Origin of the sequence: Isoptericola sp. BMS4, assembly GCF_011634835.1 — a bacterium.
In the GTDB taxonomy this organism is placed as follows: domain Bacteria; phylum Actinomycetota; class Actinomycetes; order Actinomycetales; family Cellulomonadaceae; genus Isoptericola.
This window is the reverse complement of sequence record NZ_SIRP01000001.1, coordinates 964,768-1,021,795: the sequence shown is the minus strand read 5'-3', so window position 1 is coordinate 1,021,795 and position 57,028 is coordinate 964,768. Positions and strand designations below refer to the sequence as shown.

Genomic DNA, 57,028 nt, shown 5'->3' with positions numbered 1-57,028 from the left:
GACGCCACCGCGCTCCCGGCGCCGCACCCCGCATGGCTCCCCGACGCCGTGTTCGCCGCCGTCGGCCGGCGCCGCGTCGCCCTCGCGGACCTGTCCGACCCGGGCCGCGTGCCGCCCCCGGGGCCCGACGGACCGGCCGAGGTGCTCGAGGCGCTGCACGGCGAGATCACCGCCGCGACGATCGCGCACGGCGGCGCCGTCGTCACCGCCGACGAGTCACCGGACCTCGTGCTCCTGCTCACCGACCCCGAGGTCCCCGAGGCGGAGCCCGACGGCGCGGTCGAGGGGTTCCGGCTGCGGCGCACCGACGGCAAGGTCACGGTGACCGCGGTGACGGCGACGTCGCTGCTGCACGGGTTCTTCCACGTCGTCCGGCTCGAGGAGTCCGCCTTCGCGGCCCCGGACGCCGACGAGACGCACGCCCCGGCGGCGGCGCTGCGGATGCTCGACCACTGGGACAACGTCGACGTGCACCCGGTGATGGGCCAGGTGGAGCGGGGCTACGCGGGCGGATCGATCTTCTACGACGACGGCGGGGTGCGCACCGACCTCTCCCGCGCCACGGCGTACGCACGGCTCCTCGCCTCCGTCGGCGTCGACCGGGCCTGCATCAACAACGTCAACGTGCACGCCCGCGAGGCGCGCCTCCTCACCGACGACCTGCCCGAGGTCGCGAGGGTCGCGGCCGCGCTGCGCCCGTACGGCGTGCGCACCCACCTGGCGGTGAGCTTCGCGGCGCCGATGACGCTCGGGGGCCTGCCCACCGCCGACCCGTTCGACGACGACGTGCGCACCTGGTGGCGGGACGCCGCGGCCGCCGTCTGGACGCTGATCCCCGACTTCGGCGGGTTCGTCGTCAAGGCGGACTCGGAGGGCCAGCCCGGCCCGTTCGCGTACGGCCGCGACCACGCCGACGGGGCCAACCTCCTGGCGGAGGCCGTCGCCCCGCACGGCGGGCTCGTGCACTGGCGGGCGTTCGTCTACGACCACCGCCAGGACTGGCGCGACCGGTCCACGGACCGGGCGCGCGCCGCGTACGACCACTTCGCCCCGCTCGACGGCCGGTTCGCCGAGAACGTCGTGCTGCAGGTCAAGCACGGCCCGATGGACTTCCAGGTGCGCGAGCCCGTCTCGCCGGTGCTGGCGGCGATGCCGCGCACGCGGGTCGCGCTGGAGCTGCAGGTCACCCAGGAGTACACCGGCCAGCAGCGGCACGCCGTCTACCTGGGGCCGGCGTGGGCCGAGGTCCTGGGGTTCCGGTTCCGCGGCGAGGACACGCCCGCCCTCGCCGAGGAGGTCGCCGCCTCGGGCGGGTTCGCCGCCGTCTCGAACGTCGGCGGCGACCGCTTCTGGACCGGGCACCCGCTCGCCCAGGCCAACCTCTACGCGTACGGACGCCTGACCTGGGATCCGACCCTCGACGCGCTCGACGTGCTCGACGAGTGGATCACGCAGACCTTCCCCGACGCGTCGACGCTCCTGCGCTCCACGCTGCACACGATCCTCGACGACTCGTGGGCCACCTACGAGCTGTACACGGCGCCGCTCGGCGTGGGCTTCATGGTGCGCCCCGGCCACCACTACGGGCCGGACGTCGACGGGTACGAGTACACCCCCTGGGGCACGTACCACTTCGCCGACCGCGACGGGGTCGGGGTGGACCGCACCCGCGCGACTGGCACGGGGTACACCGGCCAGTACCCGGCGCCGTGGCGCGACGTCTACGAGTCGGTGGAGACCTGCCCCGACGAGCTGCTGCTGTTCTTCCACCACGTGCCGTACACGCACGTGCTGCACAGCGGGTCCACGGTGATCCAGCACGTCTACGACACGCACTTCGCCGGCGTCGAACGTGTCGAGGCGATGGTCCGGCGCTGGGAGGACGTCGCGGGCGAGGTGCCGGACGACGTCGCCGCCCGTGTGCGCGAGCGGCTCGCGGAGCAGCTGCGCTCGGCGGTCGAGTGGCGGGACCAGCTCACCACGTACTTCTTCCGCAAGTCCGGGATCCTCGATGCCCGCGGGCGGACGATCTACTGACCGCGCCCGGTCGCTGTGGGTACGACGATGGCGAGGAATCGGGCCCGATTCCTCGCCATCGTCGTACCCACAGCTGTGGGTACGACGATGGCGAGGAATCGGGCCCGATTCCTCGCCATCGTCGTACCCACAGCGGGCAGGGTGAGGCTAGAGGGCGCCGCCGGCGGCCTTCGGGGCGTCCGCGGACTCGCCGCCGTCGCCGATCGCCTCCCGGGCGACGTAGTTCTCCAGGTCGAACAGGTTGTCCCCGGCGCGCCGGGCGACCGTGAGCAGCGTGTTCGCCGCGGCGACCTCCTCGACCTGCTCCTCGAGGAACCAGAGCAGGAACTGCTCGCCCAGCACGTCGCCCTCGTCGCGCGCCGCGCGGAAGATCGCCTGGATCTGGTCGGTGACCTGCTGCTCCTGGTCGAGCGCGAGCTGCAGGGGCTCCACGACGTCCGCGAAGTCGTTGCGCACCTCCGGGGTGCCCGGGATCGCCACGGGCAGCGACCGGTCCAGGTGGTACTGGACGATCATCATCGCGTGGTTGCGCTCCTCGAGCGCCTGCCGGTAGAAGTGCGCCGCCATCCGGGGCAGGTCGTGGCCGTCGAACCACACGGCGATCGCCATGTACTGCTGGTGCGCCGCCAGCTCGTGGCCCACCTGCTCGGAGAGCAGCCGCCAGAACGTCGAGTCCTTCGTCGTCGCCGCCATGACGCCACGCTAGTGGACGGCGTGCGGCGACGCCCCGTCACGTTTCCCGCCCGCGCGTCGTCGGCACGGTGAGCGGACGGGACCGGCACCCGCCGGCCCGGCGAAAGAGGATCCATGACCGCACGGATGAAGAGCCCCGCGACCTACCTGCCCGAGGTCCTGAGCCCGATGCAGGCCCTCGGCCAGGCGCCCCGCGGGCACGGCGTCCCCGACGAGACGCTGGAGCTGGTGCACCAGCGCGTGAGCCAGATCAACGGCTGCGCCTGGTGCCTGGACTTCGGGGCCCGCGCCGCCCGCAAGGCCGGCATGGACGTGGACAAGCTCGCGGTGCTGGCCGGCTGGCCGGAGTCGCCACGCTTCGACGACGCCGAACGCGCCGCCCTCGCCCTCGCCGAGTCCGTCACCCGGATCGCCGACCGGAGCGACCGCGTGCCGGACGACGTCTGGGACGAGGCCGTCCGCCACTACGACGAGGAGGCGCTGGCGGCGCTCGTCCTGCACATCTCGATGGTGAACGTCTACAACCGGCTCAACGTCACGGTCCGGCAGGTGCCGGGCACGTTCTCCTGAGGGTCCCGGACCGCGCCCCGCACGCCGACGGTGTGCGGGGCGCCCCTACGAGGACGCGCGGGGGGTCACGAGGCCCGACTCGTAGGCGAGCACCACGAGCTGGGCCCTGTCCCGGGCGCCGAGCTTGGTCATGGCGCGGCTCACGTGCGTCTTGGCCGTGAGCGGGCTGAGCACCATGCGCTCCGCGATCTCGTCGTTGGACAGCCCGTGCGCGACGAGCGCCACGACCTCCCGCTCCCGGGGCGTGAGGAGCTCGAGCCCGGCGACGGCGAGGGCGTCCGGCGGGCGGGCCACGAACTCGCTGATGAGCCGGCGCGTGATCCCCGGCGACAGCAGAGCGTCGCCGCGCACCGCCGCCCGCACGGCCGCCAGGAGGTCGGCCGGCTCGGTGTCCTTGACGACGAACCCGCTGGCGCCGGCGCGCAGCGCGGAGAAGACGTACTCGTCGACGCCGTAGTTCGTCAGCATGACCACGTGCGTGCCGGCCAGGGCGTCGTCGGCCACGATCCGCCGGGTGGCCTCGATACCGTCGAGGCCGGGCATCTGCACGTCCATGAGCACCACGTCGGGCCGGTGCTCCCGGGCGAGGTCGACGCCGTCGTGCCCCGTGCCGCCCTCGCCGACGACGTCGATGTCGTCCTCGGCCTCCAACAGGGCCCGGATACCGGAGCGGATCAGCGGCTGGTCGTCGACGAGCACCACGGTCGTCACGAGCGCGCCTCCGGCGCGAGCGGCAGCTCGGCGGCCACGGAGAACCCGCGGGTCTCGCCCGGCTCGGCGGTCAGCCGCCCACCCAGGGCGGTCACGCGCTCGTGCATCCCGGTCAGCCCGTGCCCCGGCGTCGGCGGGCGCCCGGCGCCGCGCCCGTCGTCGTCCACCCGCACGGTGAGCACGCCGGGGCCGTAGGCCAGACGCACGGTCGCGGACGCGTCGCCGGCGTGGCGCGCCACGTTGGTCAGCGCCTCCTGCACCACGCGGTACGCGGTGCGGTCGACGTCGGGCGGCAGGGGGCGGCGTTCCCCCGTCACCGTCACGGCGACAGGGACGCCGGAGGCACGGACCCGCTCGACGAGGGTGTCGAGGCGGGCCAGCCCCACGCCGTCCGCACCGTCGTCGCGGCGCAGCACGTCGAGCGTCGAGCGCAGCTCCCGGGCCGCGTCGTGCCCGGCCTCCTGGATCGCGAGCACGGCCGCGGTCGGCTCCTCGCCGCGCTTGCGAGCCAGGTGCACGGCGACACCGGCCTGCACCGTGACCACGGAGATGCTGTGGGTGAGCGAGTCGTGCAGCTCGCGGGCGATGCGCAGCCGCTCCTCGACCGCACGCCGGCGTGCGGTCTCGTCGCGGGTGCGCTCGGCCTCCTCGGCGCGCTGCTCCACCTCGCGCACGTACGCCTGCCAGACGGCGAAGGCCACCGCGCCGACCCCCAGGGAGATCAGCCACCCCGTGGCGTAGAAGCGTCGCCAGCCTCGATCCGTCCGCACGGTCCACAGCGTAGGAGGCCGTGGCGCCGGGCGCGTCCCGCACCGGGAGCAGGTCCCGCCTGCTCCCCGCGCGGTAGGCGCCGGGGCCGCTGCCGCCCCGGCGGTAGGCCCAGGTGACTCCGCGCGGACGACGACGCCGGCCCGGGCGCCGCGAAGGATCGGGAGGGTCAGGGCACGGCCGCCGCGGCCGGGCCACGCCGACCACGGAGGTGACCGAGCATGAACCGCAGCGTCCCGCACCCCACCAGGACCGTCCGCACCGCAGAACGACCGAGCGCCCCGGCCCCGGGCCCCGGGCTGGGCGAGGTGCTCCTGCCCGGCGACGACGGCTACGCCGCGGCGAGCACCACGCCCGGGAAGGTCGGGCGCCCGGCGCTGGTCGTGCGGCCGCGCGACACCGGCGAGGTGGCCTGCGCCGTCCGGCACGCGCGGCTCGCGGGCCTGACCCTGACGGTGCGCTCGGGCGGGCACAGCATGGCCGGTCACAGCACGAACGACGGCGGCATGGTCCTCGACCTGGCGCACCTAGACGCCGTCGAGGTCGTCGACCCCGCCCGGCGCGTCGTGCGCGTCGGGGCCGGCGCGACCTGGGGCCGGGTCGCCGCCGCGCTGGCGCCGCACGGGCTGGGGCTCACGACGGGCGACACCGCGAGCGTCGGCGTCGGCGGGCTGACGCTGGGCGGCGGCATCGGGTGGATGGTCCGCCGGCACGGGCTGACGGTCGACTCCCTCGTCGCGGCCCGCGTGGTCACCGCCGACGGCCGGGAGGTTGTCACGAGCCCCGAGCGGCACTCCGGGCTGTTCTGGGCGCTGCGGGGCGGTGGCGGGGGCGTCGGCGTCGTGACGGCCTTCGACTTCGTGGCACAGCGGGTCGGCGACGTGCGGTTCGGCAGCGTGTCGTACGCGCCCGACGACGCCGCCGCGCTCGTGCGCGGCTGGCGCGACGTCATGCGGGCGGCGCCCGAGGAGCTCAGCAGCACCCTGGTGCTCGTGCCCGCGATGCACGGGGCCCCGGCGTCGGCGACGGTGCTGCTGTGCGCCGCGCACGAGGATCCCGCGGCCGCGGACCGGGCGGTGGAGCCCCTGCTGGGGATCGGGACGGTGACCGGTTCGTCGGTCGCCACGGTCGGTTTCGCCGACGTCCTCGACACCGGCGGCCACGCGCCCGGGGCGCGCGTCGTCGCGCGCAACGTCCTGGTGCCCGCCCTGGACGACGCCGTCGCCGCCGACCTGGCCGCCGTGCTCGCCGGCGACCGGCCGATGGCCCTGGCGCTGCGCGCCCTGGGCGGCGCGGTCTCGCGGCTGCTGCCCGACGAGACGGCGTTCGCCCACCGCGACGCCGAGGCGCTGGTGGTCGGCGCCGCGATGCTGCCCGCCGACGCGACGGACGACGCGGTCGACGACGCCCTCGCCGACTGGCACGCCGTGGCCGCGCACGGCACCGGCGCGTACGCCAACTTCCAGGGGTCCGCGACCGACGCCGACGTGCGCGCGGCCTACCCGCCCGCCACGCTCGCCCGGCTGCGCGCCGTCAGGCGCGCCTACGACCCGGACCGCCTCTTCCGCGGCGGTCTCGACGTCGCTCCGCGTGACGAGGTCGCGGCACGGACGCCGGAGATGGGCGCATGAGGCCCGCATTCGAGGCCGAGGGCCTGGTCAAGCGGTACGGAGGGACGACGGCGCTCGACGGCGTCGACCTGCAGGCGCGGCCCGGCACCGTGCTCGGCGTCCTCGGGCCCAACGGCGCCGGTAAGACGACGGCCATCCGGATCCTCGCGACCCTGCTGCGCCCCGACGCGGGGCGCGCCGTGGTGGACGGCGTCGACGTGCTGCGCGACCCCGTCGCGGCGCGGCGCATCGTCGGGCTCACCGGCCAGTACGCCACCGTCGACGAGGACCTCACCGGCACCGAGAACCTCGTGCTGTTCGGCCGCCTGCTCGACCTCACGGGCCCCGACGCCCGCGACCGAGCCGCGCGCCTGCTGGACCGGTTCGGCCTCGCGGACGCCGCCGGGCGGCGGGCCTCCACCTACTCGGGAGGCATGCGGCGGCGCCTCGACCTGGCCGCGAGCCTGGTGGGCGCCCCGCGCGTCCTCTTCCTCGACGAGCCCACGACGGGGCTCGACCCCGGCAAGCGCGAGGAGCTGTGGCGCACCATCCGCTCCCTGGCTGACGACGGCACGACGGTGCTGCTCACCACCCAGTACCTCGAGGAGGCGGACGCCCTCGCCGACGAGATCACCGTCATCGACCAGGGGCGCGTGATCGCCCACGACTCCCCCGCCGGCCTCAAGCAGCACGTGGGCGGGCAGACGGTCGTCGTCCGGCCCCGCGACCCCGCGCGCACGGCCGACGCCGCCGACGTCGTCCGGCGCGTCACGGGTCACCCGGTCGACCGGTCGCGCGGCGGCGTCGTCACCGCGCCGGTCGACGACGGGCGGGCCTTCGCCGGCATCGTGCGCGAGCTGGAGCGCGCCGGCATGGACGTCACCGAGCTGGCCCTGCGCCTGCCGAGCCTCGACGAAGCCTTCTTCACGCTCACCGGCCACGACGCCGGACGCACCACGACCACACAGGAGGACTCATGACCAGCACGTCCACCGCGGCGACCGGCCGGTCGAGGGTCGCCGGTGGCCCCGGCGCCCCCACGCCCCGGCCCTGGCCGCTGCTGCGGCACAGCCTCGCCCTCGCCGGCCGCAGCCTCACGAAGACGCGGCGCAACCCCGGTGTCCTGCTCGACGCCCTGATCCTGCCGGTGCTGTTCCTGGTGCTGTTCGTCTACCTGTTCGGCGGCGCCGTCGCCGGGTCGACCCAGGAGTACCTGCAGTACCTGTTCCCCGGGATCCTCGTGCTCACCACCGTCCTGGCCGGGCAGGTCGCTACCGGGCTCCACATCGTCGTCGACATGAAGAAGGGCGTGTTCGACCGGTTCCGCAGCATGCCGGTCCCCCGGACGTCGATCCTCCTCGGCTCGGTGCTCGCCGACGCGATCCGCTACGTCGTCGCCGTGGTCGTGCTGTTCGGCGTCGGGTACGCGCTCGGGTTCCGGGTCGAGACCGGCTTCGGCTCGGCGCTCGCCGCGACGGGCCTCGCGATCGGGTTCGGGTTCTCGCTGAGCTGGCTGACCGTGCTGGTCGCCGTGCTCCTGCGCGACGAGACGCTGGTGTCCACGGTCGGGTTCCTGCTGCCGTTCCCGCTCGTGTTCGGCACCAGCATGGCCGCGCCCGCGGGAACCATGCCGGACTGGCTGCGCGCCTGGGCGGAGGTGAACCCGGTCAGCCACGTCATCGAGGCGTGCCGCGGCCTGCTGCTCGGCGGCCCCGTCGCCGGCCCCGTCGCGGCGTCGCTGGCCTGGAGCGCGGGCTTCCTGCTCGTCTTCGGCACGCTCGCCGTCGTGGCGTTCCGCCGCCGCGTCTGACGCGCCGCGACGCCGACGGTCACGAATATAAACTTATGTTCGTTTATCATGGCCGCCATGACGACGTTCCACGCCTTCCTCGGCTGCAGCCTCGACGGGTACATCGCCGGCCCTCACGGTGAGCTCGACTGGTTGACGGTGTTCGACAACACCGGTTTCGACACCTTCTTCGCCTCCATGGACGCATTGGCGATGGGGCGCAAGAGCTACGACACGATGCGAAGGTCTGCGCCGGACTACTACCGCGGCACACCGATCCACGTCCTCTCCACCAGCCTGCCTGCCGGCCGGCACCAGGACATGGGGCGCTCGCGCGTCACGGTTCACCCCGATCTCCGCTCCCTTCGCTCAGCACTTTCCGAGACCGGAGCGAACCGCGCCTACGCGGACGGAGGGAGGACGGTGCAGACGTTCCTCACCGCCGGACTGCTGTCCGACCTCACGATCACGCGGGTGCCCGTTCTCCTCGGGGAGGGGATCCCGCTCTTCGGGCGCACGCCCGGGCCACTGCGCGCCGAGCTGGTCGAGTCGACGACGACGGCCGAGGGCGCCGTCCAGTCCGTCTACCGCTTCCCTGTCAGCTGATGCCTCGCACCAAGACCATCGACGACACCGAGGTCCTGGCAACGATTCACCGCCTCGTCCAGCGCATCGGACCCGAACGCTTCACCCTCGCCGCTGCCGGCCTCGAGGTCGGACTGTCCGCATCGACCCTGGTGCAGCGATTCGGCTCCAAGCGCGCGCTCCTCCTCGCCGCGGACAGGTGGGCCGTCGAACGATGGGTGGACGGGATGGACGAGGCTCCCGTCGCCGGCCCCGTGCTCGACCGGCTCGTCGCGGGACTGGTGCACACGGTCGACGACGAGACGACCGCCGAGGAGATGGCCAACTCGGTCTCACTCCTTCAGATCGCCCTGGCGGACACCGAGTTCCACGAGTCCACCAGGGACGGCGCGGTACGCCTCCGCGCCAAGATCACCGAACGACTCCACCAGGCGGTGGAGACCGACGAGCTTCGGCCGAGCACCGACATCCGGGCTCTGGCCGAGCTCGTGGAGATCACCTACCACGGGGCCATGATCGGCTGGGCCATCCACCGCGACGGCACGCTCGCCACCTTCCTCCGAGCACGCCTCGCCCAGCTGCTCCGCCCCTACCGCGCATGACCGGTCACGACGACTTCCGCCGCGCGACGACGACGGAGTTGATGACGTCGTCGGTGGGGTGGACGACGTCGAGGACCTCGAACCCGCGCAGCGCGTCGAGGGGGACGGCCGGGTAGAGCAGGGTCCGCAGGCCGCGGGCACTGCGGACCAGGACCACGGTGCCGGGGCGGGTGGCGGCGGCGAGGTGGTCGAGCAGCCGCCGCTTGTCGTCGGCGGACTCGCCGACCAGCGCCGCGACGACGACGGTGTCGTAGGCCGTCAGGTCGGCGTCGTACGCGTCGGCCTCCTCGAAGGTGACCCCCGCGCCGCCTGGGCCGGCCCCGCGGGCGCGCGGGGGACGCTGCGCGAGCAGGTGCGGGGCGATCGCGCGGGCGTCGGCGACCGCGGCCGCGTCCCGGTCGAGCCCGGTCACGGCCGCGCCGAGCCGCCGGGCCAGGAGCACCGCACTGAGCGGCAGCGGCCCCGCGCCGAGGAACGCGACGGACGACGCCGGGCCGGTACGGCGCAGCAGGCCGGCCTCCAGCGCGCTCAGGTGCTCGTAGTTGTCGCGATACGGGAACGCGGCCAGCCGGGTGCCGGACCGGATCCGCTCCGCCCACGCGGTCTCCAGGGCGTGCTCGCCCAGGCCGCTGATCCGCCGGAACCGGGCCGGCTCGAGCCGGTCGAGCACGGCGTCGGCGAGCCGCTCGGGGGTCTCGACGACGGTCCGTACCAGGCGCCCGAAGGTCGCGTCCACGTGCGGCGACGGGCCGAGGTCGTCGAGCGCCTCGAGCGTGCCGAGCACGTCCTGCAGGGTCTCCGCGCAGGTCAGGGCGTCACGCTGCGTCGCGTTGAGAGTCGTTCTCATCTCGGACAGTGTTCCACACCCGGTCCCCTGGGCGGCCGCATCGTCCACCGGAGCTCCAGGAAGGGCCGAGTGCCGTCACGCCGAACGTTGCCGATGCCCGTCGTCGGGCGCTGTGAAGCGCTCGGCGACGTCCCTAACCAGAGGGGCGCCGAGGCGGAGCCACGACGCCACCCAGGCGACCGCGAAGAGCCAGAGCACCAGCTCGGAGCTGAACCGCACGACGGCGAGCGCGATGACGCCGAGGGCCACCAGGCCCACGGTGACTCCCGGGGTACGCATCAGGTAGTACGCGGCCAGGCGCACGGCGTCGCGGGTACGGAAGGAGAAGAACGACGCGATCGTCACGGCATTCAGCAACCACAGCAGCCCGACGGCCCCGATGACCCCGAGGACGGCGACGTACCCGCCGGGCAGGCCGGCCGCCTCGCGGTGCACGACGCCGAATGCGACGAGCGCGAGACCGACCATGGCCGAAACCCACAGGCGCATCACGTCCAGGGCGTTCGACCGGTAGCCGCGCACGAACGACCGCGCCGGGGCCGGGGATGTCGTCGAGTCCGGGTCGAGCGTACGGTCCCGCAGCGCGTACAGGGCCGCCGACAGCGCGGGCCCGTACGGAACCAGGCACAGCGGGACGATCGGCAGGCTCGCGGCCGACCGGTCCAGCAGCAGGAGCAGCGCCGCGCTCGGGAGCGTCGCGACGCACAGCAGCGCGCCGACGACGACGTGGTGGTAGACGACGCCGGTGACGCGCGAGAACGTGCCGTCGCCGAAGGCCCGGGCGGGCGGCGTCGTCAGGTCACTCACCGTACGGGCCCCGTCCGAGGACGCGGGCGTCGTCGACCCACGGCGGCGTCTCGTCCACGACCGGGTCGAGCTCCACGAGCGTGACCCCGTGCCGGCCCAGGGTGAGGTCGAGCGCGACGCGGCCGTCGACGACGGCGTGCGCCGCGGCGGTCCGCACCGGTTCGGCTGCCTCGTGCAGCGCGGCGAGCTGCCGCTCCGTCGGGGACGCCGGGCGCCCCAGGGCCCGCCACGCCGCCCAGGCGTTGCCGCGCTCGACGTCGACCTCCGAGCGCAGCGCGAAGGCGCGGTCGCCGGCGACCGGCACGTCCAGGCGCACCTCGTGCCGCTCCGGCTCGACCGGGTCGTCGCTGCCGCCGACGGGCTGCCAGGCGAGCACGGTGACCCGCCCGGTCGCCTCGTCACGGGTCACGAGGTGGTCGTCGCCGCGGGCCAGCACGGCGGAGCCCATCCGTGCCATGAAGGCGTACAGGTGGAACGTGGGCTTCTTCACCTGCCGGTGCGCGAGCATGCCGAACCCGCCGTGCAGGAACGACGCCGGGACGCCGGACTCCTCGAAGACGTCGCTGAAGGTCCAGTACGCGAACGAGTCGACGACGTCGCCGCCCGCCGCGAGCACGGGCGCCAGATAGGCCGCGTTGTAGGCGGTGTCGTGCACCGGGTTGTCGGGACGGTAGCTCGTGTTGAACTCCGTGATGTGCACGGGGACGTCCGCGAGGGCGGTGCCCGCGAGGCGGCGCCCCGGCGCGGCGAACCGTTCGAGCAGGTGCTCCGTCGGGTACACGGCCTGGTAGGTGCCGAAGGGAACGTGCCCCGCCGGGCCGGACGCATAGGCGTGCCCGGAAGCGAAGTCGACCGGGACGTCGCGGGCGGCGGCGAAGTCCGCGAACGGCTGCCACCAGTCGTCGCCCGCCGGGGAGAGCCCGGGCCCGCCCACCTGCAGCGAGGCGTCCACGTCCTTGACCGCGCCTGCCGCGGCCTCGTAGAGCCGGAAGTAGGCCTGCCGCGGGTCGCCGTCGGGCGCCCAGAACTGCGGCAGGTCAGGCTCGTTCCACACCTCGATCGGCCAGGTGCGCACCTCGTCGAGCCCGTACCGGTCCACCAGGTGCGCGACGACGGCACGCACCAGGGCGGCCCACTCGCGGTGGTCGGCAGGCGGGGTGACGTTCCCCTGCCACCAGAACACCGTCTGGTCACCGGACGCCAGCGCCGTCGGCATGAAACCGAGCTCCACGAACGGCTTGATGCCGAGGCCGAGGTAGGAGTCGACGACCTGGTCGACGTAGCTGAACGCGTACCGCGTGCCGCGATGGCCGGCGACGTCGTACGGGCGATGGACGCCGACGTCGTCGGACAGCAGCCCGTGGCCGCGGATGTAGCGGAACCCGACCTCGCGCTGGGTCAGCGCGAGCGACTCCTGGTAGTCCTGACGCAGCGCGAGGCCGAACCGGCCGGTGCCGACGCAGGTCCGCCACGCGTCGCCGAGTGCTCCGACGGGGTCGGTGGGCACGGTGATGCGGGCCATGTGGCTCCTTCGCGAGGGACGTGGTGGTGCGCCGGTGCGTCCCGGCGCACCACCGGGCTTCCGCCGTCATGGTGACGACGCAGGTGACCGTGGTTACTCCGCGACCCCCGCGGCGGCGTTCGCGCGGTCGACGTACGCGGACATCCCGGCGCCCTCGAGCTCGGCGACGTACGCGTCCCACTCGTCGAGGGAGCGCTGGCCGAGGATGAACGCCGCCGTGTTCTGCATGACGACGTCCTGCAGGGTCGTCTGCTGCAGGCCGGCCTGCTCCTGCTCCATCTCGTCGTACTGGACGGTCGGGGGGATCGGCAGCTCCTCCTTGACCGCGTTCATCCCGTCGATGAACTCGACGGCCTCGTCGCTGAGCATCGACTTGTCGAGCTCCTCGGTGGAACCGTGCGCGATGGACCACACGCCGTTGTAGAAGCCGAGGTCGGCGTTGAGGAGCTTCGGCGCGCCCGGGTTGAGCGCGCCCCAGCCGACGTCGTCCTTCAGGACGCGCTCGTCGCCCTCCCACTCGAACGTCTCGCCCTCGACGCCCCACTTGGCGAACTCGAGGCCCTCGTCGGAGTAGTAGAGCCAGTCGACGAACTGCAGCATCGCCAGGAAGTCGTCCTGCTCGGCGGCCTGCGCCGAGAACATCAGGCCGGACTCGGCGCGCATCCCGCCGGGGATGAAGTCGCCCGCGGGGCCGCCCGGCACGACGATCTGCGCGATCTCGGCGTCGTCGTTCCCGGTCTCCGCGAAGGCGTCCCGGTACTCCAGGAGCGTCTGGTCGTTGGTCCCCATCGCGGCGGCCTTGCCGGAGGCGAACTTCTCCTCAGCCTGCTTGTCCTCCTGCGTCATCGCCTCCGGATCGAGGAGGCCGTCGGCGACGAGACCGGCGAAGTACTCCACGAGCGCCTTGTACTCGTCGGAGCCGCCGGCGTACTCGTACCTGCCCTCGTCGACGTTCCACTGCAGCCCCAGGCCGTAGCCCCACCCGGCGACCGTGCCGAAGTTCGGCGCGGCAGCCTGCATCGTCGCCTCGATCGGGCCGTTGATCGACCAACGGTCCGTCATCGCGTAGTCGAGCTCAGGGTTCTCCTCGGCGATGATCTTCAGCTGCTCGGCGAACTCGTCCCAGGTGGCGGGGTGCTCGAGGCCCGCGTCGTCCCACAGGTCCTGCCGGATGGCGATGGAGTACTGGTGCTTGGGAACCTCGTGGAAGCCCGGGATCATGTAGTACTTGCCGTCGGCCTGGCGCTGGGCCTCGACCTCGTCGGTGAGGTCCCACTCCTCGACCTTCTGCTGGAAGTTGGGCATGTACTGCACGTAGTCCGAGATCGGCAGGATCGCCCCGCCGCTGATGAACTGCACCTCGTCGCCCGCGTACGTGGACGGCATGATGTCGGGGGCCTCGCCCGAGCCGATCAGGATCGACCGCTTCTGCTGCATGTCCTCGAGCGGCACGTTCTCGTAGTCGAACGTGACGTGGTGGTCCTTCTCGAAGTGCTGGACGATCGACCAGTCCTCCTTGAAGGGGTAGTTCGGGTGGTCACGGTAGAGCAGACCGAACTCCACGGGCTCGGTGGCCTTGAAGGTGTCCCCGGCCTCGAAGTCCTCCATGTACCCGACCTGGGTGGACATGTCGATCTCGCCGCTGCCCTCCTCCGACTCCTCACCGCCTCCCGGCCCGCAGGCGGTGAGCGTGGCGACCAGGGCGACAACGGTCGTTCCCACGACGGCCTTGTTCCTGTTGACGATCTTCATGATCTCCTCCTGCGGTGAACGTCGTTGTTCGACTGATTCGGGAAAGGACGACTCCCACCGGCCGGGCCGGCCGAGGTCGGTCGCGGTCGGCTCAGCCCTTGACGGAGCCGAGCATCACGCCGGACACGAAGTACTTCTGGATGAACGGGTAGAAGCAGATGATCGGCAGGACGGTCAGCAGCATCGCCACCGCCTGGATGTTCGCGCCGATCTGCACGGACTCCATCCCCGCCTCGTTGCCGCTGCCCATGGCGCCGGCCAGCAGGTTGCGCAGGTACAGGGTGACCGGTTGCAGCTCCGGGTCGCTCAGGTAGAGGAACGCCGGGAACCAGGCGTTCCAGAACGACACGGCGTAGAAGAGGATCATCGTGGCGATGACGGCCTTCGACAGCGGCACCACGATGCGGCCGAAGACGCCGTACGTGGTGAGCCCGTCGATCGACGCCGCTTCCTCGAGCTCCGCAGGGAAGTTCTCGAAGAACGACTTCATCACCAGCAGGTTGAAGGCGCTGATCGCGTTGGGCAGGACGATCGCCCAGACCGAGTTCTTGAGCCCGAGGTCGGTGATGAGCAGGTAGTTCGGGATCAGTCCGCCGTTGAAGAACATCGTCACGACGACGAGCCCGATGAAGAACGACCGACCCTTGAGATGCCCCTTCGCCAACGCGTAGGCCATCGTCGTCGTGAGGACCATCGCGATGGTGGTCGCCAGAACGGTCTGGATGATCGTGTTCCGGTAACCGCTCCAGAACCGCTCGTCGCCGAACACCCTCTCGAACGTCGTGAGGTTGAACCCCTTCGGCCAGAGGTTCACCTCGCCCGCCATGATGTAGCCCTGCGAGCTGAACGACTGGGCGATCAGGTTCACGAAGGGATACAGGGTCACGAGGCAGATCGCGACCAGCAGGACGACGTTGACCATCCGGAACACCGTGTAGGCACGGCCGTCCTTGACCGTCGTCGGTACCGTCCGGACCGCCGAGATGTCCGGGGTCTTCGGAGTCGTGGTCACCACAGGGAGGCTCCAACCAGTCGCTTCGAGATCGCGTTCGCCGACAGCACGAGCGTCAGGCCGATGAGGGCCTCGAAGAGGCCGATCGCCGCCGCGTAGGAGAAGCTTCCGCTCGTCAGGCCGACGCGATACAGGTACGTGGCGATGACGTCCGCCGTCGGGTAGGTCAGCGGGTTGTACAGCAGCAGGACCTTCTCGAAGCCGACCGCCATGAAGGTGCCGATGTTGAGGATGAGCAGCACCACGATCGTCGGGCGGATGCCCGGCAGCGTGATGTGCCAGGTCTGTTGCCAGCGGTTCGCACCGTCGATCCTGGCCGCCTCGTAGAGCTGGTCGTCGATGGTCGTCAGCGACGCGAGGTAGAGGATCGTGCCGAAGCCGACGACCTGCCAGATCTCGGAGGAGACGTAGACGGTGCGGAACCAGTCGGCCTCCTGCATGAAGGCGATCTCGTCGCCGCCGGTCGCGGTGATGAGCTGGTTGATCGTGCCGTTGAGGGCCGTCAGCTCGTACACGAACCCTGCGACGATCACGATCGACATGAAGTGCGGCAGGTAGGTGATCGTCTGGACGACCTTCTTGAACCTGCGCGACCTCAGCTCGTTGAGCATCAGCGCGAGGACGATCGGCAGCGGGAAGACCACCACCAGGGTGAGCGCCCCGAGGATCGCCGTGTTGGTGAACACGCGCCAGAACGTCGGGTCGTTCAAGAACATCTGGACGTAGTGGAGCCCGACCCACTCGTCGCCGAAGATCGACCCACCCGGCCGGAAGCGCCGGAACGCGACGACGTTGCCCGCCATCGGGACGTACCGGAACAGCAGCAGGAAGGCGACCGGCAGGATCAGGAACGTGTAGAGCCGCCAGTCCTTGCGCAGCGCCTCGGCCCACGTCCGCCGGGCCGGCCGCCGCCGGCCACCGTCCGGGCCCGGCGGCCCCCCGGGCTCCGGGGGCGGCTGCACCGCCCCCACGTCCGGGACGGCGGTGGCCGCCCCTGTCCCCTGTGTCATGCGTCCTCCGGCTCGTCACCTCGTCGTGCGCACCGATCCGTCCCGGCCACGGCGCCGTTCGGATCGCAACTTTCGACTTTGAAAACGTTGTCGATGCGTGGACGATATGGCGCGCATCACGGTGCGGTCAAGGGGCGATCCATCACGGTCTGGTCACGGCACCGGACGCTCGTGTCGCAGATCGGCTGCACGCAAGGGAACACGCGGACGACCATGCGTCGCTGACACCGCCATCCTGCGGGGGGCGTGGTGTAGCCTCGGATTCGAAAGTTTCGGCGAGTGTGCGGACGTTTTCACTCCGCGCCCGCCGTCGAGCCTGGAGTGAGACGACGATGACCCTGCCCCCCGCCACCCCGACGATCGCCGAGATCGCCCGCGAGGTGGGCGTCTCCGCGCCCACCGTCTCGAAGGTGCTCAACGGACGCGCGGACGTGGCGGCCGGGACCCGCTCGCGGGTGGAGGCTGCGCTCGAGAGCCACGGCTACCGGCGCCGCCGCTCCGCACCGCCGCCGGCCGGCACCGGCCTGGTCGATCTGGTCTTCCACCGGCTCGGGTCGCCGTGGTCCATGGAGATCATCCGCGGCGTCGAGTCCGCCGCCGCCGAGGCGCGCACCAGCGTGATCCTGTCCGAGCTCGGCGGCGAGCACCGGCCGCCGCGCACCTGGCTCGACACCACGCTCGCCCGCCCGCCCGTCGGCGTGCTGCTCGTGGCGTCCCGGCTCACCGACCCCCAGCAGCGGCAGCTCACCAGCCGGTCCATCCCGTTCGCCGTCATCGACACCGACGGCGAGCCGCCCGCGAACGTGCCGACGGTCGGCTCCGACAACTGGAACGGCGGGCTCGCCGCGGCACGCCACCTGCTGGAGCTCGGGCACCTGCGGATCGCGGGCATCGCCGGGCCCGCCGACATGCTGTGCAGCCGGGCGCGGATGGACGGCTTCCGCACCGCGCTGGAGGGCGCAGGCCGGTCCCTCGACCCGGCGCTCGTGCGGTCCGGCAACTTCGAGGTCGAGTCCGGGTACGCCGCGGGCCGCGAGCTGCTCGATCGGCCGGACCGGCCCACCGGCATCTTCGCCGGGTCGGACATGCAGGCCATCGGGGCGCTGCGCGCGGCCCAGGAGCTCGGGCTGCGGGTGCCCGACGACGTGTCGGTCGTCGGCTACGACGACCTCCCCCTCGCGCAGTGGACGGCACCGCCGCTCACGACCGTGCGCCAGCCGCTGCGAGAGATGGGCACCACCGCCGCGCGCATGGTGCTCGACCTCGCCGCCGGGCGCACCCCGACCGCCCCCGGCGTCAACCTCGCCACCGAGCTCGTGGTGCGCGAGTCCACCGCTCCCCCACCCGCCTGAGTTGTCAGGCCCAGCGCGACGTATACCCCGCGCTCAGCCTGACAACTCGACGCTCGGCGGGTTCAAGCGGTCGTCGCAACACGCGTCGTCAGGCTGTCAAGAGTAGGCGGTTGGTCACCCATCGCAACACCCCTCGCTAGATCAGGTGTTGCGACGACCGCTTGAACCCGCCCTCCCGGGAGTTGTCAGGCCCTGCGCGCGGTATACGTCGCGCTGGACCTGACAACTCGCGAAGGCGTCAGCGTTGAACGCGGGCGCTGCCGCCGGAGGCGAGCTTGGCGACCTCGGCGAGGGTCGCCGTGGTGGTGTCCCCCGGCGTGGTCATGGCCAGCGCGCCGTGCGCGGCGCCGTACTCCACCGCCTCGGCGAGCGAGCCGAGCTCCATGAGCCCGTAGGCCAGCCCGGACGCGAAGGAGTCGCCGCCGCCCACGCGGTCGAAGATCTCCAGGTCCGGGCGGTGGGTCGCCTCGGCGAAGCCCTCGGCCCGGGACCAGGCGATAGCGCCCCAGTCGTTCACCGACGCGCTCTTGACGCCGCGCAGCGTGGTCGCGATGACCTGGAAGTTCGGGTACTCCTCGGCCGCGCGGGCGATCATCGCGCGGAACGCGCCCGTGTCGAGGTCCGTGAGGTTCTCGTCCACACCCTCGACCTCGAAGCCGAGCGAGGCGGTGAAGTCCTCCTCGTTGCCGATCATGACGTCCACGTGCTCGGCCAGCCGGCGGTTGACCTCGCGCGCCCGCTCCACGCCGCCGATGCCCTTCCACAGGGAGGGGCGGTAGTTGAGGTCGTAGGACACGATCGTGCCGTGCCGGCGGGCGGCGGACATGGCGGCCTCCGCGACGTCGGCGGTCGACTCGGACAGCGCCGCGAAGATGCCGCCCGTGTGCAGCCAGCGCACGCCGGAGGAGAACAGCGCGTCCCAGTCCACGTCCTCGGGCCGCATCTGGGAGACGGCGGTGTGGCCGCGGTCGCTGGCCCCGACGGCGCCGCGCACGCCGAAGCCGCGCTCGGTGAAGTTGAGCCCGTTGCGCACCTCGCGGCCGATGCCGTCGAAGTCGCGCCACCGCACCCAGGAGGTGTCCAGCCCGCCGGTGAGCATGCAGTCCTCGACGAGCCGGCCGACCTCGTTGTCCGCGAGCGCGGTGACGATCGCGCCGCGCAGGCCGAAGCAGCGGCGCAGACCGCGGGCGACGTTGTACTCGCCGCCGCCCTCCCAGACGTCGAAGCTGCGGGTGGTGCGGATGCGGCGGTCGCCCGGGTCCATGCGGAGCATGACCTCGCCGAGCGCGACGACGTCGTAGCGGGACTCCGCGGCGGGACGGACGGTCAGGGACGGGTTGCTCATCAGGACTCCTTCGACTCGGGGTGCGCCAGGGCGACGGCCTCGGCGGTGCGGCGGGTGATCTCGGCCCAGTCGCCGGCGTCGACGAGCTTCTTGTCGACCATCCACGAGCCGCCGACGGCGAGCACGGGCGCGAGGCCGAGGTACTCGCCGAGATTGCCGGCGTTCACCCCGCCGGTGGGCACGAAGCGCAGGCCGGGGAACGGCGCCGAGAACGCCTTGATCGCGGCGGGGCCGCCGACGACGGAGGCGGGGAAGAGCTTGACGACGTCGATCCCGAGGTCGAGCGCGGCCATGATCTCGGTGGGCGACGCGACGCCGGGCAGGACGGGCAGCCCGTGCTCGGCGCAGCGCTCGACGACGGCCCGGGACAGCCCCGGCGAGACCACGTAGCGCGCGCCGGCGTCGGCCACGGCGTCGACCTGGTCGGCGCGGGTGACGGTGCCCGCGCCGACGACGACGTCGGGCTGCGCGGCGACGACGGCGCGGATCGCCTCGACGCCGCCCGCGGTGCGCAGGGTGATCTCGGCGACGGGCAGGCCGCCGGCGACGAGCGCGTCGGCGAGGCGGGCGCCGTCGGCGGCCCCCTCGACCACGACGACGGGCACGATCCGGTGGGCGCCGAGGGCGGCGAGCACGTCGCCGCCCGCGGCCGGGCTGTCGGGAGATGACATCGAGACTCCGTTTCGTTATGATGAACGCCTGTTGTTCACTACGGAACACAGTAGAGGACGGAGCGACGATGGCCCAACCCCCGAGCCCGCTCGGCAGCGTCGACAAGGCGCTCCTCACCCTGGACGCGCTCGCCCGCGCCGGCGCCCGGGGCCTCGCGCTCGCCGAGCTCGCCGGAGAGGTGGGCGCCAACAAGTCGACCCTGCACCGCACCCTGGCCGCCCTGCGCCACCGCGGGTACGCGGAGCAGACGGCGGCGGGCGACTACCGCCTGGGCCCGGCCGTCCTGGCCCTCGGCACGGCGTTCCTGTCCGAGGAGAACCTGCCCGGCATCGTCCGCCCCGCGCTCGAGGCGCTGCGCGACGAGGTCGACGAGCTGGTGCACCTCGGCACCCTCGCCGGTCACGAGGTCGTCTACCTGGACAAGGTCGAGCCGCAGCGGCCGGTGCGGGTCTGGTCCGCCGTCGGCAGGCGCCTCCCCGCCGCCACGACGGCGCTCGGCCGCGCGATGCTCGCCACCGCCCCGTCCCCGGCCGCCGGCGACCGCCTCTCGCCCCTCCTCGCCGAGGCGCGGGAGCGGGGGTACGCCGCCGAGACGGAGGAGAACGAGCCGGGCATCGCGTGCGTCGCCGTCGCCGTGCTGCGCGCGGGCCGCCCCGTGGCGGCCGTGAGCGTCACGGCGCCCGTCGAGCGCCTCACCGGCGACGGCCGCGCCGCGCGGGTGGCGGCCCTGCGCGACGTCCTGTCCCGCACCCTGCCCCCGGGGCTCACGATCCCGGCACCCCTCGGCTGACGCGCCGGAAGGATTCATCAGAGGTCTCTCGTCGCGCCCGGCGTTACGTCAGGCTCTGGTTCAGGCTATCCTCGTCCGGGTCGCACATAGATCGGATCAATGTGCAGACCGACGCCGACACCGACGACGGAGGAGCCGACCGTGCTGAGCTTCGAGCGGCGCACCGGGCCCGATCTCGGGGCCGACGCGCCCACGTACCCCGAGCCCGTGGTCCCCGACTGGTTCCGGGACGCCAAGCTCGGTTTCTTCGTGCACTGGGGCATCTACTCCGTCCCGGCCTGGGGCACGCCGCACGCCGAGGGCACGGTGCCCGAGGAGGACTCGTACGCCCACCACCAGTACGCCGAGTGGTACGCCAACACCGTCCGCATCGACGGCAGCCCCACGCGGCGGCGGCACGAGGAGCGCTACGGCGTCGGCACGTCGTACGAGGACCTCGCCGACCTGTGGGACGTCACCGGGTTCGACGCCGACGCCCTCGTGGGCGAGCTCGTCGCCGCCGGCGGGCGCTACGTCGTCCCGACGACCAAGCACCACGACGGCTTCTGCCTGTGGGGCACCGGCACGACGCCGTTCAACGCGGTGCGCCGGGGCCCGGGGCGCGACCTGGTCGCGGAGATCGCCCGGGCGACGCGCGACGCGGGCGCCCGGCTCGGCCTGTACTACTCCGGCGCGCTGGACTGGCACGTGAGCGAGCTCGCCCCGATCGAGTCGTCGACCGACCTGTTCCGGCTGCGCCGCAACGACGACGCCTTCGCCCGGTACGCGGCCGCGCAGCTGCGCGAGCTCGTCGCACGCTTCCGCCCCGACGTGCTGTGGAACGACATCGAGTGGCCCGACGCCGGCAAGACGGCGGCGTCGCACGGCCTCGCCGCACTGCTGCGCGAGTACCTCGACGCGGTGCCCGACGGCGTGGTCAACGATCGCTGGGGCGTGCCGTTCCACGGCTTCTGGACACGGGAGTACGCGCACGTGCCCGAGACGCTGGAGCACCCGTGGGAGGCCACGCGCGGGCTCGGGTGCTCCTTCGGCTACAACGCTGCGGAGGGCCCGGAGCACACGATCGGCGAGCGCGAGCTGATCCACCTGCTCGTGGACGTCGTGAGCAAGAACGGCAACCTGCTGCTCAACGTCGGTCCCCGCGCGGACGGGTCGATCCCGGACCTGCAGCGCGAGCGGCTCGCCGCGCTGGGTCGTTGGCTGGCGACGAACGGCACGGCCGTCTACGGCACCCGGCCGTGGCTGCGCAGCGGCGACTCCCCCGCCGACCCCGTCACCGGCAGACCCGACCCGCACCGCACTCCCGTCGCCTACACGCGCCGCGACGGCGAGGTGTTCGTGCACGCCCTCGACCCGGCCCGTGGCACGATCGCGCTCCCACCGGAGCTCGCGGGCGCCGCCGAGACCGCGTGGCTGGGTGACGGGACGCCGGCAGACCCGGCGCAGGGCGCCCGCGACGGCGACGTCGCGGTCCCGGCGTCGCTCCGTGGCGAGCACGTCGCCGTGCTCGCCGTACGCCTCTGAGGCGCACCGACTGCATCTTATTCATTCATAGACGAACGAAGTAGGCGAGTAGCGCTGGCAAGCGCCTCGCCGCCTTGTCGACCCCCATTCAATCGGCCCGGTCAGCCATTCTCGACTAATATTTCGAACGAAGTGTTCAAACAATGATGGATGTGGTCTGATAGGCCCACGACGGTCGAACGAAGTGGATCTCGACCGGACGGCCGCACCTGCCGCGGCGACCGACGGATCTCGACGAGGAGACGACGCACGTGACGACACCGCGGACCCCGCACAGCACCCATCAGAGAGGAACCTCCATGCGCAAGCGCACCCCCCTCCTCGCCGGCACCGCCGTCCTCGCGACGCTCGGCCTCGCGGCGTGCGGCTCCGGCGACGGCGGCTCGGCCGGCTCCGGCGACGGCACGATCGTCTGGGACATGTGGGCCGGCAGCCAGTCCGACACGGACGCGCTCAACGAGACGCTCGAGATCGTCGAGGCCGAGAACCCGGACCTCGACGTCCGCCTCCAGACCGCCCCGTGGAACGACTACTTCACCAAGCTCACGACCAACCTGTCCTCGGGCAACCTGGCGTGCGTCACGTCGATGAACGGCCAGCGGCTGTCCACCTACGCCGACGCGTTCGAGCCCCTCAGCGACGCCGACCTCGAGACGGCGGGCCTCAGCCGGGACGACTTCGCCCCCGGCGCGCTCGACATCATGACCCACGACGGCCGGCTCCTCGGCGTCCCGTTCGACGTCGCGACGATGCTCGTGTACTACAACAAGGACCTCCTCGAGGCGGCCGGCGCCCCCGAGCCGGAGAACGGCTGGACGTTCGACGACTTCGAGGCCACCGCGAAGGCCGCGACCACCGACGCGAACGCGGGCTTCGCCGTCGGGCTCGGCGAGTTCCAGTGGATGGCGCTGCCGATCGCGAGGTCCGGCCAGCAGCCCGTCGACGAGAGCGGGGCGCTCGCCCTCACCGACCCGTCGTTCGTCGACGCCGCCACCTGGTACTCCGGCCTCGTCACCGACCAGCAGGTGGCGCTGCCCGCCGCGTCCGCCGCGGACACGGGCTGGGGCGAGAACCAGTACTCGGGCGGCAACGCGGCCATGGCCGTGGACGGCACGTGGAACGCGGTGAGCTACCTCGGCAACGACGCGGGCTTCGACGCCGGGATGGTGAACATGCCCGCCGGCGAGAACGGCTCGGTGAGCCTGGTGCTGGGCTCCGGCTACGGCATCGCCAAGGGCTGCGAGGACAAGGAGGCCGCGCTCCAGGTGCTCGGCTCCCTCGTCGGCAAGGCCGCCCAGGACGCGATGGCGTCCTCCGGCCGCAGCTACCCCGCGCGGGCCGAGTCCCAGCCGCTGTACTTCGACTCGCTCGACGCCTCGGTGCGCGACGAGGTGAAGGCCACGTTCGACGCCGCGTTCGCGGACGTCGAGGGGCAGCGCTCGACGACCACGTGGGACCAGGTGAACACGGCCCTGCAGCCGAACCTGGTGAGCGTGTACAACGGCCAGGCCGAGATGGCCGACGTGCTCGAGCAGACCCAGCAGCAGTTCGGCGAGTGACCCGCATGACCACGACCAGCCCCGCCGGGCTGCGGCGCCCCGGCCGCTCCCGGCTGAGCCGGGTCGAGTCCCGCCAGGCGCTGGGCTTCATGAGCCCGGCCCTGGTGGGCCTCGCCCTGTTCACCGTCGTCCCCGTCGGGCTCTCGATCGTCATGAGCCTGTTCCACTGGCCGGCGTTCGGCGAGCGCAGCTTCGCCGGGCTCGGCAACTACGTCGAGCTGTTCACGGCCAACCCCGACTTCTGGCCGGCGCTGCGCAACTCCGCCGTGTTCGCGCTGCTGTACGTGCCGCTGAACCTCGTCGTGGCCCTCTCGCTCGCGCTCGCCCTGGGCCCGCGCATCCGCGGCCGCGGCGCGTTCCGGGTGCTGTTCTTCATCCCCGTCGTCACCCCGATCGTGGCGAACGCGCTCGTGTGGAAGATGCTGCTGCAGCCGCAGGGCCTGTTCAACGGCCTGTCCGTGTCGCTGTTCGGCGTCGAGCTGCCGAACTTCCTCGCCGACGAGCGCTGGGCCATGGTGATGGTGGTCGTGATGTCGGTGTGGCAGGGCATGGGCTACAACATGCTCATCTTCTCGGCCGCGCTGGAGCAGCTGCCCGCCCCGGTGATCGAGGCGGCCCGGATCGACGGCGCCCAGGGGTCGCGGATGCTGCGCAGCGTCGTGCTGCCGATGCTCTCGCCGGCGATCTTCTTCGCCACGGTGATGACGGTCATCACCGCCCTGCAGGTGTTCGCGCAGCCGCAGCTGCTCACCGGCGGCGGGCCCGGCAACTCGACCCTCCCCCTGGTGCAGTTCATCTACAACCAGGGCTTCAAGTTCCAGCAGCTCGGCCTCGCCGCGGCCGCCGCCTGGATCCTGTTCGTGCTCATCATCGGGCTGACCGCGTTCCAGTTCCGGGCGCAGAAGAGGTGGGTGCACTATGAGCACTGACCGCATCCGTCTGGCGCTCGCCCACGTCGGCGTCGTGGCCGCCGCCGCCCTCTTCGCGCTGCCGCTGGTGTACGCGTTCTTCTCCGCGCTCAAGCCGAACAACGAGATCTTCGCGATGCCGCCGCGGCTCGTGGGCTCCGAGATCCGCTGGAGCAACTTCGCGGACGTGTTCGCCTACGGGCCCTTCACCGCGTACATCGCCAACTCGTTCGGCGTGGCGATCGCCGGCACACTGGTGGTTCTCGCGGTCTCGACGACGGCCGGCTACGCGTTCGGCCGGCTGCGCTGGAAGGGCCGCGACGTCGTGTTCGTGCTCTTCCTCGTGACGCTGATGGTGCCCCAGGAGGTCCTGGTCGTGCCGATGTTCATCGTCATGCAGTGGTTCGGCTGGGTCGACACGTACCAGTCGCTGATCTTCCCGTTCGCGTTCACCGCCTTCGGCACGTTCCTCATGCGCCAGTTCTTCCGCGGCATCCCGTACGAGCTGGACGAGGCCGCCCGCGTCGACGGCGCCGGGCCGTTCCGCACGTTCTGGCGGATCATCCTGCCGCTCGCGACGTCCGCCGTCGCCGTGCTGGCGGTGTTCACGTTCATGGCGTTCTGGAACAGCTACCTGTGGCCGCTCATCACGGTGGTGGACTACGACGCGCACGGCACGCTGCCCATCGGCCTGGCCACGTTCTCCGGCCAGAACGGCACCCGCTGGGACCTGCAGATGGCCGCGTCCATCATCTCGATGATCCCGACGACGATCATCGTGATCGCCCTCCAGAAGCATCTGGTCAAGGGCATCGCCACAGCGGGGCTCGGCGGCCGCTGAGCCGCGATGTCGTCGGCGGCGGACGCCGACGCCGGGAGCGCAGGCGTCCGCTGCCGACGACATCGTTGCGGCGGTTCAGGCAGGATGGCGGCATGCAGTCCTCCCGCACCCCGCTCAGCATCCTGTTCGTCGGCGGCTCCGGCGTGATCAGCGCCGCGAGCGTCGCCCGCGCGGTGGCCCTCGGGCACCGCGTCACGGTGCTCAACCGTGGCCGCTCGGACACCCGGCCGCTGCCCGAGGATGTCGAGCAGCTCACGGCCGACGTCACCGACGACGCCGCGGTCGACGCCGCGCTGGCGGGGCGCGACTTCGACGTCGTCGCCCAGTTCCGCGCGTTCTCGCCCGCGCACGTGGCCCGCGACGTCGAGCGGTTCACCGGACGGACCGGGCAGTACGTCTTCGTCTCGAGCGCCTCGGCCTACCAGACCCCGCCGTCCCGGCTTCCGGTCACCGAGGCCACGCCGCTGCGCAACCCGTACTGGCAGTACTCCCGCGACAAGATCGCCGGCGAGGACCTGCTGGTCCGCGCCCACCGCGAGGACGCGTTCCCCGCCACGATCGTGCGGCCCAGCCACACCTACGACCGCACCCTGCTCCCCACGGTCGGCGGGTGGACCGACGTGGCCCGCATGCGCGCCGGCAAGCCCGTCGTCGTGCACGGCGACGGCACCAGCCTGTGGACGCTGACGCACACCGAGGACTTCGCGGTCGGGTTCGCCGGGCTGCTCGGGCACCCGCTGGCGATCGGCGACGCCTTCCAGATCATGGGCACCCACGCGCCCACCTGGGACCAGGTCTACACGTGGCTCGGCGCCGCCGCCGGGGTGCCGGACCCCGAGATCGTGCACGTCGCGTCGGAGACGATCGCGCGCGTGCTGCCCGACGTCGGGCCCGGGCTCCTCGGCGACAAGGCGCACTCGATGGTCTTCGACTGCGCCAGGCTGCGCGCCCTCGTCCCCGAGTTCGCCACCACGGTCACGTACGACGTCGCCGCGCACGAGCAGGTCGCCTGGTACGACGCCCACCCGGAGGCGCAGCGCGTCGACGCCACCCTGGACGCCGGCTTCGACCGGCTGGTGGAGCACGCCACGTCGGTGTGAGACGCCGTGCGGGACGCCGGCGAGGCCCTGTGAGACGCGCCACCGCGGCCCCGCGGGCGCCCCGCGCGCCCGTACGCTGCCTGGCGTGACCCGACCCGAACCCCTCGTCCTGCTCGACCTCGACGGCACCCTCATGGACTCCGCGCCCGGCATCGTGGCGGGCGTGCGGCACGCGTACGCCACCCTCGGCGTGCCCGTGCCCGACGACGCCACGCTGCGCTCGTTCGTCGGCCCGCCCATCACCGACTCGTTCCCCGCGCACGGCGTCCCGCCCGAGCGGGTCGACGAGGCGGTGCGCGCCTACCGCGAGGTCTACGCGAGCGGCGGGATGTACGACAACCGGGTGTTCGACGGCGTGCCCGAGGCCCTGCGCGCCCTGCGGGACGCCGGATGCGGGCTGGCCGTCGCGACGTCCAAGCCCGAGGTGTACGCGAGGCCGATCTGCGACCGCTTCGGGCTGAGCGCGCTCGTGGACGCCGTCTTCGGCGCCCCCGTCGACGAGGCCACCTCCACCAAGGCCGACGTCGTCGCGAAGGCCCTCGCCGCGCTGGGGCGCCCCCCCTCCCCCGTGGACGCCGCCGACGGCCCCGTGATCATGGTCGGCGACCGTGAGCACGACGTGCACGGCGCCGCCGCCCACGGCATCGCGTGCCTCGGCGTCACCTGGGGCTACGCCGGCGACGGCGAGCTCACCGCGGCCGGGGCCGTCGCGCTGGTCGACGATGTCGCCGACCTCGCCGGCGCCGTCCTCGCCCGCCTGCGCGCCTGAGAGCTGTCAGGACGTGGTGGTCGCATACCCGCACCACGTCCTGACGACTCACGGTGCCGGGCACGGTGCCGGACACGGCGAAGGCCCCGGACCCTGTGAGGAGGGTCCGGGGCCTTCGCCGTGCGTCAGCGGGTGCGGGTCACCTGGCGGTCACTCCGCGCCGGCCTGCATCTGCCCGGTCGGCGGCAGGTCGTGCACCGACACCCCGGTCGGGGCGTCGAGCGCGGCCGCGGCGCCGACGGAGACCGGGCCACGGTCGTGCTCGGACTTCGGCACCCCGCGGAAGGTGAACTCCCCGAGGAGGCCCTCGCCCTCGCCGTCGACCAGCACCATGTCGCCGGCCTTGAGGTCGCCGAACAGGATCTTCTCGGACAGGGCGTCCTCGATCTCCCGCTGGATGGCGCGCTTGAGCGGCCGGGCGCCGAGCACCGGGTCGTAACCCTTCTCCGCCAGCAGCTCCTTGGCCTTCGGCGTGAGCTCGATGGCCATGTCCTTGTCACGCAGGCGCTTGTCCAGCTTGGCGATCTCCAGGTCGACGATCTCGATGATCTCGGACTGCGAGAGCTGCGGGAAGACGACCACGTCGTCGACGCGGTTGAGGAACTCGGGCCGGAACTGCACCTTGAGCTCCTCGTTGACCTTCGACTTCATGCGCTCGTAGGACGTCACCAGGTCGCCGCCGGCGTTGAATCCGGTCTGCACGCCCTTGGCGATGTCCCGGGTGCCGAGGTTCGTGGTCATGATGATCACGGTGTTCTTGAAGTCCACCACGCGGCCCTGCGAGTCGGTCAGGCGACCGTCCTCGAGCACCTGCAGCAGCGAGTTGAAGATGTCGGCGTGCGCCTTCTCGACCTCGTCGAACAGGACCACCGAGAACGGCTTGCGCCGCACCTTCTCCGTGAGCTGGCCACCCTCGTCGTAGCCGACGTACCCGGGCGGGGAGCCGAACAGGCGCGAGACCGTGTGCTTCTCCGAGAACTCGGACATGTCGAGCTGGATCAGCGCGTCCTCGTCCCCGAACAGGAACTCGGCGAGCGCCTTGGCCAGCTCCGTCTTCCCGACGCCCGTGGGGCCGGCGAAGATGAACGAGCCACCGGGGCGCTTCGGGTCCTTGAGGCCGGCACGCGTGCGGCGGATCGCCTGGGACAGCGCCTTGATGGCGGCGTCCTGGCCGATGACGCGCTTGTGCAGCTCGTCCTCCATGTGCAGGAGCTTGCTGGACTCCTCCTCGGTGAGCTTGATGACCGGGATGCCCGTGGACATCGCCAGCACCTCGGCGATCAGCTCGTCGTCGACCTCCGCGACGGAGTCGAGGTCGCCCGACTTCCAGGCCTTCTCCTTCTCGGCGCGCTTCTCGGAGAGCTGCTTCTCCTTGTCGCGCAGCCCGGCGGCCTTCTCGAAGTCCTGCTCGTCGATCGCCGACTCCTTGTCGCGGCGGGCCTCGGCGATCTCCTCGTCCAGGGCCTTCAGCTCCGGCGGGGCCGTCATCCGGCGGATGCGCAGGCGCGCGCCCGCCTCGTCGATGAGGTCGATCGCCTTGTCCGGCAGGTACCGGTCGTTGATGTACCGGTCGGCGAGCGTGGCCGCGGAAACCAGCGCCGAGTCCGTGATGGAGATCCGGTGGTGCGCCTCGTACCGGTCGCGCAGCCCCTTGAGGATCTCGATCGCGTGCTCCAGCGACGGCTCGTTGACCTGGATCGGCTGGAAGCGGCGCTCCAGCGCCGGGTCCTTCTCGACGTACTTGCGGTACTCGTCGAGCGTGGTGGCGCCGATCGTCTGCAGCTCGCCGCGGGCCAGCATCGGCTTGAGGATGCTGGCGGCGTCGATCGCGCCCTCGGCGGCGCCCGCCCCGACGAGCGTGTGGATCTCGTCGATGAACAGGATGATGTCGCCGCGGGTGCGGATCTCCTTGAGCACCTTCTTGAGGCGCTCCTCGAAGTCGCCGCGGTAGCGGGAGCCCGCCACGAGCGCGCCCAGGTCCAGCGTGTACAGCTGCTTGTCCTTGAGCGTCTCGGGCACGTCCCCGCGCACGATGTCCTGCGCGAGGCCCTCGACGACGGCCGTCTTGCCGACGCCGGGCTCGCCGATGAGGACCGGGTTGTTCTTGGTGCGGCGGGACAGCACCTGCATGACCCGCTCGATCTCCTGGCTGCGCCCGATGACCGGGTCCAGCTTGCCCTCGCGGCCCGCCTGGGTGAGGTTGCGCCCGAACTGGTCGAGCACGGCCGACCCGGAGGGCTGCCCCTCCTGCGGGCTGCCCGCGGCGACGGGCTCCTTGCCCTGGTAGCCGCTCAGCAGCTGGATGACCTGCTGGCGCACCTTGTTGAGGTCGGCGCCCATCTTGGTGAGCACCTGGGCGGCGACGCCCTCGCCCTCGCGGATGAGGCCGAGCAGGATGTGCTCGGTGCCGATGTAGTTGTGCCCGAGCTGCAGCGCCTCGCGCAGCGACAGCTCCAGCACCTTCTTGGCGCGCGGGGTGAACGGGATGTGCCCGGCCGGCGCCTGCTGGCCCTCGCCGATGATCTCGGTGACCTGCGTGCGGACGCCGTCGAGCGAGATGCCCAGCGACTCCAGCGCCTTGGCGGCGACTCCCTCGCCCTCGTGGATGAGGCCGAGCAGGATGTGCTCGGTGCCGATGTAGTTGTGGTTGAGCATCCTCGCCTCTTCCTGAGCGAGGACGACCACCCGACGGGCTCGGTCGGTGAATCTCTCGAACATGTGCTGCTCCCTCACGAGCGGCGTTACCTGCGACCCGTCGGAATGACGGCGACAGCCTGACCGCTACGACTCTATGCGCTCCCAACGGCCGCTCACCCCTCGGTATGCCGATGTTCGCCAGGGGCGTGACGGCGCGTCGTGTTGCCCGCCGCGCGCGACGCGTCCAGGCTCGGACCAAGGGCCGGCATCAACCCAGGGGGCACCGATGGACGACATCGAGCGGCACGACGGCGGCGAGCACCCCGGTGCCCCGCGGCACGCGGCGCCCGGGCCGGGCGCACGGTCGTGGGAGGGGGAGGACGCCCGCATCGCCCGGTTCTCCGGCGTCGTCGGGGAGGTCCGGGACCCCTTGACGTGGGGGCTGGACCTCGAGGACGAGTCCCTCACGGGGTTCGCCGACGAGCACGACCCGACGTGCGAACGCTTCGTACGGGCGTACCGCAGCTTCACCGGTGAGGCGCTGGAGGTCGAGACGCTGCGCACCGCGGTCGCCGAGGAGGACGTCGAGGACGTGGTCCGCGCGGCCTGCTCGGGCGCGCTCGCCGCGCCCCTGCACGCGGACATCGCCGCGCCGGTCGACCCGGAGGCCCCGTCCGGGCCGCGGCACGCGGCGGGCGAGCCCGGCAAGCCCGACTTCGCCGACTCGTTCGACGACTACCGCAGCGCCATGCGCGCGCTCGTCGCCGAGGTCGACGGGGCGGCGCTGCACACCGACACCTTCGCCGTCGACGGCGTGCGGGCCCCGGGCGTGCGCGTGACGGCCCGCGGGACGGCCGCCGTTTACGTCACGGCCGCGGAACGGGCCCTCGTCGTGACGGGTCCCGCCGACCTGGTGGACCAGGTCGACGTCGTCACCCACCCGATCGCGCACCTGCTGCCGGGCCGGACCCACCGCGACGAGGCACGGGACGCCGGCACCGCGCACGGCACGGAGCACGACGGCGGCACGGAACGAGGGGACGCGTCATGAGCACCGGAGGGATCGTCGTCGGCGCCAACGGGTCGGCGGAGGCCGACGAGGCCCTGGACTGGGCCGTCGCCGAGGCGGCCAGCCGCGGCGTGCCCCTCTCCGTCGTGCGCGTCACGACCGACGGCACCGACGACGACGAGGACCCCGACCACGTGGCCACCCGCGGCTGGCTGGAGGCCGCCGCAGCCCGGACCGGTGTCCGGCCCGAGGCCCGGGTCCGCGTGGTGCCGGGGCCGGCCGCCGACGCGCTCCTGCGCGTCACCGCCGAGACCGGCGCCGAGATGCTGGTCCTCGGGCGCCGGCGCCGCGGGAGGCTCGGGCGACGGGTGCTCGGCTCGGTCTCGACGACCGTCGTCGAGCACGCGCGCGTGCCCGTGACGGTGGTGCGCCACGGCGACCCGCACGACCCGGACGACGGCACCGTCGTCGCCGACGAGGCGACGCGCAGCGCTCCCCGCCCCCGGCGCGTCGTCGTCGGCGTCGACACCTCTCCCCCGAGCGTCGCCGCCCTGCGGCACGGCGCCGAGGTGGCGGCACGCAAGGACGCGGAGCTCAGCGCGGTGTTCGCGTGGCAGATCACGACGCTCGCCCCGCTGCCCGGGTCGTGGGGCTGGGCGCCCCCGCTCGACGACTACGAGCGGTTCGCCTCCGACATGCTGGACGCCGCCGTGCGGGAGGCCGGCGTGGACCTGCCGCCCGAGCGCGTGGTCCGCTCCGTGGTGCACGCCCCGGCGGCCAAGGCCCTCGTCGAGGCGGCGGGCACGGCCGACCGGCTCGTGGTGGGCCACCGCGGCCTGGGTGGTTTCGACCGGCTCATGCTCGGCTCGGTGAGCCGGCAGGTGCTCGACTTCGCGCCCTGCCCGGTGACGGTCGTGCGGGACTGAGCGGCTCCCCAGGACGGCGGTTCGCCCCGCCGCGCCCGGGTCACCGGTGCCCGGGCGGGCCCCGGAACGCGAACACGAGCACCCGCACCGCCAGCACCGTCCCGACGAAGGCGAGCGCCGCGCCCAGCACCGTGAACAGCGGCAGGTCGTCGGCGAGCGCCGGGCCGCCGTCCGCGACCAGCAGCAGCGCCCCGGCCACGACGGCGGCCACCGCGACGAGCGTGGAGACGACCTGCTGCACCAGGCCGGTGAGGAAAGCCCGGTCGCCGGGGTCGGAGAACGCCCGGACGGCCACGGTGAAGCGGCCCTGCTCCAGGTCGCTCACGATCCGGGTCACCCGCCGGGGGAGGCGCTCGAGCTCGGGGGCGAACGCGGCGAGCTGCCGCGTGGCCCTGCGCCGCAGCCCCTCCGTCGTGACCGCGCCGGCCACGAGCGGCTCGCCCTCGCGCCGCATCGCGCCCACCATCTCGTACCCGGGGCAGAGGTGGCGCAGGGTGCCCTCGAGCGCGGCGAAGGTGCGGAACGCGGCGGCCACCTGCGGCGGGACGGCGATCCCGGACCCCGTGACCAGCCGGGTCAGGGCGACGAACCCCGCGGCGCCGCCCGCGCCGGCGCGGAAGCGCAGAACGAGCGTGCCGACCTCGCGCTCCAGGGCGCGCACGTCGAGGCCGGCGGGGGCGTCCAGCAGCTCCAGCAGGGCGTCGGTGGCCGCGATCGCGTCGTCGCCGTCGATCGCGAGGAGCAGGGCGCCGAGCGCGACCCGCTCCGGCTCGCCCAGCCGGCCGACGGACCCCATGTCGAGCAGGCCGATCTCGCCGTCGGGTGTGACCAGCACGTTCCCCGGGTGCAGGTCGGCGTGGAACGTGCCGGCGACGAGCACCTGCCGGAGCGTGGCGCGCAGCAGCCGGTCGGCGATCCTCGCGCGGGCGCCGGCGTCCAGGTGCCGCAGCGCGCCGTCCGCGCGGCCCACGGGGACGCCGTCGAGCCGTTCGAGCACCAGGAGCGTGCGGCCCGAGGGGCCGTCGACCACCTCGGGGACGGTGACGCGCGGGTCGTCGTCGGCGCCGGTGGGCGCCAGGACGGCACGCAGCGCCCGCGTGTTCTCCGCCTCGACGGTGTAGTCGAGCTCCTCGCGCAGGGACGCGGCGAACCCGTCGGCGAGCGCGACCACGCCCAGGCCGCGACCCCACGCGGTGTCCCGTTCGAGCCGACGGGCGAGCCGGGCCAGGATCGCCAGGTCGACCTCGACCTGCTCGCGGGCGCCGGGGCGCTGCACCTTGACGACGACCTCGCGCCCGTCGTGCAGGCGGGCGGCGTGCACCTGCCCCACGGACGCGGAGGCGATCGGGACGGGGTCGAAGCGGGCGAACACCTCGCCGACGGGCCGTCCGAGCGCGCCGGTGACGGCGGGCTCGACGACGGACCACGGGGCGGGCGGCACCTCGGACTGCAGCGTGGCGAGCGCGTCCGTGACGGTGTCGGGCAGCAGGTCGCGGCGCGCGGAGAGCACCTGCCCGAACTTCACGAACGTGACGCCGGCGTCGCTCAGGGTGTCCCGCAGCCGCGCTGCCAGCCGCGAGACGTCCGTGCCTGCGAGCCGGGCGCCGTCCGGCCCCCGCGCGCCGCGTCCGAGGAGGCCGCCGAGCCCGTGCCGCACACCGATGGCGACGACCTGCGCGTACCGCTGCGACTCCCGGCGGCGCTGCCGCAGCCCGCGCCACGCCCGCCAGGGGGTGGGCAGGGAGCCCGTCGGCACGAGCAGCTCGAGCACCAGCAGCACGCAAAGGCCGAGGACGAAGGCCCAAGCGAACGCCAGCGCGATGACGACGAGCGCCACACCCGGGGACACGGCGAGCGTGCCGTCGGCGCGGGACCAGCCGGCCTGGCGCATCCCGGCGGTGAGCGCGGCCGACGCGCCGGTGATGGACGCGAGCGCCACCAGACCTGCCCGGAGCCAGCCGACCGGTGCCCCCATGACCCGACGGGAGACCCACGCCAGCAGGGTGAGCATGAGCACGGTCGAGACGATCGCGAACAGGCCGTTGAGGGCCCCGGTCACCAGCTGCATGGCGCCCACTCTTCCCGACGGCGCCCGACCGCGCCCCGCGACACGGCGCCGGCTACGACCTCAGGACGTCCGCCTCGCCGTCGGCCGCCTTGCCCACCGGGTCGGGGCGGCCGCGGTCGTCGGCCATGAGGAAGCTGGCCACCGCGAGGACACCGAGGACCACGACGCCCATGATCCAGTAGGAGTGCGCGAAGCCGATCGCCTCGTAGGACAGGCCGAACACCCACGAGAAGATCAGGACGCCGACCTGCTTGGCGGTGTTGAACCCGATCATGTACGCGGTCGCGGAGATGCGGACGTCGAACATGCGGGTGATGTACTTCATCACCGACACGAGCATGAGGGGCATCTCGATCGCGGCGAGCAGGCGCCACACGACGAGCAGCTCGGTCGAGGTGAGGAACGCCGAGCCGACGACGCGGACCACCAGGACGAGCGCGAACAGCTGCAGGCCGCGCTTGGCGCCGATCTTGTTGATGACGAACGGCATGGCCACCATGACGAGCGCCTCGAGCAGGATCTGCACGAACACGACGCGGGAGAACAGCACCTGCGGGTCCCCGGCGCCGGTGACGTGCTGCCCGAAGTAGATCGCGAACTGCTGGTCGAAGACGTCGTAGAGGGCCGCCGTACCGAACATCAGCACCATGAAGCCGACGAAGGACCGCTGGGACAGCAGCTGCCTGACGGTGTCCTTCGACACCTTGGGCTTCGCCTCGACCGCCGCGGGCGCCGGGTCCGGCTCGACCCGCGGGGTGCGGGCGGCGAGGAGCAGCGCCCCGAGCACGATCGCGGAGAAGGTCCCGACCCACCAGATGTTGTCCGGGTTGGCCGCCCAGATGAGGCCGCCGACCAGGGAGGCGGTCGCGCCGGCGATCGAGCCGAAGAGGCGCACGTGGCCGTACTCGAAACCGTTGGCACGCGACCCGCGCTCGTTGAAGGCCTCGACCACCCCGACGCCGGAGTTGAGCACCAGGGACAGGAAGATGCCGCCGACGACGGCGCCCACGACCTGGTTGAAGCCCACGACCGGCGGGAACACGAAGGCGAAGAACGGCCCCATGAGCGCGCCCATCACGACGACGAACGCGAAGAGGTTCTTGCGGAAGCCGAGCTTGTCCTGGACGTAGCCGTAGAACGGCTGCAGGCACAGCGCGGTGCCGGCCATCATCGAGTTGACCAGCCCGATGTTGCCCTCGCTCATGCCCATCTCGCCCTTGAGCCACGGGCTCAGGAACGTCATGACGAGCTGCCAGATGGCGAAGTAGAAGAAGAACAGCCCGCCGTAGTTCCAGAAGGCGATCTTCTTCAGCGAGTCCCGGGCGCGGGGCTTCGGGGCGGCGGCGACGGTGGTGCTCATCAGAACTCTCCGGACGGGGGCAGGACCTCGGTGGAGGTCGGGGTGGGGCGGGTGTCGGGAACGGGCGTGCCCCAGACGGGGTTGCCGTCGGCGTCGAAGGGCAGGATCTGCGCCCGGGCGTGCCGGTTCGGGTCGCGCAGCGGGTCGCCGACGATCTCGGTGTAGGTGCGCGCGTGGTAGACGAGCACCGTGTCGCCCTCGGGCGTGGTGGTGAACGAGTTGTGGCCCGGCCCGTACTGGCCGACCGACGGGTCGGAGACGAACACCGGGGTGGGGCTCTTGGTCCACGACGCCGGGTCGAGCAGGTCGGCGTCGGCGTCGGCGGTGAGCAGGCCCATCGCGTAGTCGATGCCGGTGGCGGCGCCGGAGTAGGTGAGGAACACCCTGCCGTCGCGGACCAGGACGGAGGGGCCCTCGTTGACCCAGAAGCCCCGGGTCTCCCAGTCGTGCTCGGGGCGGGTGAGCTCGACCGCGGGGGTGGCGAGCATCCACGGCTTCTCCATCCGCGCGATGTAGAGGTTGGAGTGGCCGCGCACGGCGAGGTCCTGCTGCGCCCAGACCAGGTACTGCTCGCCGCCGAGCGTGAAGGTCGTCGCGTCGAGCGCGAACGACTCCCAGCCGGTGTCGAGCTGCCCGCGCTCGACCCACTCGCCGGCGAACGGGTCGTCCGCCGTGTTCTCCAGGACGAAGACGCGGTGGTTGAAGGTCTCGTTCTCGCTCGGCGCGTCCACCGTGCCGTGGGCGACGGGGGCGGCGGCGTAGTAGACGTACCAGGAGCCGTCGACCCGGTGGATCTCCGGGGCCCAGATCAGCTGCGACTGCGGGCCGTCCGCGTGCCTCGTCCAGATGGTCACCTCGTCGGCGGCCTGGAGGTCCTCCAGGCGGGCGGCGCGGCGCAGCACGATCCGGTCGTAGTCGGGGTGCGAGCCCGTGAAGTAGTACTGGCCGCCGTGGCGCAGCACGTGGGGGTCGGCGCGCTGCAGCACGATCGGGTTGACCCCCACCTGGTCCTGGTCCGTCATCGGTTCCTCCGGAGTCCGGTGCCGACGTCGGTCGCTGACGCCGGGCGACTTCGAGGGTAAACGATGTAGAAACAGCGGGTCACGGACCGCGACGCAGGTCACAGCGACGACCAGGCACGATGCCGCTGCGGTGTGACAAGGGACACCGGAGCACCGGCCCGGGCACGAGGCGACCTGCGAGGCGTTCTCCCTTCGCCGGCATTGTCCGGATCAGGTGGATGGGGGTCGCCGGATGATCCTCGACCGTCCGACTTCTCAGCCTCTCGGCTCCCTCGCCCGTCTCGCAGGCCATCTCCATCGTGCCTCCACCCCGGGCCGCACGACAGGGACCTTGGTCCCGTGCCGCAGGACCAAGGTCACGGTCGGCTCCCGCGGGGCGGACGCACCCCGCCGGTCACCCGCCGGCGGCGGAGCCAGGCCTTGTGCGCCTCGACGGCGAGCAGCAGGGTCAGGGCGAGCGCCAGGAGGGCGACCCACGACGAGAACGAGACGGGACGCAGGTCGAGCGCCTCCTGCGTGAAGGGCAGGTGCATCGCCGCGACGTGCAGCAGCTGGGCGGCGACGGTCCCGCCCACCAGGAGCAGGTTGCGGTGCGGACCGCGGGCGAACACCGAGCGCCGTTCCGAACGCGAGTTGAACACGTGCACGTTCTCGAACAGCACCATCAGCAGCACGATGCTGTTGCGCGCGTCCTCGACCGTCCATCCCGCCGCCAGGAGCGCACGGTACAGCGCGAGCGAGACACCCCCCATCACGGCGGCAGACAGCAGCACCCGCTCCACCATGGTGCGGTCGAAGACGGGCTCGCCCGGCGGGCGCGGCGTCCGGGACATCTCGTCGCCCTCCCCCGGCTCGAAGGCGAGCGCGACGTCCTGGATGCCGTTGGTCACCAGGTTGAGCCACAGCAGCTGCACCGCGAGCAGGGGCAGCGGGAGACCGATCACCAGCGCGCTGAGCACGAGGACCAGCTCCGCGGCCCCCGTGGAGACGAGCAGCTGCACGACCTTGCGGACGTTGGCGTAGGCGATCCGGCCTTCCTCGACACCCGCGCTGATGGCGCCGAACCGGTCGTCGGTGACGACGATTTCCGCCGCCTCGCGTGCGACGTCCGTCCCGGACCTGCCCATCGCGACCCCGACGTGGGCGTGGTGCAGCGCCGGGGTGTCGTTGGCGCCGTCGCCGGTGACGGCCACCACGTGCCCCATGCGGGTCAGCGCGGCGACGACGGTGTACTTCTGGGCGGGCTCCACCCGGGCGAACACCGTCGCGCCCGCCACCAGCCTCTCGACGGCCGCGTCGTCGCCGGCCCGAGCCAGCCGGGCGCCCGTGACCACGTCGTCCGGACGTTCGGCGAGTCCGAGCCGCCGCGCCGTGGCCAGCGCGGTGGCCGGATGGTCGCCGGTCACCATGACGACGGCGATGCCAGCACGACGACACGCGGCGACCGCGGCGGACGAGTCCGACCGCAGCGGGTCGCTCATGCCCACCATCCCGACCAGCGTGAGCCCGGTCAGGTCGCCGTGGTCGAGGTCCTGCCCGTCCCGCCAAGGGACGGTGCCGGCGGCCAGCGCGAGAACCCGCTCGCCGCCGGTCGCGAGGCGCGCGACGGTGGCGTCGGCCCAGGCGCGGTCGAGCGGTACGTCGCCGTCGGGCCCCGCCATGGTGGCGCACATCGCCAGCACCCGTTCGGCGGCGCCCTTGACGACGACGCATGCCGTGCGGTCGTCCACCAGGTGCAGGCTCGCCGCGTACCGGTGGACGGGCTCGAAGGGGATGGCGGAGACCTGGGGCAGTGCCTCGGCCGCGGCCGGTCTGGTGATCCCGAGCTTGTGGCCCAGCACGAGGAGAGCGACGTCCACAGCGTCCCCGCGGTGCATCCAACCGTCGTCCGTCGAGGCGAGCGTGGCCTCGTTGCACAGCACGCCGGCGAGGGCGAGGCGCTCGGCGCCGGCCAGCGCCGGTCCGTCGCCGCCCACGGGCACCAGGACGGCGCCGGTCGGCTCCGCGCCGACCCCCGAGACGTCCCAGGGTGCGTGCCCGGGCACGGCGACGTGGGTGACTGTGAGCTCGTTGACGGTGAGGGTCCCCGTCTTGTCGGTGGCGATCACGGTGCAGGAGCCGAGCGACTCGATGGCGACCAGCCGCCGCACGATCACGGCACGGCGCGCCATCCGTCGCACGGCCACCGCCAGGGCGACGGTCAGCGCCACCGGCAGCCCCTCCGGCACGGCCGACACGGCGAGTGCCACGCCCACGAGCACCACCTCGTGCCACGCCGCACCCTGGGCCAGCTCGATGACGCCCATGGCCACGGCGACCGTGCCCACGGCGACGCCGACGACGACCGTGAAGCGTCGCATCCGGGCCAGCAGCGGCGGCTCGGCCATCGACGGCTGCCGCAGCCGCCCGGCCAGCGCCCCGAGCTCGGTGCCACCACCGGTCGCCGTCACCACGCCGCGGGCGCGCCCCGACCCGACGAACGTGCCGGCGAAGACCATGGTGGGGCGGTCGCCCAGCGGCGCCGTGACGGATACAGGGGCGCCGGCGTCCTTGTCCACCGGCAGGGACTCGCCGGTCAGTGGCGACTCGTCGACGCGCAGCCCCTGGACGTCCAGCAGGCGCAGGTCGGCCGGCACCTTCATGCCGGACGAGAGCAGCACGACATCGCCCGGGACGAGCTCCCGGGCGTCCAGCTCAACGACGTCGCCGTCCCGGACCACGTCGGCGGTCGTGGTGACCATCCGGCGCAGCGCCTGCGCCCCCTGCTCGGCACGGTACTCCTGCGTGGTCCCGATGACCGCGTTCAGGAGCAGCACCGCCCCGATGAAGATCGCGTCAGTCCGCTCCCCCAGCCACAGGGACAGACCCGCGGCGCACACCAGCACGGCGATCAGGGGCGAGACGAACTGCTGCGCGAACACGTGCCAGACGGCGCGCCCGGCGCCGTCGGGGATCTCGTTGGGCCCGTGCACCTGACGCCGGCTAGCCGCCTCCACCCGGGTCAGACCGCCTGGGCCGCCCACCACCGCGGCGAGGACCGCCGCCGCGGGACGTGCGTGCGCGTCAACGACGCGCCCCGGTCGCGTCGACGAGGTGGCCACCCGCCCATCGTCGGGGGCCGCGGCCCCGGCGCACCAGGGCCGGACGGCACCCGGCCGTGCCCTGCTTTCGGCCGACTCCCGCCCTGCCGCCGGGCGGGGCCGTCACGATGAGCCCGGGGTCACGACCACCCCGAGCGCCTCGGCGAGCACCACCGCCTGGGCGGGGTCGACGACCGCGCCGTCGAGCAGCACCGAGCGGGGGTCGACGGCGGACAGGTCGCTGCCGCGCAGCACGGCGCGGCGCAGGTCGGCACCGGCGAGCTCCGCGCCGGACAGGTCCACCCCGACGACGGTGGCGCCCGTGAGCCGCACCCCCTCCAGGTCGGCCTCGCGCATCCGCGTGCCCGTGATCTCGACGCCCGCCAGGTGCGCGCGCCGCAGCGTGACGAACGACCAGTCGCCACCCGCGACGTGCAGCACGTCGCACGCGCAGTCGTCGAACCGGGAGCCCACGAGCTTGCAGCGCTCGAACCGGACGTCGAAGAGGTTCGCCCGGCTGAACGTGCAGCCGGTGAACGCGCACTCGGTCCACGTCGAGGCGTTGAAGCGCGCCCCGCGGAACGTGCAGCGGTCGAACCGCGCGCCCGTGGCCGAGGCCTCGGTCAGGTCGACGTCCACGAACGTGACGTCCTCGAACACCCGGCCCGTCAGGTCCTCGCCGTACCAGTCCTCGCCGCGCACCGTGGCGCCGGCCTCCACCTCACCCGTCGACTCCCCCACCCTCCGGACGCTACCGGTGGCAGGCGACACTGGGGGCATGACGTCACCCCGGCACACCACCCCCGCGGGCCTGCTCCTGACGCCCGGCGCCGGCGCGGACCGCGACCACCACACCCTGCTCGCCGTCGAGCGGGCGCTCGGGGCGCTGGAGCCGCCGGTGCCCACCCGGCGGGTCGACTTCCCGTACCGGACCGCGGGCAGGAAGATGCCCGACCGCCCGCCGGCCGCCGTCGCGCACCTGCGCGCGGAGGCCGAGGACCTCGCCGGCGAGCTGGGCACGACGACGGACCGGCTGCTGCTCGGCGGGCGCTCCTACGGCGGGCGCATGTGCTCGATGGCGGTGGCCGACGGGCTGCCCGCCGCCGGCCTGGTGCTGCTGAGCTACCCGCTGCACCCGCCGGGCAGGCCGGACAGGCTCCGCGTCGAGCACCTGCCCCAGGTCGACGTGCCCGTGCTGTTCGTCTCCGGCGACCGCGACCCCTTCGGCACCCCCGCCGAGCTCGCGGAGCACGCCGCCGCGATCCCGGGGCCCGTCACCCGGATCACCCTGCCCGGCGCGCACGACGTCAAGGGCCAGGACGACGACGTCGCGGCCGCCGTCGCCGACTGGGTGCGCACGCTCTGACGGGCCGGTCGTTCCCGGGGCTTTCGCGTCAGCGTCCGCCCGCGGGGCGCTCCGGGTAGTCCGCCGGGGTCTTCTCGAGCTCGATCGCCAGCTCACGCCGCCCCGCGAGGACGTCGGCCCGCTCTTCGTCGCGCTGGCGCAGCGCGTCCGCCCGCAGCTCGGGCGACAGGTGGTCCCAGTACAGCGTGCCGTCGAGGTGCTGCGCCTCGTGGACGAAGCAGCGCGCCAGGAACCCCGTCGCCGTCAGCTGCACGGGACCCCCGTGCTGGTCGACGCCCCGGACCGTCGCGCCGCCCGGGCGTGCCAGCGGCACGTAGGCGCCCGGGACGGAGAGGCACCCCTCCTCCTCGGTCTCCGGGACGGCGTCGTCGTCGACCTCCAGGACGGGGTTGACGACGTGCCCCACGTGGCGGTCACCGTGGTCGTCGGTGAGGTCGTACACGAAGACGCGCAGGTCGACGCCCACCTGCGGCGCCGCGAGCCCCACCCCCTCGGCGACCTCCATCGTGGCGAACATGTCGTCGACCAGCCGCGCGAGCTCCGGGGTGGAGAACCGCTCCACCGTGCGGGCCGGGGTGTGCAGCACCGGCTCGCCGATCTCCGTGATCCGCAGCACCCGTCCGCGCTGCGCCTCCGGCGTCTGCGCCGGGTACGGGTCGGCCGGCTCGCCGAGCAGGTACGTGACGGGGCGGCTGCGCCGGCGGCCGAAGCTCCATGCCATGGCGTCGAGCCTACCGGCGGCCGCCGCCCGCTGACCGTCACGCTCAGGGCAGTCCCCGAGCACGCCGTCATACCAGGGGTGGATGCCGGGCACCGAGGATCCTTTCCGGGGGCGACGCGCGACACCGTAGCCACCGGCAGCCTGGGACCATGACTTCCCTGCTGAGCGCCCGCGGCCTGACGATGCACTACCCGGGCAGCACCTCCCCTGCCCTGGACTCCGTCGACCTCGACATCGTGCCCGGGACGTCCGTGGCCGTCATGGGCGCCTCCGGCTCCGGCAAGACGACGCTGCTGCACTGCCTCGCGGGCATCCTGCGGCCCACCACCGGCAGCGTGATGCTCCAGGCCGGCTCCGGGCCGGTGGACGTCGCCGCGATGGACGACGCCGCCCGCGCCCGGCTGCGCCGCGAGGAGCTCGGCTTCGTGTTCCAGCAGGGCCTGCTGCTGGGCGAGCTCACCGCGCTGGAGAACGTCGCCGTCGCGCGGATGCTCGCCGGTGTGCCCCGGGCGCAGGCCGAGGCGGAGGCCCAGCAGTGGCTCGCCCACCTGGGGCTGACCGGCCTGGAGCAGCGGCGCCTCGGCGAGCTGTCCGGCGGGCAGGCGCAGCGCGTCGCCATCGCCCGCGCACAGGTGACCGGCGCGCGGCTGATCTTCGCCGACGAGCCGACCGGCGCGCTCGACTCCGCCACGTCGGTGGAGGTGCTCGACCTGCTGCTCGCCGCCGTCGCCACCGGCCGCACGCTCGTCGTCGTCACCCACGACGCCGACGTCGCCCGGCGCTGCGGCCGCACCGTCGTTCTGCGCGACGGGCACGTCGTCTCCGACACCGCGGCCCCGGCCGCGACGGCCGCGACCGGGACGGAGACCGCCCGATGAGCGCGCCGGCCGTCGCCGCACCGCGCCACGCGGGCGCCGTCGCGACCGCGCTGCACCTCGCGCCCCTGTTCGCCCGCCGCCGCGACTCCGACCGCCTCGCCACGCTGCTGCCCGTGGCGAGCTTCATGGTCGTCACCGCCCTGCTGGAGCTCGTGGCGGGCGGCGCCCAGGCGTTCTTCCGCTGGGACGACGACCTCGCGGCCACCTACCAGACGCTCGCGGTCATCGCCCTCGTGCTGCTGCTCGTGCCCCTGGGCACCGTGGGCGCCTCCGCCGCACGCCTCGCGGCCCGGCGGAGGGACGAGCGGCTCGCCTCCCTGCGGCTGCTCGGGGCCACCACGGGGACCGTCACCGCGCTGACCGTGCTGGAGGCCGCGGCCACCGCCCTCGTCGGCGCGCTCGCCGGGACCGTCCTGTACGGGGCGACGGCGCCGCTGCTCGGCCTGCTGCACTTCCGCGGCGAGGCGCTGGGCGGGCAGGTGTGGCTGCCCTGGGGGTGGCTGCCGCTGGTGGTGCTCGGCGTGACGCTGCTCGCCGCCGTCAGCGCGCTGGCCGGCCTGCGTGCCGTCGTCGTCACGCCGCTCGGCGTCCGGACCCGGCAGCGCGCCGGCACCGCGCACTGGGTGCGCGCCCTGGTCGCGGCCGGCGTGCTCGCCGTCGGGCTGCTCGCCGTCCAGTCCCTCAGCCTGTTCGGCCAGATGGGCGGGGTCGTCGCCATCGTCGGGGTGCTGGCCGGGGTCTTCGGCGCTGTCCTGCTCGCCGTCGACGCCATCGGGCCCTGGGTGCTGCGCCTGCGCGCCCGGCGGAGGGCCCGCACGGCGCGGACCGTGCCCCGCCTGCTCGCGGCCCGCATGACCCTGGAGGACCCGAAGGCGGCGTGGCGGCAGGTCAGCGGGGTCGCGATGACCAGCTTCGTCGGCGTCTTCGGCGCGGTCGGTCTCGCCATGGCGAGCTACACCGACACCGCCGACATGCCCGCCGACGAACGCTGGCTGATGCACGACATCTCCACCGGCGTCCTCGTCACCGTGGCCGGGTCGTTCCTCATGGTCGCCTGCTCGGTGGGGATCAACCAGGCCGCGACGACGCTCGACCGCGCCGCCGTCCACGTCTCGCTCGACCGGCTCGGCGTGCCGCGCACCGTGATGGCCGAGGCCACCCGGCGGGCGGTCATGTCCGCGCTGTGGCTCGTGTCCGGCGGATCGGCGCTGTGCGCCGTCGTCCTGCTGCTCCCCCTGGTCGGCATGGCGATCTTCATGCAGCCCGTCGCCGTCGTGACCGCGGCGGCCGTGTTCGCGGTCGGCTTCGGCCTGGTGCGCGGCGCCGCCGCGCTCAGCACCCGCCTGGTCCCGGGCATCCTCGCCCGGCCCGAGCGCGTGCTCTGAGCAGGGCGCGCCCCGAGCAGGGCGGGAGGGCGACGGGTCACTCGCTCCCGTCGCTCTTCCTGCCCGTCTCCCGCTCCCAGGCGTCCAGCTGCTGGGTGAGGGCCCGCGCCAGCTCGAACACCTGCTGCGGCGGGATGCGCACCCGCGAGACGACCTGGCCGGGCACCACGCGGCGCTGGGCCCCCGACTCGTCCGTGGTCACCTGCGCCGGCTTCGTCGCCGCGACGAAGTCGATGACGAACGACGTCGACGTGTGCCACAACGACGCGAAGTCCGCCGGGACCCCCGCCTCCTGGTCCTGGGGGACGTCGATCTGGAACTTCACGTCGTTGGTCGCCATGTCTGCCAGCGTCGCACGCCCGCGACCCCGCGTCAGTACCCGGCCGCGTCCGCGCCGTGCTCCGCCTGCGTCCTCGTGTATCCCTCGAACACCAGCTGGGTGACGACGCCCCGGCGCGAGTAGGACTCGAACTCCCGGTAGTTCATGGCCGCCCTCACGGCCTGCGTCGTCCATTCGACGTCCAGGCTGTCGACGGCGTGCCTCGCGACCTCCCTCGTGAACCCCTCGAACTCGAGCTGGTCGACCAGGCCGGACCGCGAGAACGCGGCGTAGTCGAGGTGCTCCTGGGCCCGGGCACGGGCACGCCGTCGCTCGCGCGCTTCCTTCCCCTCGGCGTCCGCGCGGGTCGACCCGCCGCCCTCGGCACCGACCCCCTCGACCGAGGGCGTCGTCGCCGGCCCGCCGGCGCCCGGCGCACCGCCGTCGTCCACGGGGGCGCACCCGACGAGGACCGCGGCGACGGCGACGACGAGCGCCCTCCTGGCGTGACGCACACATGACTCCCTGGGGCATGAGCAGGCGTCGCCGACGCTACAACGGGATTTTCGGGATGAACCGCCCACGGCGCGAATTTCACCCGCACCCCTCACCGGGAGAGGCCCCACCGCGGCAGCGCTCATCCCGGGGGGACGATGCGCCGGTCGCCGGCACGACTCGACGATGGCAGGGCCGTCACGGAACTCTGAAGGAGATGCCATGGCCGAGGCCCCGGACAACCACGTCCGAGCGATGCTCCCGATCCCGGACCGGGCCGCCCCCGGACCGACCACCTACGACGCCAAGGACCCCGCCACGTCGTACCCACCGATCCGACCGCTGCTCCCACCACCCGGTGCGGCCAACGTGCTGATCGTCCTGCTGGACGACGTCGGCTTCGGCGCCCCGAGCACCTTCGGCGGGCCGTGCCTCACCCCGACCGCCGAACGGCTGGCCGCCGGAGGCCTTCGGTACAACCGGTTCCACACGACCGCGCTCTGCGCGCCCACGCGGCAGGCGCTGCTCACCGGTCGCAACCACCACTCCGTCGGCATGGGGAGCATCACCGAGACGGCGACGTCCGCACCCGGCAACAACGCGATGCGGCCCAACACCAAGGCCCCGCTGCCGCTCACGCTCCGGCTCAACGGCTATTCCACCGCGCAGTTCGGCAAGTGCCACGAGGTGCCGCCGTGGCAGACCTCGCCGCTCGGGCCGTTCGACGCGTGGCCGTCGGGCGGCGGCGGGTTCGAGAAGTTCTACGGCTTCATCGGTGGCGAGAACAACCAGTGGGACCCGGCGCTCTATGACGGCACCACGCCGATCGACCCGCCCGCGAAGCCCGAGGAGGGGTACCACCTCACGGAGGATCTCGCGGACCACGCCATCAGCTGGATCCGGCAGCAGAAGGCGCTGATGCCCGACCGCCCGTTCTTCGTCTACTTCGCCCCGGGCGCCACCCATGCACCGCACCACGTCCCCCGGGAGTGGGCCGAGAAGTATCGCGGTGCCTTCGACGACGGGTGGGACGTCCAGCGGGAACGGACCTTCGCCCGCCAGAAGCAGCTCGGGATCATCCCCGCCGACGCCGGCCTGACCGCACGTCACGACGAGATCGCCGCCTGGGACGACATGCCCGACGACCTCAAGCCGGTGCTCGCGCGGGAGATGGAGGTCTACGCCGGGTTCCTCGAGCACACCGACCATCAGGTGGGTCGCGTCGTGGACGCGATCGACGACCTCGGCGTCCTCGACGACACGCTCGTGTTCTACATCATCGGGGACAACGGCGCCTCGGCGGAGGGCACGATGAACGGTGCCTTCAACGAGATGGCCAACTTCAACGGCATGGCCGCGCTCGAGACCACGGAGTTCCTGCGGTCCAGGATGGACGACTTCGGGTCACCCACCTCCTACAACCACTACTCGGTGGGCTGGGCATGGGCCATGAACACGCCCTTCCAGTGGACCAAGCAGGTCGCCTCGCACTGGGGCGGCACGCGCAACGGCACGATCGTGCACTGGCCCCGACGCATCGCCGACCGCGGCGGGCTGCGGGAGCAGTTCACCCACGTCATCGACATCGCCCCCACGGTCCTCGAAGCGGTCGGGCTCGGCGAGCCCACGACGGTCAACGGCGTGCTCCAGTCCCCGATGGAGGGCACGAGCATGCTCTACACGTTCGACGAGGCCGAGGCGCCCGAGCGCCACGACCTGCAGTACTTCGAGATGTTCGGGAACCGGGGCGTCTACCATCGCGGCTGGAGCGCGGTCACCAAGCACCGGACACCCTGGGTGCTGGTCGGCGCCGAGATGCCGGAGTTCGACGACGACGTCTGGGAGCTGTACGACGGCACGAACGACTACAGTCAGGCCGTCGACCTGGCACGGGAGCACCCGGACCGGCTGCGGGAGCTCCAGCGGCTGTGGCTCATCGAGGCGACCAGGTACAACGTGCTCCCGATGGACGACCGCACCGGGGAACGGCTCGACCCCGAGCTCGCCGGCCGCCCGACGCTCGTGCGGGGCAGCTCGCAGCTGTTCTTCCCCGGGATGGGCCGGCTGTCCGAGAACAGCGTCCTCAGCATCAAGAACCGGTCCTTCGCGATCACCGCCGAGGTGGAGGTCCCCGAGGACGGCCTCCAGGGGGTCGTGATCGCCCAGGGCGGAAGCTTCGGCGGATGGGCCGTGTACGCGAGGCACGGCGTCCTCGAGTTCGCCTACAACCTCCTCGGGATCCGGGAGTTCGTGACGAGCGCCGACCTGCCCGTCCCCAGCGGGAAGCACCAGCTGCGCGCGGAGTTCGCCTACGACGGCGGAGGGCTCGGCAAGGGCGGGCAGGTCACCCTCTACCACGACGGGACGCAGGTCGGCTCGGGTCGCGTCGACGCCACGCAGCCGATGATCTTCTCCGCGGACGAGACGACCGACGTCGGCTACGAGTCCGGGACGACGGTGTCGTCCAGGTACGACACGGCGAGCAGCAGGTGCAACGGGACGATCCACTGGGTGCAGCTCGACACGGGGAAGGACGACCACGACCACTTCATCGACCCGCAGGAGCGGCTCCGGGTGGCGATGTCGCGACAGTAGCGCGGCGCCGCCTCCCGCCCGACGACGTCGCGCCGGCCGTCCGCCCCTGCGATACTGTCAGTCGGCGATGTCCCGGCCGTGGGCGGTGAGTGCCCAGACGACGATGACGGACGCCGCGACGAGGACGATCGCCCAGACGGGGTACCAGGGCAACCAGGCGAAGGCCGTCACGCCCGCCACCACGGCGAGCAGGACACCGACGGCCCGTGCCCACGCCGCTCCGGTGAAGAGCGCGAAGCCCGCCAACGCGACGAGCGCACCCAGGATCAGATGGATCCAGCCCCACGTGGTGGCGTCCATCTGGAAGACCCACTCCGTGCCGACCACGTAGAACTCGTCGTTCACGAGCGCCACGATCCCGGCGATCATCTGGAAGAAGCCGCTCATGATCATCAGGACGGCGGCGAAGGCCGTGGCGCCGACGGCCACGGCGCTGTGTTCCCTCGACCGTCCGGGGACGGGGGTCCCCTGCTGGCTGGTGGACATCGCCCGGCTCCTTCCTGGAGACACGGCCCAGGACTCCCTGAGCCTGATGCCAGGCTCGTCCCGGCCGCGGGCGGGCCACATCATCCCGATGGCACGAAGAAGTCCGGGTCGTCGTCGGCCGCCGGGGAGGCACGTCCCTCCGGCACCATGAGGATCGAGGCGGCGAGGAAGCACACCGCCCCGAGGAAGGTGCCGCCGTTCGCCCAGGTCGCGTCGAGCACCTCGCCCCCGGGGCGCACGTAGGCGCCGACGGCGGAGAACCCGAAGAACACGGAACCCCACAGGTTGAGGGCGGTGATGTGCCAGTCGCGCTCGCCGGGCCGCCACGACCACCACCGGTGCCCCGCCTCGGCGAAGGCGAGCGCAGAGGAGACCAGGAAGCACACCGACCCCAGGGCGTCGGGCCTCCACACCACCCGGTCGACCGCGTCGGGCGAGGGGTCGAGGAAAGCCGCGAACGTGCTGACGTTGAAGTAGACGGTCCCGACCAGCTGGACGAGCGCGGCCCACTGCCCCATGTCGTGGACGACCCACGCGAACCAGCGGCGGCCGTTGTCCCGGACCACCTGCAGGTACGACAGGTAGGCCGCCGCGGTGAAGAGGACGGAGCCGACGAAGAACGTCAGGGCGGTCGCCGGTGCGCCCGCGCCGACCACCCCACCCGGCGGCCGTCCGGGAGCCGGTAGGCGACGCTCGTGACGAACGGGCGGGGGCCCGAGCGGGTGACGTCCGTCGCCCCGCCCGGCGCCGGGACGAGCCATGACGCGGGGGTGCCGCTCAATGCCGGAACGACTCCGTGTGGCTCGGGTCGTGCGGCAGCCTGGACTCCAGGCTCTGGAGGAACTCGGTCGCCCGGGCGAGGTCGGCGAGGAACAGCTCGGCCATGTCGCGCGACAGCCCGTTGCGGACGACCACGCGCAGGCCGGACACGTCGGTGAGGTTCTCCGGTAGAGAGTAGGCGGGGACCTGCCACCCGCGTTCGCGCATCTTCGCCGAGACGTCGTACACGGTGTAGTTCGTCACCTCGGGCTTGAGACGGAAGAAGAACACCGGCAGCTCGGATCCGTCCGAGAGGAGCTCGTATGGTCCCATCTGCGCGACCGCCCGTGCCAGGTGCGTCGCGGTGTCGCGCGCCGCCTGCTGGATCTGCCGGTAGCCCTCCCGGCCCAGCCTGATGAGGTTGTAGTACTGGGCGATCACCTGCGCGCCCGGGCGGGAGAAGTTCAGCGCGAACGTCGGCATGTCCCCGCCGAGGTAGTTCACGTGGAACACCAGGTCGTCGGGCAGGTCGTCGGGCGTGCGCCAGACGACCCATCCGACGCCCGGGAAGACGAGGCCGTACTTGTGCCCCGACGCGTTGATCGACCGCACCCGCGGGACACGGAAGTCCCACCGCAGGTCCGGGTCGAGGAAGGGTGCGACGAACCCGCCGGAGGCGGCGTCCACGTGGACCGGGACGTCCGGCCCGCCCGAGGCGGCGAGCTCGTCCAGCGCGGCGGCGATCTCCTCCACCGGCTCGTACGACCCGTCGAACGTCGACCCGAGGATCGCGACGACACCGATCGTGTTCTCGTCGCACAGCTTGACGGCCTCCTCGGCGTCCAGCTGGAGGCGGCCCTCCTCGATCGGGGCGTAGCGCGGCTCCACGTCCCAGTAGCGGCAGAACTTCTCCCACACGACCTGCACGTTGATCCCCATGACGAGGTTGGGGCGGTCGGTCGGCAGCCCGGCGGCGCGCCGGCGCTCGCGCCAGCGCCACTTCAGCGCGAGACCGCCGAGCATGACCGCCTCGCTCGACCCCGTCGTCGACGTGCCCGTGGCGTTCTCGCCCTCGGGAGCGTTCCACAGCCCGGCGATCATCCGGACGCACCGGCCCTCGATCGCCGCGGTCTGCGGGTACTCGTCCTTGTCGATCATGTTCTTGTCGGCGGTCTCGGCGAACAGCAGCCGGGCCTCGTCGTCCATGTACGTCGTGACGAACGTCGCGAGGTTCTGGCGCGAGTTGCCGTCCAGCATCAGCTCGTCGTGGATCATGCTGTACGCGACCGCCGGGTCCATCCCGTCGTCCGGGACGACGTCGGCCGGCATCCCCTGCGTCGCCCGCGGGCGCGCGTACAGCGGCGCGATCGCCAGCCGCTCGAACTCCTGCAGGGCCGAGGGTTCCGACGAGTGAAGGGCCATGCTGACAACCATCACCCCCACGCTCCGGTCCCGCATCCTCCCCGCGGGGTGAAGCCTGCCGAGTCGCCACGCCGCTCGGGGACCTCCGTGCCCGAGGGAGTGCGGCGCGGCGTGTGGCCGTTCAGCCGGGGGGCAGCAGGCCCGCGTGACGTGCTCGCTCGATCGCCTGGGTGCGGGTGTGGACCCCCAGCTTCCGGTAGGCCGACATCGCCTGCGTCTTGACGGTGTGACGTGAGACCACGAGCTCCGCGGCGATCTGCGGGAACGACAGGTGCGTCGGCAGGTACTGCAGCACCCGCACCTCGGCGGTCGTCAGCGAGGACGCCCCCGTCAGGTGGGTCGTGAGCCGGGAGAGGTGCTCCTGGGTCTCGGCGTACATGCGGTCGATCACCGGCGAGGCGGTCGCGGGCCCGCGGGCGTCGCCGGCCTCCTCGAGGAGGACCCGCGCGCGCTCCGGGTCGCCCAGGCCGAGGTTCACGCGAGCCAGCGCCAACCTGCCCACGACGGCGTGCCAGGGGGCGGTGTCCCCCATGAGGGCGATGTGGCGCAGGGCGCGGGACGCCTCTCTGCGGGCGTCCCCGTGGCGGCCCTCGGCAAGGTACGCGACGGCCGACGTGGCGAAGACCGGCGCGGACGCCGCCACGGCGTCGAGCCGGCAGGACGATGCCACGGCCCGCGCCGTCCGGACGTAGGACAGCGCCCGGTGCTGCTCGCCCCACAGCAGCGCGGCGTCGGCGAGGCCGGCCAGGCACAGCGCCCGCACGACCGGGACGTCGAGGGCCTCGGCACGTCGCCGCCCGGCCTCGAACGCTTCGACACCCTCGTCGGGACGGTCACGCAGGACGAGCGCGACACCGAGGAGGTAGTACGCGAGCGTCTTCCATCGGTCGTCCGTCGGCATGGTGGTGACGAACTTCCGCGTGGCGGCCTCGATGTGCTCGAGGCCCTCGCCGCCGATGGCGGCCCGGAGGAGGTCGAGGTACGGCCGGAGCGCCTCGCCGTCGGCGGCGGCCGCGGCGGCGACGGCCGCCCGGTTCGCCCTGGGGACGTCCCCCGCCTGGATCGCGGCCCACGCCGCGCTCAGAGCGAGCCCGCGCCTGCTGTGGAGCCGGCCGGGGTCGACGCCCTCGAGCCACCGCGCGACGACGTCCCAGCGGCCGTGGCCGAGCGGCTCGACGGCGTGCGACCACACGAGTTCGCTCAGGCGCGCGTCGTCGCCCGACAGCCTGGCGTGGTGCACCGCCCTGTCGATGTCGCCGCGCCGCTCCTCGACGCGGCAGGCGGTGCTGTGCGCGGTGCGCCACGCGACCGGGTCCCGCTCCCGCAGGTCGTCCTCCAGGAACCGGGCGAGCAGCGGCTGCATGCGGAACCGCTGCCCGTCGTGGGACTCCCCCTGCGGCGCGAGCAGGTGGTTCACCGCCGAGAGACGGTGCAGCCGGGCCGAGGAGTCTGGCGCCCCGGTCAACGCGTCGCACGCGGGGGCGTCGAGGGAGGCCAGCACCGACGCCCGACGCAGGAACCGGGCGTCGTCCGGCGGCAGCCTGCCCACGATCTCCGTGCGGAGGTACTCGTCGAGACCGGCGCCGTCGGCGGCCGGACGCACGCCCTGGTGACCGTTCAGGGCCGCGAGCCCCGTGAGGTAGACGGCCACCGGCCACCCCTCGGTCCGGCGGAGGAGCCGCTCGAGCCGGTCCCGCGGCCACCGCACGCCGAGCAGGGCCATGAGCTGCGCCGCCTCGAGCTCGTCGAACGCGAGGACCTCGGGACCGACGACCCGCACCTCGCCGCCCGCGTGCAGTCGCCACAGCGTGGCGGGAAGCGCGTCGCGCGTGCCCATCGCGAGCGTCGAGCCGCGCGGCAGCGAGGAGGCGAGGGACTCGACGAGCCACTCCCAGGGGCTCCCGGACATGTCCTCGACGCCGTCGATGACGGCGACGAACGGCTCCTCGGCGGAGGACACGAGCGCCTCGACGACCGGTAGCGTGTCCAGGTGCCACGAGGCGGGGTCGCCCCGACCCGGCCACGGATCCGCGTCGTGCGTCAGCCCGGCGTCCTTCAGCGCCCCGACGAGCGACCGGGTGAGCCGGTACGGGTCTGCCGCGACACGGCGCACACGCAGCCAGACGACGGGGCGGGGGTCGTGCGCCGCCCACTGCGCGAGCGCGGTCGTCTTGCCGTACCCACCAGGAGCCTGCAGACACAGGACCGTGGCCGGCGCGACGCCGTCGAGCACGCGCCGCACGCGAGGACGCGGCAGCTGGCCTCTGACGGAAGGTAGCTGCCGGCGGTGTCGGGCCTGAGAAGTCGTGGCGACCACAGGGCACTCCCTTCGCCCTGATCGACGCTAACGTGGGCGTCGGGCCCCGGCATCGCCCGCGGGGGCGCCGGGCGGGTGAATCCACCGGGCCGCGACGTCGGCCCCGCCCGCGGGGTCCCGGCCGCCGTCAGGTGAGGATCTGGAGAGCGTCCCCGACCAGGCTGGTGCCGAACACGACCAGCAGCACGGCCATCACGGCGGCGTCGTGGGTGATCAGCCAGGCCTTGGTCCGCTCCAGGGCGGGGCCCAGCCGGCGCCCGGCGACCAGGTAGCCGATGACGGGCACCGTCACCGTGAGCGTCGCGACGGCGGTGAACGTGGCGACGGCGCCGACCGTCTCGCCGGCCGACAGCGGCAGCGCCCCGATCGACGCGCCCGCCGCCACGGCGAGGAGCAGGTTCTTCGGGTTCAGGGCCGACAGGAGCAGCCCCAGCCCGGACGCGGCGACGGGACGCATCTCGTCGATCCGGGACATCCAGCCGGGGACGGCCGGCTCTTCCTCGGGCGACGGCCGGGACAGCCACTGCCGAGCCCCGAGCACCAGGAGCAGGACGCCCAGCACCAGCTTGATCCACCCCGTGACGGCGCTCGGACCGCCCCCGTCGGCCTCGAGCCCGGGAATGAGCACGACGACGGTGGTGACGGCGGCGACGCCGACGATCCAGGCGAGCATGAACGCGACGCCGTTGGAGCGGGCACGGCCACCGAACAGGATGAGGATCACGGCGGCGATCGGGGTCGGGCTGATCGCGATGCCCACGGCCGGGCCGAGCGTGGCACCGATCGCGTCACCCATGTCGTCGGCGTCCTCTCCCTGAGCGCGACCACAGGGCGCCGGACGGCGCACCGCGGGCGGGACGGCGACCTCGCCGTCGACCTCACGGTAGGGACACCCCCGGCCACCCGCACACGTCCCCGCGCCCTCGCGTGGGTGAAAACGCCGCGCCCGTACCGGCCGGCCGGCCGGTACGGGCGCGTCATCCCGCCACGTGACGGGACGGGCGACGTGTCAGTCGAGGTCGAGCTCCTTCTCGGGCGACCCCTGACGGACCGCGTCCTCGAGCTGCCGGTCGGCGCGCAGCTCCCAGAATGTCGCGTTCTCGATGTCGAGCAGCCGCGGGTCGAACTGCGGGTCCAGGCCACGTCGCTTCTGCGCGCGGAAGTCCTTGAGCGCCTTCAGGGCGGGCCCCTGGAGGAACAGGATGCCGACGATGTTCAGCCACGCCATCGAGCCCACACCGATGTCGCCGAGACCCCAGGCCGCGCCGGCGGTCGTGACGGCGCCGTAGGCCACCGAGACCAGCACCAGCGCCTGGAGGGCCCGCTGCAGGCCCCGCGCCGCGAGACGGTTCTTCATCTTGCGGGTGAGGTAGGTCAGGTTCGTCTCGGCCATGTAGTAGTACGCCACGATCGTGGTGAAGGCGAAGAACGCGAGGGCGACCGCGATGAACGTCGGGCCGGCGCCCGGGAACACCGAGTCCAGTCCCTGCTGCACGTAGCCCGGGCCGGGCTCGACGTCGGCGCCGAGACCACCGGAGCCCTCGAAGATCACGTCGCCCGGCCACGCCTCGCCGCGGAACGTGTTGAACATGCCGGTCGAGATGATGATGAACGCGGTCGCGGAGCAGACGAACAGGGTGTCGATGTACACCGCGAAGGACTGCGCGAGGCCCTGCTTGGCCGGGTGCGAGACCTCGGCGGCGGCAGCGGCGTGCGGCCCGGTGCCCTGGCCGGCCTCGTTGGAGTAGATGCCGCGCTGCACGCCCCACTTGACGGCGAGGCCGAGGATCGCGCCGAGCACCGGCTGGGCGCCGAAGGCGCTGCCGACGATCAGCTCGAAGACGCGGGGGATCTCGGTGAAGTTCAGGAAGAACACGACGACCGCGATGAGGATGTAGGCCACAGCCATCACGGGGACCACGATCCCGGCGAAGTGCGCGATGCGCTTGACGCCGCCGATGACGATGAAGCCCAGGAGGATCACCAGGCCGATGGCCGTCACCCAGGGTGTGATGCCCCACGCGTTGTCCATCGCCGAGGCCATGCCGTTCGCCTGCACGCCCGGCAGGAAGAAGCTCATCGCGATGATGGTGACCACCGCGAAGACGATCCCGTAGACCAGTGACAGGCGACGGGCCTTGTGCTTGTACGCCTTCTCGAAGTAATAGGCCGGGCCACCGCGGTACTCACCGGTGTCCGGGTCCTTCTCCTTGTAGATCTGGCCGAGGGTGCACTCGACGAACGACGTGGCGGCGCCGAGGAACGCGGACACCCACATCCAGAACACGGCGCCGGCGCCGCCGAACGCGATCGCCGTGGCGACGCCGCCGATGTTGCCCATCCCGACGCGGCCGGCCAGCGACATCATCAGCGACTGGAAGGAGGACGTGCCGTTCTCCGACTTCTCGCCCTTCTTGAGCTGCCGGAGCATGTCGGGGATGTGTCTGACCTGGAGGAAGCCGGTGCGCAGGGAGAAGTACAGGCCCGCGAGAAGGCAGAGAGCGATCAGCGGGATCGACCAGATCAGCTCGTTCGCGGTGCCGACGAGATCGTCGAGGCTCATGGTTGCTCCTGGGTAAGGACATTCGGATACACGCGCCGGCGGACACCGGCGCGCCCGTGGCACCACACCGGGCAAGGGTCATCGTTGACAGCAAGCGACCAGGGTGCGCGGCCACGGACCAGCGATGGCGGCACCCTAGCGGGTCACCGCAGCCTGGACGCAATCGCCTCGACGTTCGACGTCCCGTCGTCGCACGGCCTGAGTGGCGTGACGGCCAACCCCTGGCCGGGCCCGACGTCGGGCAGGTGCGCGTGGCATCGGACGACGCCGCGGGGTCATGCGAGGTCCGCGATCCCTTCGTCGCGCAGGCGCTGGATGACGCGCAGCTCGGCCGGGTACTTGGCCTTCCGGGTCGGGTCGGCGACCAGGATGGTGTCCTGCCACCCGTACGTGAAGACGTGCTCCATGGAGATGCCGAAGGCGGTGGTCTCCAGGTCGATGTCGCGCCATCGCCCGTCGGCGAGGTTCTCGCGACGCACGACAACCTGGGTTTCTGGGTTGCGTCGGATCTTGTCCGCGGAGTACCCGCGAATCTCCACCGAGCCGACGGCTTCCGAGATGTCCAGGGTCCAGTCGGTGGCAGCCTCGGCGGCCTTCAGCACCGGCGCGTACTCATCGACGTACTCAGGCTGCGAATGTTTGATGTTCAGCACGAGGACGCCGACACGCCCTTTCACGGCAACCCGCTCGAACTGGTTGCCGAACATGAACTTCGAAGCGCTGTCTCCACGCACCCCGTCCACGGTCACGTCGCGCACTACCGCGCCGCCGAGCGTCGTCCGGTTCAGACGCACGTCCTTGACGCGGATATTTGAGAGCGTGGGCCGCATGTCGTCCGGTGGCCCATCTGCACACCAGCACTGAGCGAGGTCCACATGGGCGACCTCCAGGTCACTGATGTGTTCCCCTCGGGCAAGCGTGCGGCCACCGATCTGGATGCGTGCATTCGGCATGGTCGTCCTTCTCAAGGTCCGTGGTCTGCAGGTCAGCAGCGCCTCCGAGGGACGAGCACCGAGTGCGAAGGCCTGGACAGCATCACAGGCGACCCCGACATCGCGGACGCCGCACTGACGGGCGGAGACGAACGGCGGCTCGCCTCAACGGCGCCGTGCGTCGGGACTCCACAGCGCACGACCACTGCCGTCGCCTACGAATCGCAGGTCAACCGCGCTACCGCGACGTGCGATGAGTGCTCGGCGTCTACCGGTCATTCCGCTGGGTTCTCGCTGGGGCCACGGCACCCCACAAGGCGGCGGAGCGGCTGCGTAGACTCCGCGCCGTGCCCCCGTCATCGCGTCGTCGTCGACTCGTCTCGTTCTGGCTCGTCGTCGTGCCGGCCTGGGTCGTGTCGATCGCGCTCGGTGTCGCGTGGGTCGGGCTTGGAGTCTTCTGGTCCGTCGACAGTTGGCAGGCCACTCACGGCGGGATCGAAGGACGATTCATTCCCCAGGTGAAGAACTGCGGGAGGGACTGCACGTGGAGCGGTGACTTCGTCTCCGACGACGGCGAGCACGACCTCGCGGACGTGCAGTTCTCGAGCGGCTTCGGGGAGCCGCAGCCCGAGGCGACTGGCGAGGCGCTCGAGCCTGTCGTCGTCAGTCCCGGCGGGATCGACGTCTACAACCCACACGACAAGACCTGGGCCTTCGCCTGGGTCATGGCAGCGATGGGACCGGCCATTACCTGGGTCATGATCATTGGAATCCGCCAGGCGCGGGCACAGTCGCTGCGCAAGGAAGACGAAGACTCGGAGCTCCACGAGCGCGGACGATGCCCCTGCGGGGAGAGGGCAACGCGGCGACCGCGTCTACCCGCGCCGATGAAGCGCACCGCGCACTCCGTCGGACTCGGGCAGGAGATGCGACGCGAACGCCCACACCAGCCCGCCCCACCCGAGGTAGAGCAGAGCGGCGACCGGCGTCCAGAGAGCGACGTAGAGTCCTGCCTTCATGCCCTCGTACGAGGTGTCGCCGCCGAGACCGAGCACCGCACCGGCAGCCGCGCCGATCCCAGTTCCCACCGCGCCAAGGATCACGGCGACGACAACCCAGACGATCACGAAGACCAGCGCTACGAGCAGCACAGCGTTGCCGTGACCGACTCGGCCCACCAGCCGCCCGACACCCCTGTTCTCGTTCCAGGCGTAGACCGATGCAGGCTGGTCGAGCACCATGCGCGCCGCCCAGTTCCGACGACACAAGCCATCCGGCGCAGCGCGTCGCCCGATCTCCTGTCCCACGCAGGTGGAGATTACCGGCTCATCCGATCTGAGGGTGTAGCCGGGGTTTGAAGCCGCCGGCTTCAAGCAGCGACCGGGGCAACGTAGTGGGTCAAGTTGCGGAAGCCGAGGGCGGAGCACCTCCAAGAAACCCAGGGCGGTTCACCCGACCATCCTGGGCGCGCGCGAACGCGACCTGGTGGTGGACCCATGACCGGCTCCGCAAG

At 72.6% G+C, this 57,028-nt stretch carries 49 protein-coding genes, 1 pseudogene and 1 riboswitch (1 of these 51 cut by a window edge); of the genes and pseudogenes, 22 read left to right on the top strand and 28 right to left on the bottom strand.

The annotated features are described in order from the left end of the window. Nucleotides 1-2,037 carry the 3' portion of an alpha-glucuronidase gene (locus EYB28_RS04530; RefSeq protein ID WP_166845215.1) on the top strand. Its footprint begins 36 nt before the window's first position, so the window shows 2,037 of its 2,073 coding nt (coding positions 37-2,073); its start codon lies off the left edge, out of view; it ends in the stop codon at nt 2,035-2,037. Nucleotides 2,038-2,184: 147 nt separating this feature from the next. On the opposite strand, the gene EYB28_RS04525 is transcribed toward EYB28_RS04530, so the two are convergent. Further along, nucleotides 2,185-2,730, bottom strand: coding sequence for a ferritin (locus tag EYB28_RS04525; RefSeq protein WP_166845213.1), 546 nt, complete (start codon nt 2,728-2,730; stop codon nt 2,185-2,187). Nucleotides 2,731-2,844: 114 nt separating this feature from the next. Here EYB28_RS04525 and EYB28_RS04520 point away from each other — a divergent pair, with 114 nt between their 5' ends. Beyond that, nucleotides 2,845-3,300: a carboxymuconolactone decarboxylase family protein gene (locus EYB28_RS04520; protein ID WP_166845211.1), complete on the top strand. Its 456-nt coding sequence runs from the start codon at nt 2,845-2,847 to the stop codon at nt 3,298-3,300. 45 nt (nt 3,301-3,345) lie between these two features. Here EYB28_RS04520 and EYB28_RS04515 read toward each other — a convergent pair whose 3' ends face one another. Together EYB28_RS04515 and EYB28_RS04510 are read right to left on the bottom strand one after the other, a co-directional pair. Then, nucleotides 3,346-4,011, bottom strand: coding sequence for a response regulator transcription factor (locus tag EYB28_RS04515; protein WP_166845209.1), 666 nt, complete (start codon nt 4,009-4,011; stop codon nt 3,346-3,348). Further along, nucleotides 4,008-4,781: a sensor histidine kinase gene (locus tag EYB28_RS04510; RefSeq protein ID WP_205710839.1), complete on the bottom strand. Its 774-nt coding sequence runs from the start codon at nt 4,779-4,781 to the stop codon at nt 4,008-4,010. The genes EYB28_RS04515 and EYB28_RS04510 overlap by 4 nt, the downstream gene beginning before the upstream one ends. Nucleotides 4,782-5,000: 219 nt before the next feature. On the opposite strand from EYB28_RS04510, the gene EYB28_RS04505 reads away from it, so the two are divergent. Genes EYB28_RS04505 through EYB28_RS04485 form a run of 5 tightly spaced genes read left to right on the top strand, consistent with a single transcriptional unit; the run spans nt 5,001 to nt 9,365 of the window. Then, on the top strand, nt 5,001-6,410 hold the full coding sequence (locus EYB28_RS04505) for an FAD-binding oxidoreductase (RefSeq protein ID WP_166845206.1): 1,410 nt from the start codon (nt 5,001-5,003) through the stop codon (nt 6,408-6,410). Continuing rightward, complete coding sequence (locus EYB28_RS04500; protein ID WP_166845204.1) at nt 6,407-7,369, top strand: ATP-binding cassette domain-containing protein; 963 nt, start codon at nt 6,407-6,409, stop codon at nt 7,367-7,369. The genes EYB28_RS04505 and EYB28_RS04500 overlap by 4 nt, the downstream gene beginning before the upstream one ends. Beyond that, complete coding sequence (locus EYB28_RS04495; RefSeq protein WP_166845202.1) at nt 7,366-8,199, top strand: ABC transporter permease; 834 nt, start codon at nt 7,366-7,368, stop codon at nt 8,197-8,199. The genes EYB28_RS04500 and EYB28_RS04495 overlap by 4 nt, the downstream gene beginning before the upstream one ends. Nucleotides 8,200-8,247: 48 nt before the next feature. Beyond that, nucleotides 8,248-8,784: a dihydrofolate reductase family protein gene (locus EYB28_RS04490; protein WP_166845201.1), complete on the top strand. Its 537-nt coding sequence runs from the start codon at nt 8,248-8,250 to the stop codon at nt 8,782-8,784. Beyond that, complete coding sequence (locus EYB28_RS04485; RefSeq protein WP_166845199.1) at nt 8,784-9,365, top strand: TetR/AcrR family transcriptional regulator; 582 nt, start codon at nt 8,784-8,786, stop codon at nt 9,363-9,365. Before EYB28_RS04490 ends, EYB28_RS04485 begins: the two co-directional genes overlap by 1 nt. 4 nt (nt 9,366-9,369) lie before the next feature. Here the strand turns inward: EYB28_RS04485 and EYB28_RS04480 are convergent, their stop codons facing one another. The 6 genes from EYB28_RS04480 to EYB28_RS04455 all read right to left on the bottom strand — a co-directional run bounded on the left by EYB28_RS04480 (nt 9,370) and on the right by EYB28_RS04455 (nt 16,315). Then, entirely contained in the window at nt 9,370-10,212 is an 843-nt protein-coding gene (locus EYB28_RS04480; RefSeq protein ID WP_166845196.1) for a nicotianamine synthase family protein, read from the bottom strand. Nucleotides 10,213-10,287: 75 nt separating this feature from the next. Beyond that, complete coding sequence (locus EYB28_RS04475) at nt 10,288-11,019, bottom strand: glycosyltransferase (protein WP_166845194.1); 732 nt, start codon at nt 11,017-11,019, stop codon at nt 10,288-10,290. Then, complete coding sequence (locus EYB28_RS04470) at nt 11,012-12,541, bottom strand: GH39 family glycosyl hydrolase (RefSeq protein WP_166845191.1); 1,530 nt, start codon at nt 12,539-12,541, stop codon at nt 11,012-11,014. The genes EYB28_RS04475 and EYB28_RS04470 overlap by 8 nt, the downstream gene beginning before the upstream one ends. Nucleotides 12,542-12,634: 93 nt before the next feature. Then, complete coding sequence (locus tag EYB28_RS04465; protein WP_166845189.1) at nt 12,635-14,293, bottom strand: extracellular solute-binding protein; 1,659 nt, start codon at nt 14,291-14,293, stop codon at nt 12,635-12,637. Nucleotides 14,294-14,384: 91 nt separating this feature from the next. Next, nucleotides 14,385-15,308: a carbohydrate ABC transporter permease gene (locus EYB28_RS04460; RefSeq protein WP_370459438.1), complete on the bottom strand. Its 924-nt coding sequence runs from the start codon at nt 15,306-15,308 to the stop codon at nt 14,385-14,387. Next, complete coding sequence (locus EYB28_RS04455) at nt 15,302-16,315, bottom strand: sugar ABC transporter permease (protein WP_166845187.1); 1,014 nt, start codon at nt 16,313-16,315, stop codon at nt 15,302-15,304. Before EYB28_RS04455 ends, EYB28_RS04460 begins: the two co-directional genes overlap by 7 nt. 332 nt (nt 16,316-16,647) lie before the next feature. Between EYB28_RS04455 and EYB28_RS04450 the strand changes: the two genes are divergently transcribed. Further along, a complete protein-coding gene (locus tag EYB28_RS04450; RefSeq protein ID WP_166845185.1) occupies nt 16,648-17,667 on the top strand; it encodes a LacI family DNA-binding transcriptional regulator in 1,020 nt (339 codons plus the stop codon). A 238-nt stretch (nt 17,668-17,905) separates the two neighbouring features. Here the strand turns inward: EYB28_RS04450 and EYB28_RS04445 are convergent, their stop codons facing one another. Beyond that, complete coding sequence (locus EYB28_RS04445; RefSeq protein WP_166845183.1) at nt 17,906-19,012, bottom strand: sugar kinase; 1,107 nt, start codon at nt 19,010-19,012, stop codon at nt 17,906-17,908. Then, a complete protein-coding gene (gene eda, locus EYB28_RS04440) occupies nt 19,012-19,683 on the bottom strand; it encodes a bifunctional 4-hydroxy-2-oxoglutarate aldolase/2-dehydro-3-deoxy-phosphogluconate aldolase (protein WP_166845181.1) in 672 nt (223 codons plus the stop codon). Before eda ends, EYB28_RS04445 begins: the two co-directional genes overlap by 1 nt. Nucleotides 19,684-19,751: 68 nt before the next feature. Here eda and EYB28_RS04435 point away from each other — a divergent pair, with 68 nt between their 5' ends. The 7 genes from EYB28_RS04435 (at nt 19,752) to EYB28_RS04405 (ending at nt 27,175) form a co-directional block, all read left to right on the top strand. Then, the gene (locus EYB28_RS04435; protein ID WP_166845179.1) at nt 19,752-20,474 is read left to right on the top strand and encodes an IclR family transcriptional regulator; all 723 of its coding nucleotides are present in this window, start codon (nt 19,752-19,754) and stop codon (nt 20,472-20,474) included. Between the two features lie 141 nt (nt 20,475-20,615). Then, nucleotides 20,616-21,998 carry an alpha-L-fucosidase gene (locus EYB28_RS04430; protein ID WP_166845177.1) on the top strand — a complete coding sequence of 461 codons (1,383 nt, stop codon included), beginning with the start codon at nt 20,616-20,618 and terminating at the stop codon, nt 21,996-21,998. A gap of 299 nt (nt 21,999-22,297) precedes the next feature. After that, the gene (locus EYB28_RS04425) at nt 22,298-23,557 is read left to right on the top strand and encodes an ABC transporter substrate-binding protein (protein WP_166845175.1); all 1,260 of its coding nucleotides are present in this window, start codon (nt 22,298-22,300) and stop codon (nt 23,555-23,557) included. A 5-nt stretch (nt 23,558-23,562) separates the two neighbouring features. Next, the gene (locus EYB28_RS04420) at nt 23,563-24,486 is read left to right on the top strand and encodes a carbohydrate ABC transporter permease (RefSeq protein WP_166845173.1); all 924 of its coding nucleotides are present in this window, start codon (nt 23,563-23,565) and stop codon (nt 24,484-24,486) included. Continuing rightward, nucleotides 24,476-25,306, top strand: coding sequence for a carbohydrate ABC transporter permease (locus tag EYB28_RS04415; RefSeq protein ID WP_166845171.1), 831 nt, complete (start codon nt 24,476-24,478; stop codon nt 25,304-25,306). Before EYB28_RS04420 ends, EYB28_RS04415 begins: the two co-directional genes overlap by 11 nt. A gap of 92 nt (nt 25,307-25,398) precedes the next feature. Further along, nucleotides 25,399-26,406: an NAD-dependent epimerase/dehydratase family protein gene (locus EYB28_RS04410; protein WP_166845169.1), complete on the top strand. Its 1,008-nt coding sequence runs from the start codon at nt 25,399-25,401 to the stop codon at nt 26,404-26,406. An 85-nt stretch (nt 26,407-26,491) separates the two neighbouring features. After that, nucleotides 26,492-27,175 (top strand): HAD hydrolase-like protein, encoded by a 684-nt coding sequence (locus tag EYB28_RS04405; RefSeq protein WP_166845167.1) that lies wholly within the window; start codon nt 26,492-26,494, stop codon nt 27,173-27,175. Nucleotides 27,176-27,325: 150 nt separating this feature from the next. On the opposite strand, the gene EYB28_RS04400 is transcribed toward EYB28_RS04405, so the two are convergent. Further along, complete coding sequence (locus tag EYB28_RS04400; RefSeq protein ID WP_166845165.1) at nt 27,326-29,893, bottom strand: ATP-dependent Clp protease ATP-binding subunit; 2,568 nt, start codon at nt 29,891-29,893, stop codon at nt 27,326-27,328. Nucleotides 29,894-30,098: 205 nt separating this feature from the next. Between EYB28_RS04400 and EYB28_RS04395 the strand changes: the two genes are divergently transcribed. Together EYB28_RS04395 and EYB28_RS04390 are read left to right on the top strand one after the other, a co-directional pair. After that, complete coding sequence (locus EYB28_RS04395) at nt 30,099-30,863, top strand: hypothetical protein (protein WP_205710838.1); 765 nt, start codon at nt 30,099-30,101, stop codon at nt 30,861-30,863. Beyond that, the gene (locus tag EYB28_RS04390; RefSeq protein ID WP_166845163.1) at nt 30,860-31,747 is read left to right on the top strand and encodes a universal stress protein; all 888 of its coding nucleotides are present in this window, start codon (nt 30,860-30,862) and stop codon (nt 31,745-31,747) included. The genes EYB28_RS04395 and EYB28_RS04390 overlap by 4 nt, the downstream gene beginning before the upstream one ends. 40 nt (nt 31,748-31,787) lie before the next feature. Here EYB28_RS04390 and EYB28_RS04385 read toward each other — a convergent pair whose 3' ends face one another. The 5 genes from EYB28_RS04385 to EYB28_RS04365 all read right to left on the bottom strand — a co-directional run bounded on the left by EYB28_RS04385 (nt 31,788) and on the right by EYB28_RS04365 (nt 40,018). After that, the gene (locus tag EYB28_RS04385) at nt 31,788-33,815 is read right to left on the bottom strand and encodes an AarF/ABC1/UbiB kinase family protein (protein WP_166845161.1); all 2,028 of its coding nucleotides are present in this window, start codon (nt 33,813-33,815) and stop codon (nt 31,788-31,790) included. 52 nt (nt 33,816-33,867) lie between these two features. Next, the gene (locus EYB28_RS04380) at nt 33,868-35,175 is read right to left on the bottom strand and encodes an oligosaccharide MFS transporter (RefSeq protein WP_166845159.1); all 1,308 of its coding nucleotides are present in this window, start codon (nt 35,173-35,175) and stop codon (nt 33,868-33,870) included. Beyond that, nucleotides 35,175-36,197 (bottom strand): family 43 glycosylhydrolase, encoded by a 1,023-nt coding sequence (locus EYB28_RS04375; protein ID WP_166845157.1) that lies wholly within the window; start codon nt 36,195-36,197, stop codon nt 35,175-35,177. Before EYB28_RS04375 ends, EYB28_RS04380 begins: the two co-directional genes overlap by 1 nt. A 170-nt stretch (nt 36,198-36,367) precedes the next feature. Further along, a riboswitch (TPP riboswitch) is annotated at nt 36,368-36,481 on the bottom strand. 72 nt (nt 36,482-36,553) lie between these two features. After that, nucleotides 36,554-39,298: an HAD-IC family P-type ATPase gene (locus EYB28_RS04370; RefSeq protein WP_166845155.1), complete on the bottom strand. Its 2,745-nt coding sequence runs from the start codon at nt 39,296-39,298 to the stop codon at nt 36,554-36,556. 102 nt (nt 39,299-39,400) lie between these two features. Next, nucleotides 39,401-40,018: a pentapeptide repeat-containing protein gene (locus EYB28_RS04365; protein WP_240930384.1), complete on the bottom strand. Its 618-nt coding sequence runs from the start codon at nt 40,016-40,018 to the stop codon at nt 39,401-39,403. Between the two features lie 37 nt (nt 40,019-40,055). Here EYB28_RS04365 and EYB28_RS04360 point away from each other — a divergent pair, with 37 nt between their 5' ends. Next, entirely contained in the window at nt 40,056-40,643 is a 588-nt protein-coding gene (locus EYB28_RS04360; RefSeq protein ID WP_166845150.1) for an alpha/beta family hydrolase, read from the top strand. A gap of 28 nt (nt 40,644-40,671) precedes the next feature. Here the strand turns inward: EYB28_RS04360 and def are convergent, their stop codons facing one another. Continuing rightward, nucleotides 40,672-41,364, bottom strand: coding sequence for a peptide deformylase (gene def / locus EYB28_RS04355; protein ID WP_166845148.1), 693 nt, complete (start codon nt 41,362-41,364; stop codon nt 40,672-40,674). Between the two features lie 149 nt (nt 41,365-41,513). Here def and EYB28_RS04350 point away from each other — a divergent pair, with 149 nt between their 5' ends. Both EYB28_RS04350 and EYB28_RS04345 read left to right on the top strand, forming a co-directional pair. Then, the gene (locus EYB28_RS04350; protein ID WP_166845146.1) at nt 41,514-42,242 is read left to right on the top strand and encodes an ABC transporter ATP-binding protein; all 729 of its coding nucleotides are present in this window, start codon (nt 41,514-41,516) and stop codon (nt 42,240-42,242) included. Beyond that, complete coding sequence (locus EYB28_RS04345) at nt 42,239-43,627, top strand: FtsX-like permease family protein (RefSeq protein WP_166845144.1); 1,389 nt, start codon at nt 42,239-42,241, stop codon at nt 43,625-43,627. Before EYB28_RS04350 ends, EYB28_RS04345 begins: the two co-directional genes overlap by 4 nt. Before the next feature lie 37 nt (nt 43,628-43,664). Here the strand turns inward: EYB28_RS04345 and EYB28_RS04340 are convergent, their stop codons facing one another. Together EYB28_RS04340 and EYB28_RS04335 are read right to left on the bottom strand one after the other, a co-directional pair. Beyond that, nucleotides 43,665-43,967: a DUF3467 domain-containing protein gene (locus EYB28_RS04340; protein ID WP_166845141.1), complete on the bottom strand. Its 303-nt coding sequence runs from the start codon at nt 43,965-43,967 to the stop codon at nt 43,665-43,667. A gap of 32 nt (nt 43,968-43,999) precedes the next feature. Next, a complete protein-coding gene (locus EYB28_RS04335) occupies nt 44,000-44,461 on the bottom strand; it encodes an Ltp family lipoprotein (protein WP_205710837.1) in 462 nt (153 codons plus the stop codon). Between the two features lie 202 nt (nt 44,462-44,663). Here EYB28_RS04335 and EYB28_RS04330 point away from each other — a divergent pair, with 202 nt between their 5' ends. After that, the gene (locus tag EYB28_RS04330; RefSeq protein ID WP_166845137.1) at nt 44,664-47,036 is read left to right on the top strand and encodes an arylsulfatase; all 2,373 of its coding nucleotides are present in this window, start codon (nt 44,664-44,666) and stop codon (nt 47,034-47,036) included. A gap of 57 nt (nt 47,037-47,093) precedes the next feature. Here the strand turns inward: EYB28_RS04330 and EYB28_RS04325 are convergent, their stop codons facing one another. The 7 genes from EYB28_RS04325 to EYB28_RS04295 form a co-directional block, all read right to left on the bottom strand. Next, a complete protein-coding gene (locus EYB28_RS04325; RefSeq protein WP_166845135.1) occupies nt 47,094-47,522 on the bottom strand; it encodes a hypothetical protein in 429 nt (142 codons plus the stop codon). A gap of 80 nt (nt 47,523-47,602) precedes the next feature. Continuing rightward, a complete protein-coding gene (locus tag EYB28_RS04320) occupies nt 47,603-48,178 on the bottom strand; it encodes a YrhK family protein (protein ID WP_166845134.1) in 576 nt (191 codons plus the stop codon). Between the two features lie 121 nt (nt 48,179-48,299). Then, complete coding sequence (locus EYB28_RS04315; RefSeq protein ID WP_166845132.1) at nt 48,300-49,703, bottom strand: glutamate decarboxylase; 1,404 nt, start codon at nt 49,701-49,703, stop codon at nt 48,300-48,302. A gap of 121 nt (nt 49,704-49,824) precedes the next feature. Then, nucleotides 49,825-51,936 (bottom strand): LuxR C-terminal-related transcriptional regulator, encoded by a 2,112-nt coding sequence (locus EYB28_RS20290; protein ID WP_166845130.1) that lies wholly within the window; start codon nt 51,934-51,936, stop codon nt 49,825-49,827. A 211-nt stretch (nt 51,937-52,147) separates the two neighbouring features. Next, nucleotides 52,148-52,816, bottom strand: coding sequence for a GAP family protein (locus EYB28_RS04305; RefSeq protein WP_166845128.1), 669 nt, complete (start codon nt 52,814-52,816; stop codon nt 52,148-52,150). A gap of 213 nt (nt 52,817-53,029) precedes the next feature. Continuing rightward, on the bottom strand, nt 53,030-54,583 hold the full coding sequence (locus EYB28_RS04300) for a sodium:alanine symporter family protein (RefSeq protein WP_166845126.1): 1,554 nt from the start codon (nt 54,581-54,583) through the stop codon (nt 53,030-53,032). 275 nt (nt 54,584-54,858) lie between these two features. Next, nucleotides 54,859-55,536, bottom strand: a complete 678-nt coding sequence (locus tag EYB28_RS04295; RefSeq protein WP_166845124.1) for a hypothetical protein — start codon at nt 55,534-55,536, stop codon at nt 54,859-54,861. Nucleotides 55,537-55,862: 326 nt separating this feature from the next. Between EYB28_RS04295 and EYB28_RS04290 the strand changes: the two genes are divergently transcribed. Next, entirely contained in the window at nt 55,863-56,873 is a 1,011-nt protein-coding gene (locus EYB28_RS04290; RefSeq protein WP_166843759.1) for a hypothetical protein, read from the top strand. Here the strand turns inward: EYB28_RS04290 and EYB28_RS20580 are convergent. After that, nucleotides 56,842-57,028 (bottom strand): annotated as a pseudogene (locus EYB28_RS20580) (hypothetical protein); the annotation flags it as partial. The gene EYB28_RS04290 and the pseudogene EYB28_RS20580 overlap by 32 nt on opposite strands.

What these genes read in the sequence shown, in the direction of transcription:
- EYB28_RS04330 (WP_166845137.1), top strand. Translation starts at nt 44,664, where the DNA reads ATGGCCGAGGCCCCGGACAACCACGTCCGAGCGATGCTCCCGATCCCG.
- EYB28_RS04350 (WP_166845146.1), top strand. Translation starts at nt 41,514, where the DNA reads ATGACTTCCCTGCTGAGCGCCCGCGGCCTGACGATGCACTACCCGGGC.
- EYB28_RS04500 (WP_166845204.1), top strand. Translation starts at nt 6,407, where the DNA reads ATGAGGCCCGCATTCGAGGCCGAGGGCCTGGTCAAGCGGTACGGAGGG.
- EYB28_RS04385 (WP_166845161.1), bottom strand. Translation starts at nt 33,815, where the DNA reads ATGCAGCTGGTGACCGGGGCCCTCAACGGCCTGTTCGCGATCGTCTCG.
- EYB28_RS04345 (WP_166845144.1), top strand. Translation starts at nt 42,239, where the DNA reads ATGAGCGCGCCGGCCGTCGCCGCACCGCGCCACGCGGGCGCCGTCGCG.
- EYB28_RS04315 (WP_166845132.1), bottom strand. Translation starts at nt 49,703, where the DNA reads ATGGCCCTTCACTCGTCGGAACCCTCGGCCCTGCAGGAGTTCGAGCGG.
- EYB28_RS04410 (WP_166845169.1), top strand. Translation starts at nt 25,399, where the DNA reads ATGCAGTCCTCCCGCACCCCGCTCAGCATCCTGTTCGTCGGCGGCTCC.
- EYB28_RS04525 (WP_166845213.1), bottom strand. Translation starts at nt 2,730, where the DNA reads ATGGCGGCGACGACGAAGGACTCGACGTTCTGGCGGCTGCTCTCCGAG.
- EYB28_RS04445 (WP_166845183.1), bottom strand. Translation starts at nt 19,012, where the DNA reads ATGAGCAACCCGTCCCTGACCGTCCGTCCCGCCGCGGAGTCCCGCTAC.
- EYB28_RS04505 (WP_166845206.1), top strand. Translation starts at nt 5,001, where the DNA reads ATGAACCGCAGCGTCCCGCACCCCACCAGGACCGTCCGCACCGCAGAA.
- EYB28_RS04415 (WP_166845171.1), top strand. Translation starts at nt 24,476, where the DNA reads ATGAGCACTGACCGCATCCGTCTGGCGCTCGCCCACGTCGGCGTCGTG.
- EYB28_RS04340 (WP_166845141.1), bottom strand. Translation starts at nt 43,967, where the DNA reads ATGGCGACCAACGACGTGAAGTTCCAGATCGACGTCCCCCAGGACCAG.
- EYB28_RS04375 (WP_166845157.1), bottom strand. Translation starts at nt 36,197, where the DNA reads ATGACGGACCAGGACCAGGTGGGGGTCAACCCGATCGTGCTGCAGCGC.
- EYB28_RS04450 (WP_166845185.1), top strand. Translation starts at nt 16,648, where the DNA reads ATGACCCTGCCCCCCGCCACCCCGACGATCGCCGAGATCGCCCGCGAG.
- EYB28_RS04425 (WP_166845175.1), top strand. Translation starts at nt 22,298, where the DNA reads ATGCGCAAGCGCACCCCCCTCCTCGCCGGCACCGCCGTCCTCGCGACG.
- EYB28_RS04435 (WP_166845179.1), top strand. Translation starts at nt 19,752, where the DNA reads ATGGCCCAACCCCCGAGCCCGCTCGGCAGCGTCGACAAGGCGCTCCTC.
- EYB28_RS04325 (WP_166845135.1), bottom strand. Translation starts at nt 47,522, where the DNA reads ATGTCCACCAGCCAGCAGGGGACCCCCGTCCCCGGACGGTCGAGGGAA.
- EYB28_RS04300 (WP_166845126.1), bottom strand. Translation starts at nt 54,583, where the DNA reads ATGAGCCTCGACGATCTCGTCGGCACCGCGAACGAGCTGATCTGGTCG.
- EYB28_RS04305 (WP_166845128.1), bottom strand. Translation starts at nt 52,816, where the DNA reads ATGGGTGACGCGATCGGTGCCACGCTCGGCCCGGCCGTGGGCATCGCG.
- EYB28_RS04420 (WP_166845173.1), top strand. Translation starts at nt 23,563, where the DNA reads ATGACCACGACCAGCCCCGCCGGGCTGCGGCGCCCCGGCCGCTCCCGG.
- EYB28_RS04490 (WP_166845201.1), top strand. Translation starts at nt 8,248, where the DNA reads ATGGCCGCCATGACGACGTTCCACGCCTTCCTCGGCTGCAGCCTCGAC.
- EYB28_RS04295 (WP_166845124.1), bottom strand. Translation starts at nt 55,536, where the DNA reads ATGCCGAATGCACGCATCCAGATCGGTGGCCGCACGCTTGCCCGAGGG.
- EYB28_RS04470 (WP_166845191.1), bottom strand. Translation starts at nt 12,541, where the DNA reads ATGGCCCGCATCACCGTGCCCACCGACCCCGTCGGAGCACTCGGCGAC.
- EYB28_RS04520 (WP_166845211.1), top strand. Translation starts at nt 2,845, where the DNA reads ATGACCGCACGGATGAAGAGCCCCGCGACCTACCTGCCCGAGGTCCTG.
- def (WP_166845148.1), bottom strand. Translation starts at nt 41,364, where the DNA reads ATGGCATGGAGCTTCGGCCGCCGGCGCAGCCGCCCCGTCACGTACCTG.
- EYB28_RS04480 (WP_166845196.1), bottom strand. Translation starts at nt 10,212, where the DNA reads ATGAGAACGACTCTCAACGCGACGCAGCGTGACGCCCTGACCTGCGCG.
- EYB28_RS04400 (WP_166845165.1), bottom strand. Translation starts at nt 29,893, where the DNA reads ATGTTCGAGAGATTCACCGACCGAGCCCGTCGGGTGGTCGTCCTCGCT.
- EYB28_RS04495 (WP_166845202.1), top strand. Translation starts at nt 7,366, where the DNA reads ATGACCAGCACGTCCACCGCGGCGACCGGCCGGTCGAGGGTCGCCGGT.
- EYB28_RS04455 (WP_166845187.1), bottom strand. Translation starts at nt 16,315, where the DNA reads ATGACACAGGGGACAGGGGCGGCCACCGCCGTCCCGGACGTGGGGGCG.
- EYB28_RS04485 (WP_166845199.1), top strand. Translation starts at nt 8,784, where the DNA reads ATGCCTCGCACCAAGACCATCGACGACACCGAGGTCCTGGCAACGATT.
- EYB28_RS04380 (WP_166845159.1), bottom strand. Translation starts at nt 35,175, where the DNA reads ATGAGCACCACCGTCGCCGCCGCCCCGAAGCCCCGCGCCCGGGACTCG.
- eda (WP_166845181.1), bottom strand. Translation starts at nt 19,683, where the DNA reads ATGTCATCTCCCGACAGCCCGGCCGCGGGCGGCGACGTGCTCGCCGCC.
- EYB28_RS04465 (WP_166845189.1), bottom strand. Translation starts at nt 14,293, where the DNA reads ATGAAGATCGTCAACAGGAACAAGGCCGTCGTGGGAACGACCGTTGTC.
- EYB28_RS04395 (WP_205710838.1), top strand. Translation starts at nt 30,099, where the DNA reads ATGGACGACATCGAGCGGCACGACGGCGGCGAGCACCCCGGTGCCCCG.
- EYB28_RS04390 (WP_166845163.1), top strand. Translation starts at nt 30,860, where the DNA reads ATGAGCACCGGAGGGATCGTCGTCGGCGCCAACGGGTCGGCGGAGGCC.
- EYB28_RS04360 (WP_166845150.1), top strand. Translation starts at nt 40,056, where the DNA reads ATGACGTCACCCCGGCACACCACCCCCGCGGGCCTGCTCCTGACGCCC.